The organism is Alphaproteobacteria bacterium (genome assembly GCA_020638555.1).
Lineage (GTDB): Bacteria > Pseudomonadota > Alphaproteobacteria > Bin95 > Bin95 > JACKII01.
Genome location: JACKII010000003.1, coordinates 1 through 54,743, shown reverse-complemented (window position 1 = coordinate 54,743; position 54,743 = coordinate 1). Strand labels below are relative to the sequence as shown.

56 protein-coding genes and 2 tRNA genes (1 of these 58 running past the window's edge) are annotated in these 54,743 nt (G+C 67.5%); 26 read left to right on the top strand and 32 right to left on the bottom strand.

Annotated elements, in window-relative coordinates; all coding sequences use genetic code 11:
- The 4 genes from H6844_11805 to H6844_11790 form a co-directional block, all read left to right on the top strand.
- Window positions 1-505: the 3' portion of a transcriptional regulator GcvA gene (locus tag H6844_11805; GenBank protein ID MCB9930082.1), read on the top strand. Its footprint begins 422 nt before the window's first position; only the last 505 of its 927 coding nucleotides appear in the window; the start codon falls outside the window, past its left edge; its stop codon occupies window positions 503-505.
- 83 nt (window positions 506-588) lie between these two features.
- Window positions 589-1,446, top strand: coding sequence for a TauD/TfdA family dioxygenase (locus H6844_11800; GenBank protein MCB9930081.1), 858 nt, complete (start codon window positions 589-591; stop codon window positions 1,444-1,446).
- A gap of 47 nt (window positions 1,447-1,493) precedes the next feature.
- Window positions 1,494-2,393: a TauD/TfdA family dioxygenase gene (locus H6844_11795; protein MCB9930080.1), complete on the top strand. Its 900-nt coding sequence runs from the start codon at window positions 1,494-1,496 to the stop codon at window positions 2,391-2,393.
- 105 nt (window positions 2,394-2,498) lie between these two features.
- Complete coding sequence (locus H6844_11790; GenBank protein ID MCB9930079.1) at window positions 2,499-3,188, top strand: cytochrome b/b6 domain-containing protein; 690 nt, start codon at window positions 2,499-2,501, stop codon at window positions 3,186-3,188.
- Between the two features lie 12 nt (window positions 3,189-3,200).
- Here H6844_11790 and H6844_11785 read toward each other — a convergent pair whose 3' ends face one another.
- The 15 genes from H6844_11785 to rpsB form a co-directional block, all read right to left on the bottom strand.
- Window positions 3,201-3,638, bottom strand: coding sequence for a cytochrome c (locus H6844_11785; protein MCB9930078.1), 438 nt, complete (start codon window positions 3,636-3,638; stop codon window positions 3,201-3,203).
- A gap of 135 nt (window positions 3,639-3,773) precedes the next feature.
- Entirely contained in the window at window positions 3,774-4,193 is a 420-nt protein-coding gene (gene gloA, locus H6844_11780; GenBank protein ID MCB9930077.1) for a lactoylglutathione lyase, read from the bottom strand.
- A 15-nt stretch (window positions 4,194-4,208) separates the two neighbouring features.
- Window positions 4,209-5,390 (bottom strand): lipid-A-disaccharide synthase, encoded by a 1,182-nt coding sequence (gene lpxB, locus H6844_11775; GenBank protein MCB9930076.1) that lies wholly within the window; start codon window positions 5,388-5,390, stop codon window positions 4,209-4,211.
- Window positions 5,377-6,252: a UDP-2,3-diacylglucosamine diphosphatase LpxI gene (gene lpxI, locus H6844_11770; protein ID MCB9930075.1), complete on the bottom strand. Its 876-nt coding sequence runs from the start codon at window positions 6,250-6,252 to the stop codon at window positions 5,377-5,379. The genes lpxB and lpxI overlap by 14 nt, the downstream gene beginning before the upstream one ends.
- A complete protein-coding gene (gene lpxA, locus H6844_11765; protein ID MCB9930074.1) occupies window positions 6,242-7,042 on the bottom strand; it encodes an acyl-ACP--UDP-N-acetylglucosamine O-acyltransferase in 801 nt (266 codons plus the stop codon). Before lpxA ends, lpxI begins: the two co-directional genes overlap by 11 nt.
- Window positions 7,043-7,519 (bottom strand): 3-hydroxyacyl-ACP dehydratase FabZ, encoded by a 477-nt coding sequence (gene fabZ / locus H6844_11760; GenBank protein ID MCB9930073.1) that lies wholly within the window; start codon window positions 7,517-7,519, stop codon window positions 7,043-7,045.
- Between the two features lie 46 nt (window positions 7,520-7,565).
- The gene (gene bamA / locus H6844_11755; protein MCB9930072.1) at window positions 7,566-9,890 is read right to left on the bottom strand and encodes an outer membrane protein assembly factor BamA; all 2,325 of its coding nucleotides are present in this window, start codon (window positions 9,888-9,890) and stop codon (window positions 7,566-7,568) included.
- A 12-nt stretch (window positions 9,891-9,902) separates the two neighbouring features.
- Window positions 9,903-11,021: an RIP metalloprotease RseP gene (rseP, locus tag H6844_11750; GenBank protein ID MCB9930071.1), complete on the bottom strand. Its 1,119-nt coding sequence runs from the start codon at window positions 11,019-11,021 to the stop codon at window positions 9,903-9,905.
- 25 nt (window positions 11,022-11,046) lie between these two features.
- Window positions 11,047-12,240: a 1-deoxy-D-xylulose-5-phosphate reductoisomerase gene (locus tag H6844_11745; protein MCB9930070.1), complete on the bottom strand. Its 1,194-nt coding sequence runs from the start codon at window positions 12,238-12,240 to the stop codon at window positions 11,047-11,049.
- Entirely contained in the window at window positions 12,237-13,058 is an 822-nt protein-coding gene (locus H6844_11740) for a phosphatidate cytidylyltransferase (GenBank protein ID MCB9930069.1), read from the bottom strand. The genes H6844_11745 and H6844_11740 overlap by 4 nt, the downstream gene beginning before the upstream one ends.
- A gap of 4 nt (window positions 13,059-13,062) precedes the next feature.
- The gene (locus H6844_11735; GenBank protein ID MCB9930068.1) at window positions 13,063-13,800 is read right to left on the bottom strand and encodes an isoprenyl transferase; all 738 of its coding nucleotides are present in this window, start codon (window positions 13,798-13,800) and stop codon (window positions 13,063-13,065) included.
- A gap of 51 nt (window positions 13,801-13,851) precedes the next feature.
- Window positions 13,852-14,409, bottom strand: a complete 558-nt coding sequence (gene frr, locus H6844_11730; protein MCB9930067.1) for a ribosome recycling factor — start codon at window positions 14,407-14,409, stop codon at window positions 13,852-13,854.
- Window positions 14,410-14,462: 53 nt separating this feature from the next.
- Window positions 14,463-15,212 (bottom strand): UMP kinase, encoded by a 750-nt coding sequence (locus H6844_11725; protein MCB9930066.1) that lies wholly within the window; start codon window positions 15,210-15,212, stop codon window positions 14,463-14,465.
- Between the two features lie 46 nt (window positions 15,213-15,258).
- On the bottom strand, window positions 15,259-16,182 hold the full coding sequence (locus tag H6844_11720; GenBank protein ID MCB9930065.1) for an elongation factor Ts: 924 nt from the start codon (window positions 16,180-16,182) through the stop codon (window positions 15,259-15,261).
- 142 nt (window positions 16,183-16,324) lie between these two features.
- On the bottom strand, window positions 16,325-17,167 hold the full coding sequence (rpsB, locus tag H6844_11715) for a 30S ribosomal protein S2 (protein MCB9930064.1): 843 nt from the start codon (window positions 17,165-17,167) through the stop codon (window positions 16,325-16,327).
- 251 nt (window positions 17,168-17,418) lie between these two features.
- On the opposite strand from rpsB, the gene H6844_11710 reads away from it, so the two are divergent.
- The 6 genes from H6844_11710 to H6844_11685 all read left to right on the top strand — a co-directional run bounded on the left by H6844_11710 (window position 17,419) and on the right by H6844_11685 (window position 23,312).
- A complete protein-coding gene (locus H6844_11710) occupies window positions 17,419-18,321 on the top strand; it encodes a DMT family transporter (GenBank protein ID MCB9930063.1) in 903 nt (300 codons plus the stop codon).
- Between the two features lie 4 nt (window positions 18,322-18,325).
- Complete coding sequence (locus H6844_11705) at window positions 18,326-19,216, top strand: DMT family transporter (GenBank protein ID MCB9930062.1); 891 nt, start codon at window positions 18,326-18,328, stop codon at window positions 19,214-19,216.
- Between the two features lie 92 nt (window positions 19,217-19,308).
- Window positions 19,309-20,424, top strand: a complete 1,116-nt coding sequence (gene leuB / locus H6844_11700; protein ID MCB9930061.1) for a 3-isopropylmalate dehydrogenase — start codon at window positions 19,309-19,311, stop codon at window positions 20,422-20,424.
- Between the two features lie 184 nt (window positions 20,425-20,608).
- Entirely contained in the window at window positions 20,609-21,601 is a 993-nt protein-coding gene (locus tag H6844_11695; protein ID MCB9930060.1) for an asparaginase, read from the top strand.
- A 4-nt stretch (window positions 21,602-21,605) separates the two neighbouring features.
- Window positions 21,606-22,331 carry a 7-cyano-7-deazaguanine synthase QueC gene (gene queC, locus H6844_11690; protein ID MCB9930059.1) on the top strand — a complete coding sequence of 242 codons (726 nt, stop codon included), beginning with the start codon at window positions 21,606-21,608 and terminating at the stop codon, window positions 22,329-22,331.
- A gap of 96 nt (window positions 22,332-22,427) precedes the next feature.
- Complete coding sequence (locus H6844_11685) at window positions 22,428-23,312, top strand: branched-chain amino acid ABC transporter permease (GenBank protein ID MCB9930058.1); 885 nt, start codon at window positions 22,428-22,430, stop codon at window positions 23,310-23,312.
- Between the two features lie 183 nt (window positions 23,313-23,495).
- On the opposite strand, the gene H6844_11680 is transcribed toward H6844_11685, so the two are convergent.
- Window positions 23,496-24,683, bottom strand: coding sequence for a CoA transferase (locus tag H6844_11680; GenBank protein ID MCB9930057.1), 1,188 nt, complete (start codon window positions 24,681-24,683; stop codon window positions 23,496-23,498).
- A gap of 133 nt (window positions 24,684-24,816) precedes the next feature.
- Between H6844_11680 and H6844_11675 the strand changes: the two genes are divergently transcribed.
- Both H6844_11675 and H6844_11670 read left to right on the top strand, forming a co-directional pair.
- The gene (locus tag H6844_11675; protein MCB9930056.1) at window positions 24,817-25,725 is read left to right on the top strand and encodes an SDR family oxidoreductase; all 909 of its coding nucleotides are present in this window, start codon (window positions 24,817-24,819) and stop codon (window positions 25,723-25,725) included.
- Between the two features lie 35 nt (window positions 25,726-25,760).
- Window positions 25,761-26,216: a MaoC family dehydratase gene (locus tag H6844_11670; protein ID MCB9930055.1), complete on the top strand. Its 456-nt coding sequence runs from the start codon at window positions 25,761-25,763 to the stop codon at window positions 26,214-26,216.
- A gap of 403 nt (window positions 26,217-26,619) precedes the next feature.
- On the opposite strand, the gene H6844_11665 is transcribed toward H6844_11670, so the two are convergent.
- The 3 genes from H6844_11665 to H6844_11655 form a co-directional block, all read right to left on the bottom strand.
- Window positions 26,620-27,561, bottom strand: coding sequence for an alpha/beta hydrolase (locus tag H6844_11665; protein ID MCB9930054.1), 942 nt, complete (start codon window positions 27,559-27,561; stop codon window positions 26,620-26,622).
- 134 nt (window positions 27,562-27,695) lie between these two features.
- On the bottom strand, window positions 27,696-28,631 hold the full coding sequence (locus H6844_11660; GenBank protein ID MCB9930053.1) for an endonuclease/exonuclease/phosphatase family protein: 936 nt from the start codon (window positions 28,629-28,631) through the stop codon (window positions 27,696-27,698).
- Between the two features lie 7 nt (window positions 28,632-28,638).
- Window positions 28,639-29,130 (bottom strand): GNAT family N-acetyltransferase, encoded by a 492-nt coding sequence (locus H6844_11655; protein MCB9930052.1) that lies wholly within the window; start codon window positions 29,128-29,130, stop codon window positions 28,639-28,641.
- 101 nt (window positions 29,131-29,231) lie between these two features.
- On the opposite strand from H6844_11655, the gene H6844_11650 reads away from it, so the two are divergent.
- Complete coding sequence (locus tag H6844_11650) at window positions 29,232-29,918, top strand: cupin domain-containing protein (protein ID MCB9930051.1); 687 nt, start codon at window positions 29,232-29,234, stop codon at window positions 29,916-29,918.
- Here the strand turns inward: H6844_11650 and mgtE are convergent, their stop codons facing one another.
- Together mgtE and H6844_11640 are read right to left on the bottom strand one after the other, a co-directional pair.
- Entirely contained in the window at window positions 29,919-31,319 is a 1,401-nt protein-coding gene (gene mgtE, locus H6844_11645) for a magnesium transporter (GenBank protein MCB9930050.1), read from the bottom strand.
- A 123-nt stretch (window positions 31,320-31,442) separates the two neighbouring features.
- Window positions 31,443-31,529 (bottom strand) — tRNA-Leu (locus tag H6844_11640).
- A 64-nt stretch (window positions 31,530-31,593) separates the two neighbouring features.
- On the opposite strand from H6844_11640, the gene lipB reads away from it, so the two are divergent.
- Entirely contained in the window at window positions 31,594-32,304 is a 711-nt protein-coding gene (gene lipB / locus H6844_11635; protein MCB9930049.1) for a lipoyl(octanoyl) transferase LipB, read from the top strand.
- A 380-nt stretch (window positions 32,305-32,684) separates the two neighbouring features.
- Here lipB and H6844_11630 read toward each other — a convergent pair whose 3' ends face one another.
- Both H6844_11630 and H6844_11625 read right to left on the bottom strand, forming a co-directional pair.
- Window positions 32,685-33,836 (bottom strand): phytanoyl-CoA dioxygenase family protein, encoded by a 1,152-nt coding sequence (locus H6844_11630; protein ID MCB9930048.1) that lies wholly within the window; start codon window positions 33,834-33,836, stop codon window positions 32,685-32,687.
- A 44-nt stretch (window positions 33,837-33,880) separates the two neighbouring features.
- Window positions 33,881-34,750 (bottom strand): alpha/beta hydrolase, encoded by an 870-nt coding sequence (locus H6844_11625; protein ID MCB9930047.1) that lies wholly within the window; start codon window positions 34,748-34,750, stop codon window positions 33,881-33,883.
- A 63-nt stretch (window positions 34,751-34,813) separates the two neighbouring features.
- On the opposite strand from H6844_11625, the gene H6844_11620 reads away from it, so the two are divergent.
- On the top strand, window positions 34,814-35,611 hold the full coding sequence (locus H6844_11620; GenBank protein ID MCB9930046.1) for an SDR family oxidoreductase: 798 nt from the start codon (window positions 34,814-34,816) through the stop codon (window positions 35,609-35,611).
- Window positions 35,612-35,954: 343 nt separating this feature from the next.
- Window positions 35,955-36,332 carry a hypothetical protein gene (locus H6844_11615; GenBank protein MCB9930045.1) on the top strand — a complete coding sequence of 126 codons (378 nt, stop codon included), beginning with the start codon at window positions 35,955-35,957 and terminating at the stop codon, window positions 36,330-36,332.
- A 297-nt stretch (window positions 36,333-36,629) separates the two neighbouring features.
- On the opposite strand, the gene H6844_11610 is transcribed toward H6844_11615, so the two are convergent.
- Together H6844_11610 and H6844_11605 are read right to left on the bottom strand one after the other, a co-directional pair.
- Window positions 36,630-38,264 carry a GMC family oxidoreductase N-terminal domain-containing protein gene (locus tag H6844_11610; GenBank protein ID MCB9930044.1) on the bottom strand — a complete coding sequence of 545 codons (1,635 nt, stop codon included), beginning with the start codon at window positions 38,262-38,264 and terminating at the stop codon, window positions 36,630-36,632.
- Window positions 38,265-38,390: 126 nt separating this feature from the next.
- Window positions 38,391-39,068: a glutathione S-transferase N-terminal domain-containing protein gene (locus H6844_11605; protein MCB9930043.1), complete on the bottom strand. Its 678-nt coding sequence runs from the start codon at window positions 39,066-39,068 to the stop codon at window positions 38,391-38,393.
- Window positions 39,069-39,253: 185 nt separating this feature from the next.
- On the opposite strand from H6844_11605, the gene H6844_11600 reads away from it, so the two are divergent.
- Together H6844_11600 and H6844_11595 are read left to right on the top strand one after the other, a co-directional pair.
- Window positions 39,254-40,240 (top strand): NADPH:quinone oxidoreductase family protein, encoded by a 987-nt coding sequence (locus tag H6844_11600; GenBank protein MCB9930042.1) that lies wholly within the window; start codon window positions 39,254-39,256, stop codon window positions 40,238-40,240.
- Between the two features lie 4 nt (window positions 40,241-40,244).
- The gene (locus H6844_11595; GenBank protein ID MCB9930041.1) at window positions 40,245-41,000 is read left to right on the top strand and encodes an enoyl-CoA hydratase/isomerase family protein; all 756 of its coding nucleotides are present in this window, start codon (window positions 40,245-40,247) and stop codon (window positions 40,998-41,000) included.
- A 186-nt stretch (window positions 41,001-41,186) separates the two neighbouring features.
- Here the strand turns inward: H6844_11595 and H6844_11590 are convergent, their stop codons facing one another.
- The gene (locus H6844_11590) at window positions 41,187-42,251 is read right to left on the bottom strand and encodes a TauD/TfdA family dioxygenase (GenBank protein ID MCB9930040.1); all 1,065 of its coding nucleotides are present in this window, start codon (window positions 42,249-42,251) and stop codon (window positions 41,187-41,189) included.
- A gap of 308 nt (window positions 42,252-42,559) precedes the next feature.
- Here H6844_11590 and H6844_11585 point away from each other — a divergent pair, with 308 nt between their 5' ends.
- Window positions 42,560-42,769 (top strand): cold-shock protein, encoded by a 210-nt coding sequence (locus H6844_11585; protein ID MCB9930039.1) that lies wholly within the window; start codon window positions 42,560-42,562, stop codon window positions 42,767-42,769.
- Between the two features lie 217 nt (window positions 42,770-42,986).
- On the opposite strand, the gene H6844_11580 is transcribed toward H6844_11585, so the two are convergent.
- Window positions 42,987-44,222, bottom strand: coding sequence for an acyl-CoA dehydrogenase family protein (locus tag H6844_11580; protein MCB9930038.1), 1,236 nt, complete (start codon window positions 44,220-44,222; stop codon window positions 42,987-42,989).
- 298 nt (window positions 44,223-44,520) lie between these two features.
- Between H6844_11580 and pstS the strand changes: the two genes are divergently transcribed.
- The 5 genes from pstS to H6844_11555 all read left to right on the top strand — a co-directional run bounded on the left by pstS (window position 44,521) and on the right by H6844_11555 (window position 48,987).
- Entirely contained in the window at window positions 44,521-45,627 is a 1,107-nt protein-coding gene (pstS, locus tag H6844_11575; protein MCB9930037.1) for a phosphate ABC transporter substrate-binding protein PstS, read from the top strand.
- A gap of 72 nt (window positions 45,628-45,699) precedes the next feature.
- On the top strand, window positions 45,700-46,794 hold the full coding sequence (gene pstC / locus H6844_11570; protein ID MCB9930036.1) for a phosphate ABC transporter permease subunit PstC: 1,095 nt from the start codon (window positions 45,700-45,702) through the stop codon (window positions 46,792-46,794).
- A gap of 5 nt (window positions 46,795-46,799) precedes the next feature.
- A complete protein-coding gene (gene pstA, locus H6844_11565; GenBank protein ID MCB9930035.1) occupies window positions 46,800-47,639 on the top strand; it encodes a phosphate ABC transporter permease PstA in 840 nt (279 codons plus the stop codon).
- Window positions 47,639-48,448 (top strand): phosphate ABC transporter ATP-binding protein PstB, encoded by an 810-nt coding sequence (pstB, locus tag H6844_11560; GenBank protein MCB9930034.1) that lies wholly within the window; start codon window positions 47,639-47,641, stop codon window positions 48,446-48,448. Before pstA ends, pstB begins: the two co-directional genes overlap by 1 nt.
- Window positions 48,449-48,654: 206 nt before the next feature.
- Window positions 48,655-48,987, top strand: coding sequence for a YegP family protein (locus tag H6844_11555; GenBank protein ID MCB9930033.1), 333 nt, complete (start codon window positions 48,655-48,657; stop codon window positions 48,985-48,987).
- A gap of 106 nt (window positions 48,988-49,093) precedes the next feature.
- On the opposite strand, the gene H6844_11550 is transcribed toward H6844_11555, so the two are convergent.
- On the bottom strand, window positions 49,094-50,047 hold the full coding sequence (locus H6844_11550) for a calcium/sodium antiporter (protein ID MCB9930032.1): 954 nt from the start codon (window positions 50,045-50,047) through the stop codon (window positions 49,094-49,096).
- A gap of 133 nt (window positions 50,048-50,180) precedes the next feature.
- Between H6844_11550 and H6844_11545 the strand changes: the two genes are divergently transcribed.
- Window positions 50,181-50,272, top strand: a tRNA-Ser gene (locus H6844_11545).
- 333 nt (window positions 50,273-50,605) lie between these two features.
- Here the strand turns inward: H6844_11545 and H6844_11540 are convergent.
- The 4 genes from H6844_11540 to H6844_11525 form a co-directional block, all read right to left on the bottom strand.
- Window positions 50,606-52,027: an AIPR family protein gene (locus tag H6844_11540; GenBank protein ID MCB9930031.1), complete on the bottom strand. Its 1,422-nt coding sequence runs from the start codon at window positions 52,025-52,027 to the stop codon at window positions 50,606-50,608.
- 368 nt (window positions 52,028-52,395) lie between these two features.
- Window positions 52,396-52,737: a hypothetical protein gene (locus tag H6844_11535; GenBank protein ID MCB9930030.1), complete on the bottom strand. Its 342-nt coding sequence runs from the start codon at window positions 52,735-52,737 to the stop codon at window positions 52,396-52,398.
- 44 nt (window positions 52,738-52,781) lie between these two features.
- Complete coding sequence (locus H6844_11530; protein ID MCB9930029.1) at window positions 52,782-53,237, bottom strand: IS110 family transposase; 456 nt, start codon at window positions 53,235-53,237, stop codon at window positions 52,782-52,784.
- 27 nt (window positions 53,238-53,264) lie between these two features.
- A complete protein-coding gene (locus tag H6844_11525) occupies window positions 53,265-53,708 on the bottom strand; it encodes a transposase (GenBank protein ID MCB9930028.1) in 444 nt (147 codons plus the stop codon).
- Window positions 53,709-54,096: 388 nt separating this feature from the next.
- Here H6844_11525 and H6844_11520 point away from each other — a divergent pair, with 388 nt between their 5' ends.
- The gene (locus tag H6844_11520) at window positions 54,097-54,543 is read left to right on the top strand and encodes a phage terminase small subunit P27 family (protein MCB9930027.1); all 447 of its coding nucleotides are present in this window, start codon (window positions 54,097-54,099) and stop codon (window positions 54,541-54,543) included.
- Window positions 54,544-54,743: the final 200 nt, after the last annotated feature.

Sequence of the window (54,743 nt, the reverse complement as noted above, 5' to 3'; positions counted from 1 at the left end):
CGACATTGCGCTGCGGTATGGCCGTGGCGATTACCCCAAGCTTCGGTCGGATTGCCTGATCGCCGACGTCGCCTTTCCGGTGTGCAGCCCGCAATTGCTGTCGGCCGGCCCGCCGCTGCGGCGGCCGGAGGACCTGCGCCATTACCCGTTGCTGCACGTGCAATGGAAAACCGAGGAAGAGGCGGCCCCGAACTGGCGCATGTGGCTGCGTGCGGCCGGTGTCGACCCTGACGTCGCCGAGCGAGGGCCGCGCTTCAGCTCCGGCAGCATGGCCGTGGACGCGGCCTTGCGGGGGCAGGGCGTCGTGCTGGCGAGCGGCGCATTGGTCGACGACGACCTGCAATCGGGGCGGCTGGTGCGGCCGTTTCCCGACGCAATCGAGCAGGAGACGGCGTTCTGCTATTATCTGGTCTACCCGGAGGCCAAGGCCGGCGATCCGAAGGTGGCGGCCTTTCGCGATTGGGTTTTGGGAGAGGTGGCGGCAAACCGCAGGGATGCCGGCTGAGCGCGTCACTTGTGGTAGCGCGCTTGGCGCGGGTCGGACTTGGGGTTATCGTGGCGAAAAGCCCGTAGCCAGGGATCACGCCCATGCCGGATCGTCTTGACGGCACCGCCATCCGTATCAGCCCGCTCTCCGACGTGATGGCGGCGGAGGTGGTTGGCCTTGACCTGCGCCGGCCGGTGCCGCCGGCGGTCATGGCCCGCCTGGAGGAGGCGCTGGGGCGCTATCACATTCTCTGTTTCCGCGACCAGTCGCTCAGCAAGCACGAGCAGATCGAGGCGACGAAGCAGTTCGGCGCGCTGGACGTGCACGTGCAGTCGAACCGCTCGTCGGACATTCCCCTGATCCACATCGTCACCAATCTGGACGAGACCGACACGCCCCGCCAGGCCATCGCCGCCAAGGGCAGCGTGCACTGGCATTCCGACAAGTCCTACCGCCGCGCGCCCTCGCACGCGACCTTCCTCTATGCCCTGGAAGTGCCGGAGGAGGGGGGTGAGACCGAGTTCGCCAACATGATCCTGGCCTTCGAGGCGCTGCCGCCGGACCGGCAACAGGAGTTGGCCGGGCTGAAAGTGGTGCATTCCTGGCCCGACTCCGTGCGCCGCACCAACAACCGCGAGGCGACGGACGAGGAAAAGGCCAACTGGCCGCCGACGGCGCAGCCCCTGGCCCGCACCCACACGCCGAGCGGGCGCAAGGCGCTGTTCCTGGGCCAGCATGCCTCCTGGCTCGAAGGCCGCGAGGCCGAGGGGCGGGCGCCCATCGACGAATTGGAGGCGTGGTCGACCCAGCCGCGGTTCCGCTACGCCCACAAATGGCGCCCCGGCGACCTGCTGGTCTGGGACAATTCTTGCCTGTTGCACCGGGCCGCCGCCTTCGACGGCGACCGCTATCGCCGCCTGATGCACCGCACGGTGACCCAGGGGCCGGTGCCCATCTGACGCGCCGACACAGCCGACAACCGCAGAGGAACCGCGGAGGAACCGCCATGGATATCATCCCTTCCGGCAAGGCGCTCGGCGCCGAGGTGCGGGGCATCGACCTCTCGCAGCCCTGGACGGCGGAGCGCACCGCGGCGGTGCGCCAGGCCTGGTCGGAGCATCTGGTGCTGCTGTTCCGCGGTCAGAGCCTGGGCGACGAGCATCTGCTCGCCATGGCCGAGGCGTTCGGCGGCCAGCAATCCACCGGCAGCCGTGCCTATTGGCTCCAGGCGGGCTACGGCACCGAGAGCGGGCGGGTTTCGGCCCTGCCCGGCATCTCGATCATCTCCAACCTGGACGAGACGGGAAAGCCGGTGTTCAAGGGCTCCGGCAGCGGCAGCCAGGAACTGCTCTGGCACACCGACAATTCCTATGTCGACAACCCGCCGGCCGGCAGCATCCTGCACGCCTTGCGGGTGCCGGTGAACGGCGGCGGCCACACCTCGTTTGCGAACCAGTATCTGGCCTATGAGCACTTGCCGGAGGCGACCAAGGCGCGGATCGCCGGCCTGCACACCAGGCAGGACGCCAGCCGCAACACCTCCGGCGGCGCCCGGCCGACCAAGACCTTGCCCCAGACCTATGCGGAGGTGGAAGGGCCGGTGCATCCGCTGGTGCGCGTGCATCCGGAGACGGGGCGCAAGGCGCTCTATCTGGGCCGGCGCTATGCGGCGCCGTCCAGCCATATCCTGGAACTGCCGAACGCCGAGGGCGAGGCGCTGCTGGACGAACTCTGGGCCGCCGCCACCCGGCCGGAGATCGGCTGGACCCAGGAGGACTGGCAGCCGGGCGACGTGCTGATGTGGGACAATCGTTGCACCCTGCACGCCCGCACCCAGGTCGACCCGACCCAGGCGCGCGTGCTGCATCGCACGCTGATCAAGGGCGAATTGCCGATTGCGGCATGACGTGCGTAGCCGGGTGCGATCACCTGTCCCAAGTGACGGCCGCGTGCGGCGTACACATGTGCTGGGTTGTCTGCGTCCGATCCGATGAGTTCAAAGGGGAAGCCGATGCCGGCCCAGCGAGAGCCTGCGTCCCGTCAATCCGTGCGTTCGCCGCTCCGCGTCTGGGATTTGCCGACGCGGGCGTTTCACTGGTCCCTGGTCGTCCTGATCGGTGCGGCCTGGTTTACCGCCGAAAACGGCTTCATCGAATGGCACGCCTGGATCGGCCAGGCGCTGTTGGCGCTGATGATCTATCGCCTGATCTGGGGGCTGATCGGCAGCCAGACAGCGCAGTTCTGGGATTTCTTCAAGGGGGTCGCCGCCGCGAAAGCCTATGCGCGCGGGCTGCTGCACGGCAAGCTGCAGGAAACCGTCGGCCACAACCCGCTGGGCGGGCTCATGGTTCTGTTGCTGCTGGGGCTGGTCACGGCGCAGGCGGTCCTGGGCCTGTTCGCGAACGACGACATCTATTTCGACGGTCCGCTGACGCATCTGGTGAGCAAGGGCTTCTCCGACACGCTCACCGGCCTGCACGGGTTGGTGTTCAACCTGATCCTGGCGGCCGCACTGGTCCATATCGGCGCCGTGCTGTTCTATCTGGTGGTGAAGCGGGAAAACCTGATCCGCGCCATGGTCACCGGCTACAAGTCCTGGGTCGAGCCGCACCCGCACGTGCGTTTCACGCCGGCCTGGGTGGCGTTGCCGGCGCTGGCGGTTGCCGCCGCCCTGGTCTGGGCGGCGGTCAACTACCTTTGAGGCGTTGCCGGATTATTTCTGGCGGAAATGGTCGTGGCAGGCCTTGCAGGCCGAGCCCAGGGCCTTGACATTGTCCATGCTGGCGTCCGCGCCGGCCATGGCGATGTCCTTGCCGGCCTGCTCCAACTTGCGCAGCCCTTCCTCGAACTTGTCCCACTCGCCCCAGACATCGGCGGTGGCCGTGGTTTTGATATCGCCCTGGCCATCGGTGTTGGTCTTGAAGGCCGGAATGGTGATGGCCGTGCTCGTGGCCTCGCCCATGATGGCGGCGTGCTTGGCGAGCGCGGCCTTGTTGTCGATCTCGCCTTTCAGGATCGCCACGATCGAACCCATCTGAGAGCCGATCGCTTTCATCGCGTTCTGGCGGTATTTGATGGCGGCGTCGGCATCGGCCAGCGCCGGCCCGGCCACGCAGACGGCAAGGGCGGCGGCAATCAGGGTACGCGTCATCACTTGAACTACCTCTCTGTTGCGATGTGGGAACAGAATGTTCCGACCGTCGGCAACGCTAGCGGACTTCGGCGCAAGAGAAAGGCGCCATTCGTCGAAATGGCGCCTGTTTTCACGACAATGTGACCGAATTGCCTATTTCCGCTCGACCAGTTCGATCAGATAGCCGTCCGGGTCCTTGATGAAGGCGATGACGCTGCCGCCGTGCTTCATCGGCCCGGCGGGGCGCGGAATCTCGACACCCTCGGCCGCCAGGACATCGCAGGCCGCATAGACGTCCGGCACGGCCAGCGCGAAATGGCCGAAGCCGTTGCCCAGGTCGTAGGGCTTGTCCTGGCCCCAGTTGTGGGTCAGTTCGATCACGGTGTGGGCGGTCTCGTCGCCATAGCCGACAAAGGCCAGGGTGAATTCGCCGGACGGGAAGTCCTTCTTGCGCAACTCCTTCATGCCCAGCAGGCGGGTGTAGAAGTCCATGGACTTGTCCAGGTCCTTGACCCGGATCATGGTGTGCAGGTAACGGGCCTGACCGGTGGTGAACGGGTTCTGGGCGCTCATGGCTCGCAGTTCCTTTCAGCGGGGTGAGGTTTGCGCGGCACGGCCGCGGACCGCCTCTTCTAGCACGATTTTGGCGGCTGTCGCGCTGGGCGTGTTCGTGCCGGGGTTCAGGGCGGCGGCGATCTCGGCAAACCCCTGCGCCTGGCGCTGCCGCGCATCGGGGTCGCGAAGCAGCGCCAGCGTTGCCGCCGCCAGCCGATCCGGGGTCGCCCGGTCCTGGAGCAGTTCCGGCACGAAGGGCCGGCCGGCCAGCAGGTTCGGCAGGCTGGCGCTCCGGACCTTCAGCAGCCGGCGGCCGATGAAACCGGTCAGTGCGTTGACCCGATAGGTCACCACCATCGGCACGCGCGCCAGCGCCAGTTCCAGCGTGATCGTGCCGGAGGCGGCCAGCGCCGCGTCGGCGGCGGCCAGCGCGTCGTGCTTGTCCCCCAGGCGGTCGACCACGACCGCGGTCACATCCAGCCCCGCCAGCGCTTCGCGCAGCAAGGGCGCCACCAGCGGCACGGTCGGGCAGATCAGATGCAGGCCGGGCAGGGACGGGGCGATGCGCCGGACGGTCTCCACCATCAGCGGCAGCAGGCGTTTGACCTCGCCGCGGCGGCTGCCGGGCAGCAGCGCCAGTGCCGGCGCCTCCGCGGGGATGGCATGGCCGGCGCGGAAGCCGGGGCCGTCGCCGGGCCGGGCCTCGACGGCGGGATGGCCGACGCAGTCGGTCGGCAGGCCGAACGGCTCGAAATACGGGGGTTCGAACGGAAACAGGGTCATGAGCCGGTCGAACAGCTTCGCCATGCCCTCCGCCCGGCCGGGGCGCCAGGCCCAGACCATCGGCGCCACATAATGCACCCGCCGTGCCGGCACCCGCGCCTTGATCAGCCGCTTGGCCAGGCCCTTGTTGAAGCCGCTGGAATCGATGGTCACGACCACGTCCGGCCGGAACGCCTCGACCGCGGCGGCGGCCTCGGCCCAGCGGCGCTGCAACTGGGCGAGCTTTGGCAGGATTTCCACCACGCCCATAATGGCGAGATCGTCATAGGGGAAGACCAGGTCCATGCCGGCCTCGACCATGCCGGGACCGCCGATGCCGCGGGCGACCGTGCCGGGCACCTCCGCCCGCAGCGCGCGCAACAGGCCGGCGCCCAGCGTGTCGCCGGAGGGTTCGCCGGCCACCAGGAAGATGCGGGGGTCAGTCAGCGTCATCGGCAGGATCCGGGGTTTCGGCCAGCACGCGTGCCGGGTCGATGCCGTACACAAACAGGCCGGCGGCGTCGGCCGTTGCCGCCAGCGCGTCGCGCTCCAGCACCAGCGCGCCGCCCGCCTCGACGGCAAGCCCGCGCAGGCCGGCCCGGATGGCCAGGTCGACGGTGTCCGGCCCGACGGTCGGCAGGTCGATCCGCCGGTCCTGTCCCGGCTTGGCCAGCTTGACCAGCACGCCGCCCGGCCCGTCGCGCCGCAGGTCGCGGGCGCGGGCCAGCATGGCGTCGGTGCCCTCCACCGCCTCCACGGCCAGCACGATCCCCTGTTGCACGACGCAGCCCTGGCCGACATCGACGGCGCCCAGCGCCTGCACCACCGCGACGCCGCGGCGGATGTCGCGCCAGGCGGCGGCGTCCGGGCGGGCGCGGGTGAGGGCGCCCGCCGGCATGCGCCCGTCGCCCCAGACCGCGTCCGCACCGACGACGTGGAAGCCTTCGGCCTCGAACTCCGCGACGATGGCGGACAGCAGCGAGTCGTCGCCGAGCGCCCGCCAGCCGACCTTGGCCAGGAAGGTGGCGGCGCGCCGGTCCGGCCGCAGGCTCAGCAGCGAGGGGCGTTTGACGGCGCCGGCAAACACCAGTTCCTCGACGCCGGCACCGCGCAGATGTTTGAGCGCCGCCGTGCCATCGGCGAGGCGGACCCAGGCGTGCGGGTAGGGGGCGATGGTCGCCGGATCGGCCTGGCCGGTCAGGGCCAGCACGAACACGGGGCGGCCCTGGGCCAGCGCCTGCTCGGCCAGACGCGCCGGCAGATCGCCGCGGCCGGCCACGATGCCGAGCGGGGTCACGGCTGGATCAGCCGGCATGCTCCGGCCGGGGCTTGAGCAGGCCGCGGTCGGAGGACTGGCGCGCGAAGTCCAGAATGCCGCGCACGCTGTCGGAGGTGCCGAGCGTCGCTTCCACCTGGTCCAGGCGCTCGGCCAGGGTGCCCTGATCGCTGAACAGGAGGCGATAGGCCTCCCGCATGGCCTTGATCTCGTCCTGGGCGAAGCCGCGGCGGCGCAGGCCGACCAGGTTGAGGCCGGAAAGCGCGGCGTGCGCGCCCATCACCAGGCCATAGGGGATGACGTCGTTCACCACGCCAGACATGCCGCCGATCATGGCGTGCGGGCCGACGCGGACGAACTGCTGCACCGCCGCCAGGCCGCCGATAATGGCGAAGTCGCCCACCTCCACATGGCCGGCGAGCGTGGCGTTGTTGGCCATGATGACGTTGTTGCCGACCTTGCAGTCATGGGCGACGTGCGAGCTGGCCATGAACAGGCAGTTGTCGCCGACCTGGGTCAGCATGCCGCCGCCCTCGGTGCCGGGATTCATGGTGACGTGCTCGCGGATGCGGCAGTTGCGGCCGATGACCAGCCGCGAGGCCTCGCCGCTGTATTTCAGGTCCTGGGGCGGATGGCCGATCGAGCTGAACGGATAGAGTTCGCTGCCCTCGCCGATCTCCGTGCGGCCGTCCACGACCGCGTGGCTGTGCAGGGTCACGTTCTCGCCCAGGCGCACATGGGGGCCGACGACACAGAACGGCCCGATATGCGCGGATTCGGCCACCACCGCCTGGGGGTCGACGACCGCGGTGGGGTGCAGGAACGGCATTTATCGGTCCACAATCATCGCGCTGAAATTGGCTTCCGCCGCGACCTTGCCATCCAGCAGGCAGCGCCCCTTGAACTTCCAGACATTGCCGCGGTTCCGCTCCTTCTCCACGGCGATGCGCAACTGGTCGCCGGGCGTGACCGGCTTGCGGAAGCGGGCATTGTCCACCGTCATGAAATAGACCAGCTTGCCTTCGGCATCCGCGCCCACGGTGGCGACCACCAGGGCCGCCGCGGTCTGGGCCATGGCCTCGATCAGCAGCACGCCGGGCATGACCGGATGGCTGGGGAAATGGCCCTGGAACTGGGGCTCGTTGAAGCTGATATTCTTGATCGCCACCGCGCTCTCGTCGAGTTTGATTTCGACGATGCGGTCGATCAGCAGCAGCGGATAGCGATGTGGCAGCATCTCCAGGATGCGCTCGATCGGCACGGGCAGGTCGGGGGTTGTGGCGGCCTTTGCGTGGGCTTCTGTCATGGGGGCATCCCGGGTCTATAACTGGCGTATGGGCCGTGCGGCGTCGCTAGAAGCGCGTGCCGAAGCTGAAATGGAACAGTTGCTCCTTGTCATAGTCCTCTTTCAGCACGGGGAAGCCCAAGTCAACCCGGATCGGACCGAACGGCGATTCCCAGGACGTTCCGACACCAACCGTCGCGCGCAGCGCGGAGTCGTCGGCGACGCCGGGCAGATTGCTCTGGTCCAGGTGGAACACCGATCCGGCCTCCGCGAACACGCGGCCCTTCAGGGCGAACTCGTCCGGCAGGCCCAACGGGAAGGACAGTTCGACGGTGCCGACGCCAAAGGCATTGCCGCCCAGCGCATCGTCGGTGTTGAGGTCGCGCGGGCCCATGCCCGCGGTCTCGAAGCCGCGGAAATTGTCGCCGCCCAGGTTGAAGCGCTCGTTCACGCCGACATCCTGACCAAGGCCGAAGATATAGCCGCCCTGGCCCTGCACCGAAATCACCAGGTCCGGCACGATGCTGTAGTAATAGCCGGCGCTGACGCGGTTGCGGATATAGCGTTTGCTGCCGCCGAGGCCCGCGATTTCGTTGGTCATGCTGGCGACGACGCCGTGGTTCGGGCTGAACCGGTTGTCGCGGTTGTCGAAGGTCAGCGTGTGTGCGATCGCGGATGTGGTGGACTGGCCGGAATCGGCCTTGATATACGGCGAGGCGTCCGACGCCGGGCGCGTATCGTCGGCGCGCAGCGTGTAGGACCAGCTTTGCGTCAGATGCTCCGAGAAACTGTAGCCGGCGCGCAGTCGGCCGCCGGTGGTATCCCGCCGGAACGAGCTTTCGTCGGTGTTGTCTTCCTGGACCCGGAAAATGTCGAAACCGGCCGCCAGTTCGCGGTCGAGGAAATAGGGTTCGGTAAAGCCGATATCCGCCTGCTGGCGCCGACCGGAAATCTGGAGCCGCAGCCGCAGGTCCTGGCCCTTGCCCAGCAGGTTGCGCTCGCGAATGCCGATGTCGCCCAGCGGGCCGTCGGAGGTGGAGAAGCCGGCGCCGAACGAGACTTCGCCCGTGGACTTCTCCTTCACCTCCACGTCGAGGTCGAGGCGGTCCGGCTGGCTGCCGGGCTTGGGCTGGATGTCCACCGTCTCGAAGAAGCCCAGATTGTTGAGGCGTTCGCGCGAACGCCGCACCTTGTTGGTGTTGTAGGCGTCGCCTTCCGCCAGTCGGAATTCGCGCCGGATCACCCGATCCTGGGTGCGGACATTGCCGCTGATATTGATCCGGTCGACATAGACTTTCGGCCCTTCGCCGATGCCATAGGTGATGTTCAGCGTCAGGTTTTCGCGGTCGCGCTCCACCCGCGGCCGCACGTCGACGAAGGCGAAACCCTCATTGCCGAGAAAGTCGGTGATGGCGTTGACGTCGGTGTCGACCACCGACGCATCATACCAGTCGCCCGGCTCGACGGTCAGAATCGGCAGCACGCTTTCGGCCGTGACCTCCGGCAGGCGGCTTTGCACATTCACCTTGCCCACGTGATAGCGTTCGCCTTCCTCCAGGGTGAAGGTGACGACGAAGCCGGTCCGTTCCGGGGTCAGTTCGGCGACGGCGGAGAGGATGCGGAAGTCTGCATACCCTTCCTTCAGGTAGAAGCGGCGCAACTGTTCCTGGTCGACATTGATCCGGTCCGGATCGTAGACGTCCGCATTCGTGTAGAAGCGCCACCAGGCGGTCTCCACCGTCGCGATCTGGCCGCGCAGGCGCGAGTCGCTGAAATGGGTGTTGCCGATGAACACGATACGGTCGACGCCGGTCAGCGGGCCTTCGTCGATTTCGAACACCAGGTCGACGCGATTCTGGTCCAGGCGGATCAGTTTCGGCTCGATCTTGGTGGAATAGCGGCCATTGCGGCGGTAGACCTCGATCAGGCGCTGGACGTCCGCCTGCACCCGGGCGCGGGTGTAGATCGACCGCGGCCGCAACTGCACCTCCGCCTGGAGGGCGTTGTCGTCGAGGCGCTTATTGCCCTCGAATGCCACCCGGTTGATGATCGGGTTCTCCGTCACCTTGACGATCAGCGTGCCGCCGGTGGGGGATTGCAGCAGTTCGGCCGTGGCGAAGAACCCGGTCGCGAACAGCTTTTTCAGCGAGGCGTTGATTTCCTTCGGATCGAACGGATCGCCGACCTGAACCGTCAGGTAGGAGAGAACCGTTCCCCGGTCGACACGCTCATTGCCTTCCACCTGGATGGCTTTGATGATGCCTTCGGCCTGCGGCCGGGCTTGCGTTTGCGCGTTCGCCTGCGTCGCCATTCCGACCGAGATCGTTACCAGCGTCGTCGCGATCACCAGCCATCGCAATGCGGCGGCGGCGGCTTCCCTGCACCTATCCATCGGCTTCCGTCATCATACGTTCAGCAGATCCAGCACATGGAAATAGACGAGATCGTTCCACGAGGCAAAGACCATCAACGCGATCACCAAACCGAAGCCGATTCTGAGGCCGGCATCGCGCACGCTTGGCGGCAAGGGTTTGCCGCGCAGCGCTTCGATCACGAAAAACAGTAAATGGCCCCCGTCCAACATTGGCACCGGCAACAGGTTAATCAGAGCCAAGTTCAGCGACAGCAATACCATAAAGTGCAGCACGGCGGCCACGCCGAGTTGAGTAACCTCGCCAGACATGTGGGCTATTCGCGCCACGCCGCCGATCTCGTTTGCTGACCGGTCGCCGGCGATGATTTGCCAGACAACGTCGACGATTGTTCCCGTCAGGACCCAACTCTGCCGCGCGGCCTCGACCACGGCGGAAAACGGGTCGTGGCGAATGCTCTCATAGCCGGTGCGGGCGACGCCGATGCGGCCAAAGGCCTGTGGGTTGCCGAAGCTGTCCTTCTGCTCAATCCGCTCGGGCGTGAGCGGCAGCACCAGAATCCGGCCGTCCCGTTCGACCTCCGCCGGCATGGTCTCGCCCGGATGCAGCGAGACGATGCGTTGCAGGTCCTCGAAGCGCTGCACGCCCTCGCCATCCAGCGAGCGGAACCGGTCGCCCGGTTGCAGGCCGGCGGCCGCGGCCGGGCTGTTCTCCAGCACCTGGCCGACGACCGGCGGCGTGTAGGACTGGCCGATGGTCATGAAGGTCAGCGCCATCACCACGATGGCGAACAGCACGTTGGCGGCCGGGCCGGCGGCGACGATGGCCATGCGGCTCAGCACCGGCTGGGTGGGAAAGGCCGTGGCGCGCTCGGCCGCGCTCATATGGCTGAGCGCCTCGTCGTCGGGGCTGGAGGATTCGTCCGCGTCGCCGCGCATGCGCACATAGCCGCCCAGCGGCAGCACCGAGACGCGCCAGCGGGTGCCGTGGCGGTCGTACCAGCCGAACACCTCCCGGCCGAAACCGATGGAGAAGGTCTCGACGAACACACCGCAGCGGCGCGCCACCCAGAAATGGCCGTATTCGTGCACGAACACCAGCACGGACAGGATCAGGATGAACGGAACGATATACTCGATCAGGATGCTCAAGGCGCGACCTCCCGGGGCGCGGATGTCACTGTGCGGCGCGGGCCGGGAGGATCACCTTCCGGCGTTGTCGGATGGCCTCGCCGGCCGCGGCCCGGGCCAGCCGGTCCGCCTCCCAGACGGCATCGAGACCATCCAGCGGGGCGGGAGAGACCCGATCCTGGCAAATGGCGACGATGGCCGGGATATCAAGAAAGCCGATCTCGCCGGCGAGGAAGGCGTGCACCGCCGCCTCGTTGGCGGCGTTGAGCACGGCGGGCGCGGTGCCGCCGGCCTTCATGGCCTGCCGGGCCTGGTCGAGCGCGGGGAAGCGGGTGGGGTCCGGCGCCTCGAAGGTCAGGTCGCCCATGCGGGTCAGATCCAGATGCTCCACCGCGCAGGCGGCGCGCTCGGGCCAATACAGGGTTACCGCCACCGGCGTGCGCATGTCCGGCAGGCCCAGCTGGGCCAGCACCGAGCCGTCGCGGTAGGAGACCAGGCTGTGGACGATGGACTGCGGATGCACGACCACGTCGATCCGGTCTTCCGGCATGGCGAACAGGTGCCCGGCCTCGATCAGTTCCAGCCCCTTGTTGAACATGGTGGCGGAATCGATGGTGATCTTCGCGCCCATGTCCCAGTTGGGATGGCGCAGGGCCTGCGCGGGCGTCGCCGCCGCCATCTCCGCCAGGCTACAGGTGCGGAACGGTCCGCCGGAAGCGGTCAGGATGATGCGGTGGACGCTTTCCGGCCGGGCGCCGTCGAACACCTGGAAAATCGCGTTGTGCTCGCTGTCCACCGGCAGCAGGCGGCTGCCGGTGGCCTTGGCTTCGGCGGTCAGCAGGTGGCCGGCGCAGACCAGGCTTTCCTTGTTGGCGAGCGCGATGGTGGCGCCGCGGCGGACCGCTGCCAGGGTCGGGGCGAGGCCGGCGGCGCCGACAATGGCCGCCATCACCCAATCGGCCGGACGGTCCGCTGCGGCCAGCACGGCGCTCTCGCCGCCCGCCACCTCGATGCCGAGGCCGGCGAGGTCGTCCCGCACCGCCGCCGCCGCCGCCGGGTCGGCCATGGCCACGAAGGCGGGGCGCAGGGCGCGGGCGCTGCGGATCATCGCCGCGGCGTTGCAATTGCCGGTCAGGGCCTCGACCCGGAATGCGTCCGGAGCTTCGGCCAGCAGGGCGCAGGTGGTCTGGCCGACCGAGCCGGTGGCTCCCAACACGGAAACGCTGCGCCTGCCGTTCATAGCCAATGCCATCCTGCAAGATTGAGGGCCGCCGTGACCGGCGCCGCCGCCAGCAGACTGTCGAGCCGGTCCATGACGCCGCCATGGCCGGGGATCAGGCCGCCGGAATCCTTCACTTTGAACTGTCGCTTCAGATGCGATTCGAACAGATCGCCCAGGCCGCCGGCAATTCCGACCGCAAGCCCGGCCAGGGCCGCCGGCCCGAAGGCGCCGCCGGTCAGGATCATGGCGGCGAGGCCGCCCACCAGGGTCGCCGCGGCGAGGCCGCCCAGCAGCCCGGACCAGGTTTTCGCGGGGCTGATGCGGGGCGCCAGCCGTGGCCCACCGACCGAGCGGCCGACCGCATAGGCCGCGCTGTCGGTCACCCATACCACCAGCATCACCCAGAAGATCAGCGCCATGCCGTCCGGCTCCAGCCCGCGCATCCACAGCAGGCTGAGGCCCGCCGGCAGGATGCCCGCCACGCCGACCGCCAGCCAGCCGGCGCGTTTCGAGCCGGCGGAGCCCGCATGCATGATCAGCAGCGCAATGGCGAGGCCGACGCCGACCATGCCGGCCGCCAGATAGCGATGGTCGGCCTCCGCCGCCACCATGAGCAGCACTAGCCCGACCGGCAGCGCCCAGCCGCCGACGCGCCCGTCGAGAAAACCGCAAATGCGGGACCATTCACGGCCCATCAAGCCGGCAAAGCCGATGATCATGGCCGCGAACGCCCAGCCGCCGGCCCAGGTCAGACCCAGGCCCAACGGCACCAGCACCGCCGCCGCGGCCAGCCGCCGGCTCAGACGGTCGCTCTGCGGGGGCGAGGCGATGCGCACGGCCTCACCCAACCTTGCGCCCACCGTACCGGCGGTCCCGCTGGCCATAGGAGGCCAGGGCGTTTTCCAGGGCGGTGCGGTCGAAGTCCGGCCAGAGCGTTTCGGGGAACACGAACTCCGCATAGGCGGACTGCCACAGCAGGAAATTGCTGATCCGCTGCTCGCCGCTGGTGCGGATCACCAGGTCGGGGTCGGGAATGTCGTGGGTGTAGAGATAGCCCGAAACGGTCTCCGGCGTGATCGCCTCCGGGTCGAGCCGGCCGGCGACCGCGTCCGCGGCCATGCGCCGGACCGCGGCCGCGATCTCGTCGCGGCTGCCATAGCTGAGCGCAATCACCGCCGTCATGCGCCGGTTGCCGGCGGTTTTGGCCTCCATGGCCTCGATGGTCGCCAGCACATCCGCGGGCAGGCGCGTGCGGTCGCCGATCACGCGCAGGCGCACGCCGCGTTCGTGCATGGTGCTGGCCTCGCGCTGCATGGTGAAGCGCAGCAGGCCCATCAGGTCGTCGACCTCGTCCAGCGGCCGGCTCCAGTTCTCGGAGGAGAAGCTGTAGAGCGTCAGGTATTCGATGCCGAGGTCGAGGGCGGTCAGCACCGTATCCTTCGCCGCCTGGGCGCCGCGGCGGTGGCCGGCCACGCGCGGCAGGCCACGACGCTGGGCCCAGCGTCCGTTGCCATCCATGATGATGGCGACATGGCGCGGAACCGGATGCGGGGTCGGGGCGGGGGAGTTTTGAACCATGGATTGATTGCGGTGCGCGGCAGCGAGGCCGGCCTGTCCCGGCGCGTGCCGTCAGACCTGCATGATCTCGGCATCCTTGGCGGCCGCCGCCTCGTCGATCAGCTTGATGTGTTCGTCGGTCAGCTTCTGGATCTGGTCGGCCAGTTTCTTGTGCTCGTCCTGGCTGATATCGCCGTCCTTTTCCTCGCGCTTCAGCCCGTCCATGCCGTCGCGGCGCACATTGCGCACCGCAACCTTGGCCTGTTCGGCATAGCGGCCGGCGACCTTGGTCAGTTCCTTGCGCCGCTCTTCCGAGAGTTCCGGGATCGGCACGCGCACCAGCTGGCCGTCGGCGGACGGGTTCAGGCCCAGGTCGGAATCGCGGATGGCGCGCTCGACCGCACCGACCATCGACTTGTCCCAGACCTGCACGGTCAGCATGCGCGGCTCCGGCACGCCGACGGTGCCGACCTGGTTCAGCGGCATCTCCTGGCCATAGGCTTCGACCCGGATCGGGTCGAGCAGGGCGGTGGAGGCGCGGCCGGTGCGCAGGCCGGCGAATTCGCGTTTCAGGGCTTCGAGCGCCCCGTCCATGCGGCGTGTGATGTCTTCCAGATCGCTGCCCGACATGCGAGTCCTCCTCGAAACGATTGGTGGCGGCGGCGGTTGGCGCCGGCCGCCCCTTATTCCTCAACGATGGTATAACGCCCTTCGCCGCGCAATGCTTGCACAAACGCACCGGGCGTGTGGATCGAGAACACCAGGATGGGGATCCGGTTTTCGCGGGCCAGCGCGATCGCCGCCGTGTCCATCACCCCCAGATCGCGCGTCAGCACGTCGAGGAAATGCAGCCGGTCATAGCGGGTGGCGCTCGGGTCCTTTTTCGGATCGGCGGAATAGACGCCGTCCACCTGGGTGCCTTTCAGCAGCGCGTCGCAGCCCATTTCTGACGCACGCAGGGCGGCGGCGGTGTCGGTGGTGAAGAACGGGTTGCCGGTGCCGGCGGCGAAGATGACGACGCGGCCCTTTTCCAGATGCCGCTGGGCGCGGCGGCGGATATAGGGCTCGCAGACGGTGGCCATGGGAATGGCGGACTGCACCCGCGTCGGCTGGCCCCGGCTTTCCAGCGCTGCCTGGAGCGCCAGCGCGTTGATGACCGTGGCCAGCATGCCCATATGGTCGCCGGTGGCGCGCTCCATGCCCCAGCCCTTGGCCCTGAGGCCGCGGAAAATGTTGCCGCCGCCGACGACGACGCAGACCTCGATCCCCAACCCCCGCACGCCGATAATGTCATCGGCGATGCGGGCGACGGTGTCGGGGTCGATGCCATAGGCCTGTTCGCCCATCAGGGCTTCGCCGGAGACTTTGAGCAGGACGCGGTGATAGCGCCGCGACGCGTCGGTTTTCGGTCCGTCGGTTTGCTCGCCGTCCATGGCAAAGAGGCCTTTCGGTACGGGGACCGGTTTCCGGTCCCGACGGTCAGTCTTTCTTGAGGGTGGCGGCGACTTCGGAGGCGAAATCGCTCTCCTCGCGCTCCACGCCTTCGCCCAGCGCCATGCGCACGAAGCCGGTGCAGGCCACGGCCGTGCCCAGTTCCTTCGCCAGTTCCTCGATCGCCTTGCCGACGCTCTTGTCCGGGTCGATGACGAAGGCCTGCTCCAGCAGCACGCTTTCCTCATAGAATTTGCGCATCCGGCCATCGACCATCTTCTCGATGATGTTTTCCGGACGGCCGGAGGCGCGGGCCTGCTCCACCAGCACCTGGCGCTCGCGCTCGACCACGGTCGGGTCGACGTCGTCGCGGTTCAGCGACAGCGGGTTGGAGGCGGCCACGTGCATGGCGACCTGACGGCCGACCTCGTTCAGGCGCGCGGCGTCGCCGGCGGACTCCATGGCCACCAGCACGCCGATCTTGCCGAGGCCCGGCGCGGTCGTGTTGTGCACATAGGTGGCGATCACGCCCTGGCCGACGGAGAGCTGCGCGACGCGGCGCAGATTCATGTTCTCGCCGATGGTGGCGATGGCGTCGGTGATCGATTCGGCGACGGTCTTGCCGTTGGCCATCTTGGCGCCGGACAGGGCTTCGACCGAAGCGCCGTTGTCGAGGGCCAGTGTGGCGATATCCGCCACCAGCGCCTGGAACTGGTCGTTGCGGGCGACGAAGTCGGTTTCGGCGTTCAACTCGACCACCGCGGCACGGACGCCATCGGCGGCGATGCCGACCAGGCCCTCGGCGGCAACGCGGCTGGCCTTTTTCGCGGCGGCCGCCAGGCCCTTGGTGCGCAGCCAGTCGACCGCGGCTTCCATGTCGCCGTCATTTTCCTGGAGCGCCTTCTTGCAGTCCATCATACCGGCGCCGGTCTTCTCCCGGAGCGCCTTCACGTCGCTAGCGGTGAATGCCATTACGAGTGAGTCCCTATTTCAATTTAGAGAGCGCGCGATTGCTGCCCCGGTTTTTGCCGGGGCAGAATGCGTGTTGGTGTCGCGCCGCGGTCTGCCGCGGCGATGCGGAGGCCGCCGGCCGAACCGGGCCGGCGCCGGACGGTCAGGCCGCCGGAGGGGTTTCGCCCTCGCCCTCGGACGCTGCGGCCGCGGCTTCGTCTTCCGGCGCCAGGGCGACGGGGGCTTCCTCGCCGCTGCCGTCCAGATCCTCGCTCAGGCCTTCCTCGGATTCGCCGAGGTCGATGCCGGAGGCGGCCATTTCGGCCTCCAGGCCGTCCAGGACGGCGGCGGACATCAGCTCGCAATAGAGGCTGATCGCGCGAATGGCGTCGTCATTGCCTGGGATCGGGAAGGTGACGCCGTCCGGATCGGAATTGCTGTCCAGCACGCCGACCACCGGGATGTTCAGCACCCGCGCCTCGGCCACCGCGAGGTGTTCCTTGTTGGTGTCCAGGATGAAGATCAGGTCGGGCAGGCCGGCCATTTCCTTGATGCCGCCCAGCGTCCGCTCCAGCTTTTCCTGCTCGCGGGTGAGGTTCAGCATTTCCTTCTTGGTCAGGCCCAGATTGTCCTGCGCCAGCTGCTCTTCCAGGTCGCGCAGGCGACGGATCGAGTTCGACACCGTGCGCCAGTTGGTGAGCATGCCGCCGAGCCAGCGGTGGTTCACATAGTACATGCCGCAGCGCTTGGCGTGCTCGGCAATGATGTCCTGCGCCTGGCGCTTGGTGCCGACGAACAGGACGCGGCCGCCGCCGGCCACGACTTCGCGCACCGCCAGCAGGGAGCGGTGCAGCAGCGGCACGCTCTGTTGCAGGTCGATGATGTGCACGCCGTTGCGCGCGCCGAAGATGAACGGCTTCATCTTCGGGTTCCAGCGCCGCGTGTGGTGGCCGAAATGCACGCCGGCTTCCAGCAGCTGACGCATGGTAAACGTGGGCATCGCCATGGGCCCGTATCTCCGTTTTCCGGTTGATCCTCCGCAGGCCGAGAGCCGAAGCACCGGAGCGACCGTCCACGCCGTGAGGGCGCAGTGCCGCAAGGCCCGCGTGTGAAGTGAGGCGGTGGATAGCGCGGCGGCGCTGCGATTGCAAGCGCGAATACCCGGCTGTCGCCCGAGCCCCGCGTGCCGTGCAGGGCTGGCATGTTGCCGTGCCAAACTGTTAGCCTGCTAAAGAAATCCGGTTATGCTGCGACGCCATGACGACAGCCACACTCTCGGCCAAGCGGGAAATTCGCCCGGTTGCCGCCGCCCTTTTCATGCTGGCCGCCTGTGGCTGCTTTGCGTTCAACAGCGTGTTCGTGCGCCTGGCGGCGGAGCAGGGCACGCACCCGTTCGTCGTCGCCTTCTTCCGCAACCTGTTCTCGTTCCTGATCCTGCTGCCGATGACCGTCGGCCGGTCCGGCTGGGGGGTGCTGATTCCGCGGCGGCTCGACCTGCTGACGCTGCGGGGCACGCTGAACGGCTCCAGCATGCTGGCCTGGTTCTATGCCGTGCCGCTGCTGCCGCTGGCCGACCTGACGGCGCTGGGCTTCACCGCGCCGCTCTGGGCGACGGTGCTGGCGGCACTGCTGCTGGGCGAGGCGGTGGGATGGCGGCGCTGGTCGGCGACGCTGATCGGCTTTGCCGGCGTCGTCGTCATCGTGCAGCCGGGCTTTGCCGACGTGCACTGGGCGACGGGCCTGGTGCTGTTCTCTTCCGCCATGTGGGCGGTGACGATCATCGTCGTGCGCCGGCTGACCTTCATCGAGCGGCCGGAGACGATTCTGCTCTATCAGGCGCTGATGATGGCGGGCATCGCGCTGGTACCGTCGCTGTTTTTCTGGACCACGCCGACGGGCGAGGTCTGGATCTGGCTGGTCGCGCTCGGCGTGCTGGCGGCGACGGCCCATACCTTCCACGTCCGCGCCTATTCCTTGCAGGAAGTGGCGGCGTTGCAACCGTTGGATTTCTCGCGCCTGCCCATCATCGCGGTGGCGGCCTGGGCGATTTTCGACGAGGTGCCGGCGCCGGCGGTCTGGATCGGCGCGCTGATCGTGTTTGCCGCCGGCACCTATATCAGCCATCGCGAGGCGAGGCTGGCCCGGCGCGGGCGGGCATGATCGCATGAACCCGCTGTTGCGCGCCGCCGTATTCGCCACCACGGCCACCTTGTTCTTCAGTTGCATGTCGATCCTGATCCGGCATGCTTCGACGGAATTGCATGCGCTCGAGATTGTGTTCTTCCGCAACCTGCTGGCGCTGGCCTGGATGACGCCCTGGCTGATCAAGACCCGGCTTTCGGGCATGCGCACCAAGCGCATCGGCCTGTTCGGCATCCGCGCCTGCATCAGCGTCGTCGGCATGACCAGCGGCTTCTGGGCCATCACCCTGATCCCGATTTCGGAGGCGACGGCCCTCAGCTTTTTGTCGCCGATCTTCGCCACCGTCGGCGCCGCCCTGTTCCTGGGCGAGGACGTGCGCCTGCGCCGCTGGGCCGCCGTTCTGATCGGCTTTGCCGGCGCGATGCTGGTGCTGCGGCCGGGCGCGGAGATCATCCAGTTCGGCTCGATCCTGGCCCTGATCAACTGCGTCGGCATGGCCGCCAACAAGCTGGTGCTGAAATCCCTGACCCGGACCGAGCGGGCCGAGACGATCATCACCTATATGGTATTGCTGCTGACCCCGCTCACCTTCGTGCCCGCCCTGTTCGTCTGGCAGTGGCCGTCGTGGGAGATGCTGGGCTGGCTGGTGCTGCTGGCCGGCTGCGGCACCATGGGGCACTGGTGCATGACCAAGGCGTTTGGCTATGCCGACCTGACCGTGGTGATGCCGTTCGATTTCACCCGCCTGCCGCTCTCGGCCCTGCTGGCCTTCCTGCTGTTCGCGGAGGTGCCGACGGTCTGGACCTGGATCGGTGGCGCGGTGATCTTTGCCTCCACCTTCTACATCGCCCGGCGCGAGGCCATGTTGGCCCGAGCCCGCGCCGCGGAGGCCCCGCCGGTGGCGGTGGCCTGACCGGTTGCGCCTTGCCCCTTGAGGTGCGGGCCGATTCGTGGGAAACCGCGCCCTCTCGATTGTCCACTCTCTCAGCACTGTGAAGCGAAGCCATGCCCGCCAACAAGAAAGTCTTTGTCCTGCCCGGCGACGGGATCGGTCCGGAAGTCGTGCATGAGGTGCGCCGCATCATCGACTGGATGGACCAGCGCCGCCATGTCTCCTTCGATCTGGCCGAGGGCAAGGTCGGCGGCGCGGCCATCGACGCCTCCGGCGTGCCGCTGACGGACGAAACCCTGGCCGATGCCATGGCCGCCGACGCGGTGCTGTTCGGCTCCGTCGGCGGGCCGAAATGGGAGACGCTGCCGTTCGAGGTCCAGCCGGAGCGCGGCCTGCTGCGCCTGCGCAAGGAAATGGACCTGTTCGCCAACCTGCGCCCGGCCCTGGTGTTCGACGCGCTCGCCGATGCCTCCAGCCTGAAAAAGGACCTGGTCGCCGGCCTCAATATCATGATCCTGCGCGAACTGACCGGCGGCGTCTATTTCGGCGAGCCGCGCGGCATCGAGGAGCTGCCGGACGGCCGTCGCCGGGGCATCAACACCCAGGTCTACACCTCGGACGAGGTGCAGCGCGTCGCCCGCGTCGGCTTCGAGCTGGCGCAGAAGCGCGACAACCGGGTGACCTCGGTCGAGAAGGCCAATGTCATGGAATCCGGCCTGATGTGGCGCCAGGAAGTCCAGAAAATCCACGACGCGGAATATCCGGACGTCCAGCTCAGCCACATGTATGCCGACAACTGCGCCATGCAGCTGGTGCGCGCGCCGAAGCAGTTCGACGTGATCGTCACCGACAACCTGTTCGGCGATATTCTCAGCGACTGCGCGGCGATGCTGACCGGCTCGCTCGGCATGCTGCCGTCCGCCTCGCTGGGCGGCGAGGATCCGACCACCGGCACGCGCAAGGCGCTGTATGAGCCGGTGCACGGCTCCGCGCCGGACATTGCCGGCCAGGGCAAGGCCAACCCGCTGGCGGAGGTGCTGTCGTTCGCCATGCTGCTGCGCTACTCGTTCGACATGGGCGAGGATGCGGACATGGTCGAGAAGGCGGTCGACAACGTGCTGAACGCGGGCTATCGCACCGGCGATATCATGACCCCCGGCGGCACTCTGGTTTCGACCGAGGGCATGGGCTCGGCGATCCTGGCCGAGTTGGACAAGCTGGGGGCCTGATCGGCGGACCGTCGGTTCCCGCTGCCGAAAAATTGGGCGGCGGGCGCAGGATTTTCGGCCAAACGGACCAGCAAGGCGTCCGTTTGGCCCGAAGTTCGCGCGCGCCCGCCGTTTCGCCTTGGGGGGCAGCCGCAGCCTCGATTAGGGTGTGGTGCAGCGCACAATCCCTCCAGAAAGCCTGACCATGCCCAAAGTCGCGATCATCGGAACCGGCGGTACCATTTCCTCCATCGGAAACGGCCCGCTCGACCTGTTGGAATACAGTCTGACGGGCCAGAAAATGACCGTGGACCAGTTGGTCGAGCGGTTTCCGGTGGTGCGCCAGGCGGCCGACCTGACGCTGATCCCCTACAAGGCCGTCGGCTCGCCGGAAATCGGGCCGCCGCACTGGCTGGAACTCACCCGCATGGTGCACGCGGCCGTGGCGGCCGATCCCGAACTCGACGGGGTGGTCATCACCCACGGCACCGCCACCACGGAGGAAACCGCCTATTTCCTCAACCTGTCGCTGAAGGTGAAACAGACGGTCGTGGTGGTCGGCGCCCAGCGCCCGTCCAGCGCCGAGAGCACGGATGCGACGCTGAATCTCTACAACGCCATCCGCACCGCGGCCGCGCCGGAATCGCGCGGCATGGGCGTGCTGGTGCTGCTGAACGACGAAATCCAGGCGGCGCGTGAGGTCACCAAGACCTCGACCCTGCGCCTCCAGACGTTCCGCACCGCCGATTTCGGCGTGCTGGGCCATGCGGACGGAGACCGGATCGCCTATTACCGCCAGCCGCTGCGCCGCCGGGCGCCGGAGACGGAGTTCGAGGTGAGCGGCCTCTCTGGCCTGCCGCGGGTGGACATCTCCTATTCCTATGGTGGCGTCGACGGCACCGCGGTCCGGGCCTTCCTGGCGGCGGGGGCCAAGGGAATCGTCGCCGCCAGTTTCGCCCCCGGCATGAGCCACCCGGCCGAGGTGGCGGCGCTGGAGGAGGCGGTGCAGCAGGGCGTTCCGGTCGTCGTTTCGACCCGCGCCGGCAGCGGTCGCGTCGCCCAAGGCCGGGTGATGGACAGCCGCGGTTTCATCGCCGCCGACAACCTGATTCCCCAGAAGGCCCGCATCCTGCTGATGCTGGCGCTGACCCGGACCAGCGACCGGGATGAGATCATCCGCATGTTTGCCGAGTACTGACGCCATGCCCGCCCCCGCGCAACCGCCGGCGCCGGAGCGCGCCCTGGTCCTGTTTTCCGGCGGTCAGGATTCCGCCACCTGCCTCGCCTGGGCGCTCGACCGGTTCGAGCGGGTGGAGACGCTGGGGTTCGACTACGGCCAGCGCCACCGGGTGGAACTCGATTGCCGGGCCAAACTCGCAGACGGCCTGCGCGGCCTGAAACCTGAATGGCGCGAGCGGCTGGGCGAGGATCACATGATTGACCTCGCCGTGCTGGGGCAGATTTCGGAAACCTCGCTGACCCGCGACGCGGCCATCGCCATGCAGGGGTCCGGCCTGCCCAACACCTTCGTGCCGGGGCGGAATTTGCTGTTTCTCACCTTCGCCGCCGCCATTGCCTATCGCCGCGGCCTCCGCCGCATCGTCGCCGGCGTGTGCGAGACCGATTATTCCGGCTATCCGGATTGCCGCGACGACACCATCAAGGCGTTGCAGGTGGCGCTCAATCTGGGGATGGACCACCGGTTCGTGCTGGAAACGCCGCTGATGTGGATCGACAAGCCGGCCACCTGGCGCCTGGCCGAGGCCATTGGCGGGCCGAGGCTGGTCGATCTGATCCTGGAAGAGAGCCATAGCTGCTATCTGGGCGACCGGTCGAAGCGCCATGCCTGGGGCTATGGCTGCGGCGCGTGCCCGGCCTGCGACCTGCGCCGCAAGGGCTGGGAAGGCTATCGGGCCGGGACAGGCTGACAGTCCCGCCAAGGGCATGGCCCTTGCCGGCCGCGGGATGGTATGAGGGCAGAGAGACCTTTCGGCCCATCCAAGCCAGCCCGTCCCAGAAGCCTCATGGACTATTTTCTTTCCCTCGCGGTCAGCGGCCTGCTGTCCGGTGCGGTGTATGCGCTGGTCGGCGTGGCGTTCGTCGTGGTCTACCGCGCCTCCACCGTCCTCAACTTCTCGCTGGGCGAGTGGGTGAGCATCGGTGCGCGCGGCACGGCCGCCGGCATTCACGGCCTGGGCCTGCCGCTGCTGGGGGCGATGGCCGGGGCGGTGGTCGCCATGGCGCTGCTGGCGACGGCCTTCAACCGCGCCGTGCTGAGGCCGCTGGTCGGCCGGCCGGCGGTGGCGGTGGTGATGGCGACCCTGGCCCTGGGTGTGTTCATGCACGGGGCCGCCCTGCTGGCGCTCAGCGACCTGCCGGGGGACATCCCGTTTCCGCTGGCCCACCGTCTGTGGTGGTGGGGCGACGTGGCGATCCCGCCGGCGCGGGTGGTGTCGAGCGGTGTCGCGCTCGCCCTGGTGCTGGCCGTCATGGGGTTTTTCCGCTACAGCCGCGCCGGCATCGCCATCCGCGCCATCGCCGACGACCCGCAGGCGGCGACCGTCGTCGGCATGAGCGTCACCCGCTATCTCACGCTCGCCTGGATCCTGTCCGCCGGCCTGTGCGTCGCCGGCGGCGTGCTCTGGTCCATCGACGGCCTGGGCGGGTTCGGCATGGGGCTGGTGCTGGCCAAGGTGCTGCCGGTGGTGGTGATCGGCGGCCTGACCAGCTTTGGCGGCGCGCTGGTGGGCGCCATCCTCATCGGCCTCTGCGAGTCGCTGGTCGGCGGCTATGTCGACCCCTGGCTGGGGGTGAGCTTCGCCAGCATCGTCACCGTCGTTCTGGTGCTGGTGACCCTGGCCCTGCGCCCGACCGGCCTGTTCGGCGACCGGACGGTGCGGCGGGTTTAGGGCGAGTTCTTTTCCCGCTGGCTCACCACCCGATCTTCCCTGTCCTCGCGGAAGCGGGGACCCATGCCTGAGAAACCACTACAGAGTCCGTGTCCTGTGAGAAGCTCTCAGGCATGGGCTCCCGCTTGCGCGGGAGATGGGGCGGGAGAGTGGGTCAGCCAGTGCCGAAAGCGCTCTGGGGCCTCAGAACGCGCCTGCGGCGCGCAGGCGTTCGATCTCGTCCTCCGACAGGCCGAGTTCCGCCAGCACTTGCGCCTGGTCGGCGGCCAGCGGCGGCGCCGGGCGGGCGAGCGGCGCCTGGCCCGGCACGCGGATGGCCGAGCCGGTGGAGCCGACCGGGGTGCCGTCCGGCGCCGTGTAGCGGATCAACTGTCCGGTGGCTTGCGCGAACGGATTGTCCAGCGCCTGGCCGATATCGTTGACCGGTGCGGCCGGCACCGCGCCGCCGAACACCGCCATCCACTCCGCCGTGGTCCTGGCGCTCAGGGCCTCGTCGAGCAATTCGGTCAGCCGGTCGCGGTGCGTCAGGCGCGTCGCAAAATCCGGATAGATCTCGGCCCAGGAGGGCTGGCCGATGGCGTTGCAGAGCGCCGGCCAGAATTTCTCCTTGTTGCACATGATGAAGATCCAGCCGTCCTGGGTTTTGTAGAGCTGGCTGGGGGTGAGGTTCGGATGGGCCGAGCGCGGCTCGCGCGTCACCTTCTCGCCCATGGTCAGATACCAGGCCGCGACATAGGCGACATTGGCCATGGCCGCGTCGAACAGCGAGACGTCATAGTCGCCGCCCTGGCCGCTGGCCCGGGCGCCGATAATGCCGGAGGCGAGCGCGATGGCCGCCTGCAGGCCGGTGGAAAGGTCGACCAGTGACAGCCCCATGCGCGACGGCGGCCCGCCCGGCTCGCCGGTCACCGAGAGATAGCCGCATTCCGCCTGCATCAGATAGTCATAGCCAGGCCAGGCCGCCCGTTCGCCGGTGCGGCCATAGGCGGAGAGGTGGACGCAGACAAGCTTGGCGTTCACGTCCTTCAGTTGGTCGTAGGTCAGGCCGAGCTTGCCCGGCAGGTCGCCGCGCAGGTTGTTGAACACCGCATCGGCGCCGGCGGCCAGTTGGCGGAAGATCGCCTGGCCCTCGGCGCTTTTCAGGTTCAGCGTGATCGAGCGCTTGTTGCGGTTGAACGCCTGGAAGAACAGGGAGTCGCCCTTGGGCAGCGGGTCGTTCGGGTGGCGCACATGCCGGCCGACATCGCCGCCCTCGCCGGCATTCTCGATCTTCACGATCTCCGCACCCAGATCGGCCAGGTGCATGGTGCCGAACGGCCCGGCGCCGTACTGCTCGACGGCCAGGATGCGCACGCCCTTCAACGGCAGCATGACGGGTCCTCCGAATGCGCAGGAGCGTGCGGCGTTCGCCTTTGCATGGACGGGCAATCCTCGTGCTAAGAAAGAGGGGCCATCGAAGCCCAATCGGAATATCGGGCCGCACCATGACACAAAGGGCACGTCCATGACCATCACCATCACCGGCGCAGGCGGCTTTCTCGGCCAGCGGGTGACCCGGCTTCTGGCCGACCGGGGCGAGGCCCTGGTGCTGGCCGACCTGGTGCCGCCGCCGAACCCGCCCGCCGGCGCCAGGGTCCTGGTCGGCAATCTGGCGGACACGCTCAGCCAGGCCATCACCGCCGACACCACCGCCGTCGTGCATCTGGCCGCCGTGGTCTCGGCCGGGGCGGAGGCGGACTTCGCCCATGGCTATGACGTGAACCTGACCGGCCTGCGACAGGTGCTGGAGCGCTGCCGCACGCTGGGGCGCTGCCCGAAATTCGTCTTTACCAGCTCGCTCGCCGTGTTCGGCGCGGTCGAGCGCGTGGACGATGCCACGGCGACCATGCCCCAAAGCTCCTATGGCACCCAGAAGGCGCTGGGCGAACTGCTGGTCAACGACTATGCGCGCAAGGGCTATATCGACGGCCGCACGCTGCGCCTGCCGACCGTGGTGATCCGCCCCGGCAAGCCGAACGCCGCCGCCTCCAGCTTTGCGAGCGGCATCCTGCGCGAGCCGCTTGCGGGCGAGGAATCGGTCTGCCCGGTCAGCCCCGACCTCGGCCTCTGGATCGCATCGCCCGCCAGCGTCACCCGGGCGCTGGTGCACGGCCTCGACCTGCCCGGCGACGCGCTGGCGCCCTGGCGGGTGCTGAACGTTCCCGGCATCACCGTGACCGTGCGCGAGATGGTCGAGGCGTTGGGCCGGGCGGGCGGCGACCCGTCCCTGGTGACGTTCCGGCACGACCCGGCCATCGACGCCATTGTCGGCTCCTGGCCGGCCCGGTTCGAGACGCCGCGGGCGCTCGCCTTGGGCTTCCCGCCGGCGGACGATCTGGATACGGTGATCCAGAGCCATATCCACGGCCTCTGATCCCTTTCGCAAGCCCCTTTAAGGAAACGCCTCTTATGAGCGGTCTCTATTTCGAAGAGTTTGAAATCGGTCAGGTGTTCGACCATGCGCTGACGCGCACGGTGACCGAGATGGACAATGTGATGTTCTGCGCGCTGACCCACAATCCGCAGCCGCTGCACCTGGACGAGGAGTTCGGCAAGAACACCGAATTCGGCGCCCGCATCGTCAACTCGCTGTTCACGCTGGGCCTGGTGATCGGCGTGTCGGTCAACGACACCACGCTGGGGACCACGGTCGCCAATCTGGGCATGACCGACGTTGCCTTCCGCAAGCCGGTGCTGCATGGCGACACGATCCGCAGCCAGACCACCGTGCTGGAAAAGCGCGAGAGCAAGTCGCGGCCCAATGCCGGCATCGTCGTGTTCGAACACCGCGGCTTCAACCAGCGCGGCGAGGAAGTGGCCTACTGCAAGCGCTCCGGCCTGATGCACAAGCGCCCGAAGGCCTGACTGCGAGCGCCGGAGACGGCGCTTTTGCATCCCGGAAGTGGCGCTCTGGCGCTTCTGCAATCCGAAGGTGGCGTAGCGCCGCTTCTGTACCCCGGACGGTGCGGAGCGCCGATCCGGGGCCGGTGTCGGCGTGCGAACATCGCCGCCGCCCGTGTTCGCGAGAGCGACCGGTCCCGGATGCCCGCTCCGCAGGCTCCGGGATACATAGGACCCGAACGGGCAGGGTCCCGAAGGCGGCGGAGCGCCGCTTCTGTTCCCCGGACGGTGCGGAGCGCCGATCCGGGGCCGGTATCGGCGTGCGAACACCGCCGCCGCCCGTGTTCGCGAGCGCGACCGGTCCCGGATGCCCGCTCCGCAGGCTCCGGGATACACGCACTTTCCAAGTGGAGCGGGCGGCTTCGGCCTACCCCTCGAACGCTTTCTTCAGGGCTGCGGCCACGTCCTGCTGCGCTTCGACGGCGAGGTCCACGTCCGGGGCCATGCCGAAAAAGGCGTGGATCATGCCCGGATAGCATTTGTACTGCACCGGCACGCCTGCCGCCTGCAACGCATCGCGATAGCGCACGCCGTCGTCGAACAGCACGTCGCACTCGGCCGCGGTGATGACCGCGGGCGCGGTGCCGGCCAGGCTTTCCGCCAACAGGGGCGAGGCGCGCCAGTCGTTGGCGTCGTTCAGGCTGTTCAAGTAATGGCCCTGGAACCAGGTCATGGCCTTGTCGGTCAGGATGCCATAGCCCTCGGCATAGGTCTTGTAGCTCTCGCCGGTCAGGCGATAGTCGCCGACCGGATAGACCAGCGACTGCAACACCAGCTTCGGCGCGCCCGCGTCGCGGGCCATCAGCGCCATGACGCCGGCGAGGTTGCCGCCGGCGCTGTCGCCGCCGACCGCCAGCTTGGCCGGGTCGACGCCCAGGCTCGCCGCGTTGTCGGCGGTCCAGAGCAGCGCCGTCCAGCTATCCTCGACCGCTTTCGGAAATTTGTGCTCGGGCCCCATGCGGTAGTCGACCGAGACGACGACGCAGCCGGCGCCCTCGCACAGATTGCGCGCGACCTTGTCGTGAGTCTCCAGGCTGCCGATGACGTGGCCGCCGCCGTGGTAATAGACCAGGGCGCCGCGCGTGCCCTCGGCATGCGGCCAGTAGATGCGAATCGGCAGGTCATAGCCGTCCGGCGTCGGAATGGTGCGGTCCTCGACCTTGCGCACCGGCGTCGGCTCGCCGCCGCGGGCGGCGTTCATGGCGGCCATCTGCTCGCGCGCGGCCGGCGGTTCCAGGGTGTGCAGGGCGGGCAGGTTGGCCTTGGCCAGGGCTTCCAGCCCTTTGACGATTTGGGGATGCAATGCCATCGCGCGGCGGTTTCCTTCGCAAGTGCTACAGACCGGCCGAAATCCTGCGGCCGGGGTCGATGGCCCGACTGTCGAAGGCGGGGGCGGGCTTGTCAATAAGGCGGGGTCAATAAGGCGGTGCCTTCGGACCGCTGTCACAGGCCGGGCAGGTCGATCACCACCGCCGCATGGTCCGAGGCGTGCGGCCGGTGCGCACCGACGCCCGGCAGGCGGGGGCCGGCATAACGGCTCGCCTCGCGGTCGAGGCCGGCACGCAGGATGATCGGCACCGCATCGGCAAAGCGGGCCGCCAGCGCCGGCGAGGCGATGATCGCGTCCGGCTTCGAGTACACCCCCGTGTGCGGCAGGTGAAACGACCAGCGTTCTTCCGGCGGCAGGCGCTGGGTCAGGTCGATGCCGAAGCCCTCCAGCAGCGGCATCACCGCCCGGCCGAGCCGCCTGTCCTCGCGCGCCGGCTCGTTCAGGTCGCCGATCACCAGCCAGAGGCCCGCGGCGGGGTCGGGGAAGCGCCGTTCGATCAGGCGGGCCACCGCCCGCGCCTCCAGATGGCGCACCGGCCAGGCGGCGGCCGGGTCGGGGTAGGGGGCCTTGAAATGGCAGACGAACAGGGTGAGCGCGCCCAGGTCAACCTCCAGGCAGTCGCGCCGGAACACCCGGTCGTGCAGGCCGCAGCCGCGCACCGGCGGCAGGCCGAGGGTTTCCGGCGTTTCGGCGGCGTGGCTGACGGCCGAGACCGGCGCGGGCCGGCTCATCACCGCCACGTCCAGGCCGCGGCCGTCATTGCCGGGCGGGCAGAAGCGGTGCGGGTAGGGGCTCGCACCGGCCGGCACCAGCACCCGGTCGTGGAAATAGTCGAGCGTGGCGGCGTCGAACACCTCCTGCAGCGCCACCACGTCCGCGTTCGCCAGCTTCAGCACTGCGGCGGTCAGTTCCCGGTCGATCGGGTCGAGCGCCGCCGCCGCGTCGGTGGCGTCTTCCGGCATGTCGCCATCGCGGGCGCCGTCGAGACGGTCGCCGCCGCCGGGGTGGCGCAGGCGCAGGTTCTGGACGTTGAAGGTGGCGATGCGCATGGACGGGTCAGCCGGCCAGGGCCTTGGCAAACGGGTATTCGCGGGATTGCGAGCGGTCGTGCAACTCCCGTTCCGCGCCGCTCCGGGTATAGCCGAGGGCCTGATAGAAGGCGTGGGCCTCCCCAAAACGGGTGTCGCTCCAGAGTTCGATCCTTGCGCAGGACCAGGCCCGCGCCTCGTCCTCGGCCAGCGCGACCAGGCGGCGGGCGAGGCCCTGGCGGCGCAGGCGCGGGTGGACGTAGAGCTTGATCAGTTCCGCCGTGTCCGCCGCCGCGCCCGGCACCAGGCCGCCGCAGCCCACCACCCAGGCGCCATGGCAGGCGACCCAGAAACGGCCGCGCCGGGTGGCGATGCCACTGGCGATGGCGCGCAACAGCGGCTCCTCGCCCCGGATGTCGAGCACGCAGCCGGGGTAGGCGATCCAGCAGGCGGCGATCAGGCTGGCGACCTGTCCGGAGTCGGCGTCGGTGGCGGATCGGATCGACAAGGGCTTTTGCATTCGGGGTCCGGGACCTTGGCAGGGCAGGGGGCGGGGTTGCGCCGGGCGTCGTCATGGCAAATATGCGGAATGCCGCCGGCCAGGGAAAGGGATGCCGTCCGATGCAGGACAACAGCAAAATCAATGCCGATTTCGACCAGCGCGTCGTCGTGCACGGCGATGCCGTGGACTGGCTGCACTCGCCCGCCGCCGGCGTCGACCGGCGGCCGTTGGACCGGATCGGCGGCGAGGTGGCCCGGGCGACCACCATTGTCCGCTTCGCGCCCGGCAGTCGCTTCGCCGCCCACGTCCATGGCGGCGGCGAGGAATTTCTGGTGCTCGACGGCGTGTTCGAGGACGAACACGGCGCCTTTCCGGCGGGCTCCTATATCCGCAACCCGCCCACCTCCCGCCACGCACCGGCGAGCGGGCCGGGCTGCACCATCCTGGTGAAGCTCTGGCAGATGCAGCCGGAGGACCGCACCCATGTGCGCCTCGATACCGCCAAGGCCGGTGCAGTCGCGCCGGAGGGGCGGCCCGGTGTGCGGGTGACTCCGCTCTACGACGACGGCCACGAATGGGTGCGGATGGAGCAATGGGCGCCCGGCACCGAGGGCCGCATCGCGGCGGACGGTGGCGGCGAACTGTTCGTGGTCGAGGGCTCGGCCCGCGAATCCGGCACGGCGCTGCGCCCCTGGTCGTGGGTGCGGATTCCGGTCGGGGGTGGGTTCGTCATCGCCGCCGGCCCGGACGGCGCCCGCTTCTGGATCAAGACCGGGCATCTGCGCGACGTGCGCGCGCCCGAATAGTCAGAGCAACAGCCAGGCGGCCAGGCCGAGGAAGGCGAAGAAGCCGACCACGTCGGTCACGGTGGTCAGCAACACGGAGGAGGCCACCGCCGGGTCGATCTTCAGCGCGTCGAGGCCGACCGGGATGGCGACGCCAAAAAAGCCGGCGACGATCAGGTTGACCACCATGGCAATGGCGATCACCGCGCCCAGCAACGGACTGTCGAACCACAGGCCGCTGAGCACGCCGGCGATCACGGCAAAGGCCATACCGTTGATGCAGCCCACCATCACCTCCTTGCCAACGACCCGCAAGGCGTTGCGGCGGGTGAGCTGGCGCATGGCCAGCGCCCGCACGGCGACGGTCAGGGTCTGGGTGCCGGCATTGCCGCCCATGCTGGCAACGATCGGCATCAGCACCGCCAGCGCCACCACCTGCTCGATGGTCGCTTCGAACAGCGAGATCACCGCCGAGGCCATGACCGCCGTGCCCAGATTGACGAACAGCCACTGGAACCGCGCCTTGGTGGTGTCGAACGTGGCCTCATAGAGGTCGTCCTCGCTGACGCCGCCCATGCGCAACAGGTCGTCCTCGTGCTCCTCGTCGATGACGTCGACGATGTCGTCGATGGTGACCACGCCCAGCAGCCGCCCGTCCTCGCCGACAATGGGGGCGGATGTCAGGTTCTGCTGGCGGAATTGGTGCGCCAGGTCTTCCTGGTCCATGGTGACGACGAACGGGTCGGTCACCGCCTCCATAATGTTGGCGATCAGCACCTGCCGGCGGTTGCGCAGGATGCGGCTGAGCGCGAGCTGGCCGATGGGCCGGTGGCGCGGGTCGACCACGAAAATGTCGTAGAAATCGTCCGGCAGGTCGCTGGACGCGCGCAGGAAGTCGATGGTGTCGCCGACGGTCCAGAAGCCCGGCACCGCCAGCAGGTCGCGCTGCATCAGGCGGCCGGCGGTGTATTCCGGATAGGTCAGACCCTGGCGCAGCAGCACCTGGTCCGCCTCGGGCAAGCGGGCCAGCAATTCCTCGCGCTGTTCGGGCTCCAGGTCGGCCACGACCTCCAGCGCGTCGTCGGTCTCCAGGTCGGCGACGGCGGCGGCCACCTGTTCCGGGGCCAGCGCCTCCAGCACCTCGTCGCGGACGGTGCTGTCCAATTCCGGCAGCACCTCGGCGTCGAGGGCGTCGCCCAGCACCTGCACCAGCGTGACGCGGTCGTCGGGCGCCAGCGCCTCGACCAGGTCGGCGACGTCGGCGGGCGGCAGCGGCTCCACCAGTTCGCGCACTTCGTCGGCATTGCCGGCGTCCAGCAGCGCTTCGACCTGGTCGATCCATTCGATGCTGAGGGTCGGGGGCGTGGCAACGGCGTCGGCGGTCTGGGTGCCGGTCGGCTCAAGCTCTTGCGTATCTGCCATACACCATTCCTCCGAGCCGGCAGGCGGGAGCCTGCGCCGATCGTCTAGATGTGTTGCCTACGGTGGATACGCAACAGCTTACCCCATGCCAAGGGGGAGGGATCAAGCTGCCAACTCGAAGGGTGGTGCGGTCGAGAAGACTCGAACTTCCACGGGATTTCTCCCACAGCGACCTCAACGCTGCGCGTCTACCAATTCCGCCACGACCGCCTATGTTTCTGAGACCGGAAACCCAGTCCCAGGGGCGCGGCCACCCCGCCGCGCGATCAAGAGCATGTCCAATATCAGAGCGCCCTTCGCCGATCAAGCATCTCTGCCTGCGGTGGAATGGACCATTGGTACCGGCCTCCAACCCTATGCGGAGGCCGTTGCCGCCATGGAAGAGCGGGTGGCCGCGATCCGCGAGGGCCAGGCGCCGGAATGGGTCTGGCTGGTGGAGCACCCGCCGCTCTACACCGCCGGCACCAGCGCCAAGCCGGCCGACCTGCTGGCGCCGGATCGGTTCCCGGTGTTCGCGACCGGTCGGGGCGGGCAGTACACCTATCACGGGCCGGGCCAGCGCGTCGCCTATGTGATGCTGGACCTGCGCGCGCGCCGGCTGGGGGTGAAGGACTATGTCTGCCGGCTGGAGGACTGGATCATCGCGACGCTGGCCCGCTTCGGCCTGAAAGGTGAGCGCCGCGACGGCCGGATCGGCATCTGGGTCGACCGCGGGCCGGACGGGATGGGCGGGCGGCGGGAGGACAAGATCGCCGCCATTGGCGTGCGCGTCCGCCGCTGGGTCAGCTTTCACGGCATCGCCATCAACGTGGAGCCGGACCTGTCGCATTTCGGCGGCATCGTGCCCTGCGGCATTGCCGAGCACGGTGTCACCTCGCTGGTCGACCTCGGCTATCCGGTGACCATGGACGATCTAGACGTGGCGCTGCGGCAGAGCTTCGAGGCCGTGTTCGGCGAGGGGGCAGGGCAGCGCTGCGCCGTCTGATTGGCCCCCTCGGCGTCATTGCGAGTCCGCGAAGCGGGCGAAGCAATCCAGGGGTAGCGAGACAGGTTTGAGGGTTGGTCTGGATGGCTTCGTTGCCCTGCGGGCGCCTCGCAATGACGCCGGAAGGGGGAGAGCGGGACGCTTCCTGCCAGCGACGAGAACAGCCGCCGCTCCACTCCTCTCCCCCCGCTTCTCCCGCGAAGGCGGTTCGATTGCGCATTCGATGCGCCCGGCCGCATATCGGGCAGGTCATGTGGCACGGCCGGGATCGGCGTCATGCTTCGAACACCGTCGCCGCCGGTGTTCGCTCGCCGTGGCCGGCCCCGGATCGGCGCTCCGCACCGTCCGGGGAACATCGGCGCCCTTCTCCATCCGCGCCGCTAAATGCTCATGTCCAGCAGGTTGTAGTCGTGCATGGTGGCGCGGGCGGCGTCGTCCCAGCGGTGGGCGAGGCCCTGCTCGGCGAAGGGCTTGTAGACGAAGGGCGTTTCGTGCGGATAGCGCTGACGGCGGGCGTCGATGGCATAGCCGATGACGCGGCTGCGCTCGCGGATATGGGCCTCGTCATAGATGCGCGGCGCTGCGTGCAGGCCGCCGCCATGGACGCCCAGCACCGACTTCAGCCGATGGAAGCCCATATTGACCGTCACGCGCCAGTCCTTCGACGTGTTGGCGAAGGAGCCGTGCAGCGCCTGTCGGTTCGTCACGGCGACGTCGCCGGGGGCGGCGATGATCGGCACGGCGTCCGGCAGGCGCTCGCTGCCGGCCGTCTCGACCAGCGCCTTGATGTCAACCTTGCCCTGTTTGTGCGTGCCCGGCACCACCCAGACGCCGTTGGCGGCAGTGCAGCCATAGAGCTGCGCCATCATGTTGAAGCCGTGCGTGCCCTCGTCCCAGTCGGGCGAATCCCAGTGGGTGACGCCGTCCTGGTGCCAGGCGACCGAGGCGCCCTTGCCCGGTTCCTTGATGAACAGGGCGTCGGTGAAGGGCACGAAGTCGTCGCCATTGATGGAGGCGGCGATGCCCAGCACGTCCGGATGGCCGTAGGTGCGCAGCAACGCGTCCGAGAACTGGAGCGAGCCGAGCATCAGATAGACCACTTCCTTCGGCGCGTCGGCGGCGGCCTGGGGTTCGTACATCTTGACCGGGTGGCGGCCGTTGGCGAGGTCGGTGCCGCCGAACGGGTCGGCCAGCGGCTTCGACCAGAACAGGGTCGGTGCCGTGCAGTCATGGGCCAGGGCCGGGCGGCCGTGCCGGTCGACCGGCGCGCCCTGTTCGGTTGGCAGCCGGTCGAGAATGGCCTTGAAGTCCGCCTCGATGTCGGCGAGTTCGTCCGTGCCCAGCACGCCCTCGAACACGTAGAAGCCGTTCTGCCAATAGGAATCGAGGATATCCTTGTGCAACTTGCCGTCGGCGCCGTACCGGACCGGCCCGCGATTGCCGAGGGCCATGGCTCGCGCCTCGCCCTCGCGCAGGTAGCGCTGCATGGCGGCGTCCTGGTCGCCGTAACGGAGTGCGGTGACATCGTTCATGGCGGTTTCCTCCGGCTATAGGCCTTTGGTCGCAGTCTAGGCGCCTATGCGCCCTCCCTCAAGAAGCGGATCAGGCGGCGGGCGACATAGTCCGGCTGGTCCTCCACCAGGAAATGGCCGGCGTCGGCGACGACCTCGCCGGTGATGGTCGTGCAGATCGGCTTCAGGCACTCGTAAGGCTCCAGACCGCGGCCGCGGGCCTCGTGCTTCTCGCCGCCAAGGGCGAGCACCGGCATGGAAAGGCGCAGGCCGCCCGCGAACAGGGCCGCATTGTCCCGCGCATCCTGGGCCGCGGCGCGGTAATAGGCGAAGCCGGCGCGCATGCCGCCGGGTGCGCTGTAGCAGCGGGCGAACTCGTCGATGGCGGCGTCTGGGATGGCGTCGGCGCGCCAGGCGAAGTTGCGGAAGAACCATTTCAGGTATTCGCGCTCGCGCCCCGCCGTCAGGAATTCCGGCAGGTCCGCGGTGTGGTGGAAGGCGTGGTGCCAGCGCCGCCCGTCCTGGGCGATGTCCACCGGGCCGCCGGGGATGACCACGTCCAGCAGGGCGAAATGCGAGACGGCCTCCGGCGCGGACGCCACCAGGGCGAAGCCGGTCGGCCCACCCCAGTCATGGCCGATGACGGCATAGCGGGAAAGGCCGAGCGGGCCGGTCAGCAATTCGCGGATGTCGGCGGCCACCGTCTTCTTATCATAACCCGAAAGCGGCTTGGAACTGTCGCCGAGTCCGCGCATGTCGGGCGCGATGGCGAAGAAGCCGGCCTCGGCCAGGGCCGGGAGGATGTCGCGCCACTCGTACCAGGTCTGCGGGTAGCCGTGGATCAGCACGACGGCGGGGTTTGCGGGCTCGCCGCAGGTGACGTGGTGCAGCGTGACCTGGGAGAGGCGGGTGAAATGGTGGGTGAGGGCGGTCATGGGCGGCTTTGCTCCGGTGGCGATCCGGCTATGCTAGGCGGCCACGCAACGAAGGAACAGGCCATGGCCGCAAACCGCATGAAAGACAAAGTCGCCATCGTCACCGGCGCAGCACCCCGGGGCGACGGGCTCGGCAACGGCATGGCGTGCGCGCTGATGTTCGCGGCCGAGGGCGCGAAGGTGGTGCTCGTCAACCGCAAGCGCGAAAAGGCCGAGGCCCTGGCCGAGCGCATCAAGGCCGAGGGCGGCGAGGCGCATGTCATCGCCTGCGACGTGACGCAGGAAGCCCAGGTCCAGGCCATGGTGGCCGAGACCATGGACCGTTATGGCCGGGTCGACGTGCTGCACAACAATGCCGGCATCGGCGGTGGCGGGCCGCTGGAAAAGACCGACCTGGCCGGCTGGCACAAGGTGATCGGCCTGAACATGACCGGCGTCATGCTCTGCTGCCAGGCGGCGGTGCCGGCGATGCGGGCCGGCGGGCGCGGCGGCTCGATCATCAACGTCTCGTCGATTGCCGGCGCGACCGGGCTGCTGCGGGAGTCGGGCGGGGCGCTCTCCTACACCGCCACCAAGGCCGGGCTGCACGGCATCACCATGTCGATCGCCGCGGACTACGCCAAGGAGCAGATCCGCTGCAACACGCTGGTGGTGGGCTCGGTCTACACGCCGATGGTGGCGCACCAGGGCGAGGAGGCACGGCAGCGCCGGGCGAAAATGGTGCCGCTGATGACCGAGGGCACCGCCTGGGATGTCGCCTATGCCGCCACCTTCCTCGCCAGCGAGGAGTCGCGCTGGGTCACCGGCATCGAACTGCCGGTGGACGGCGGCCTGCTCGCGACGCGGCAGTGGCCGGCCTAGATCCGGTTTTGCATCCCGAATGGGCGCGGACGCCATCCGCGCCCATTCGGAGCGGTCGTGACGCGGTACACTATATTAGAGAACATAACGGAAACATTGGGCGCGATCAATCGGGGGCTGCCGTTGCGGCGCGGGGCTGGCGGCCGGTCCGGTCTTGCTTGATCAGTGCGGCTGTAAAATAGTATTCGAAGGGTTGGGTGCTTGGAAATTCCCAAAAATTGACACAATTCGATTGATACAGATCAAGCAAATCCGAGTGTGTTGGGCGTATCCGCATTGGTTGAAGGTGGTAGTGTTTTGCAATACGTTATCGTCGTTTTAGGGCAGACTTGGAGTAACAGACATGAAGCCCATGATGTTATCGGCCCGGTCGATGATTTTCGGCGCGGTCGGGCTCGCCGTTGTGCTGTCGGTGGCGCCGGTGGGGTTCTCCGGCGATGGCGCACTTCTCGTCGGAGCCTATGCGGCGGACAAGGAGCGGGACCGTGATCGCGACCGTGACCAGGTTCGGGACTGCGACCGCAACAAGGACGGCAAGCGCGACGCCGACTGCCTGCAACAGGATCGTCTGCGCGAGCAGAACCGGGGTCGAGACCGCGAGCGCGACATGGACCGTGATCGCGATAGGGACCAGATGCACGATCGCGACCGTGACCGCAACGGGCCGGGCGGCGGGTCCGGCGGTGGCTCGGGCTCCGGCGGGTCCGGCGGGCGCGGCTAGGGCGCATTCTGTTCCCGCTGGCTCACCAGCCCCGCTTCCCTGTCCCCGCTTGCGCGGGAGATGGGGCAGGAGAGTGGGGCAACCAGTACCGAAAACGCGCTGGCGAATCGCGGGGCGGCTTGGGAAGGCCGTGTGTCCCGGAGCGCGCGGAGCGGGCATCCGGGACCGCTATCGGCCTCCCGAACACCGGCATTACCGCTGTCCGGGAGAGGCCCGTGTTCGGGAGAGCCAGCCGGCCCCGGCTCGCCGCTCCGCGCCGGCCGGGGAACACCGGCCCGGATCCCGGTGGCGATGGGCTCAGGCGGCGGCGCGGGCGCCGGCCTCGGCGTCCGCCAGCACCAGTTCCGCGCATTTCTCGCCGATCATGATGCTGGGGGCGTTGGTGTTGCCGCTGGTCAGCGTCGGCATGATCGAGGCGTCGGCGACCCGCAGCCCTTCCAGGCCGTGGACGCGCAACCGGTCGTCCACCACCGCCATCGGGTCCGAGCCCATCTTGCAGGTGCCGACCGGGTGGTAGGTGGTCTCGGCGTAGTTGCAGATCCAGTTGACCAGATCCTCGTCCGACTCGACGTGCGCGCCGGGCGCCAGTTCCTCGCCGACCACGTCGGCCAGCGGTGAGGTGGCGAACAACTCGCGTGCCTTGCGGATGGCCGCGACCGTGCCGCGGCGGTCATAGTCGGTGGACATGAAGTTGAACTTGATCGCCGGCGGCTCGAACGGATCGGCGGACTTGACGTGGATCGAGCCGACGCTTTCCGAGCGCAGCACGTTGATGTTCAGCGTCACGCCGCGCTGCCTGGCCATGATCAGGTGGCCGTCCTTGTCCAGCTCGTAGAGGAAGGGGGTCATGGCAATGGCGGCGTCGGGGCTTTCCAGCCCCTCGCGCGTCTTGAAATACATGCGGATCGGCGCGGCGGTCATGGCGAAGAAGCCCTGGCCGGTGACGGCGTATTTCGCCGCCTCCATCCAGAGCCGCCAGCCGCGGCCGTTGTCGTTGAAGGTGGCGCCTCTCTCGGTGATCGCAAAGCGCACGCGCGGGCTGTAATGGTCGCGCAGATTCTCGCCGACGCCGCGCAGGTCGTGCACCGGGGCGATGCCCAGTTCGCGCAGGAAATCCGCCTGGCCGATGCCGGAAAGCTCCAGCAGTTTGGGCGAGTTGATCGAGCCGGTGGAGACGATGACCTCGCGCGTCGCGCGGGCCTCGCGGGCCTGGCCGCCGACATGATAGCGCACGCCGACGCAGCGCTTGCCCTCCAGCAGCAGGCGTTCGGCCATGGCGCCGGATTCGATGGTGAGGTTGGAGCGGCCCCGCGCCGGGTCCAGATAGCAATAGGCGGTGGACTGGCGCCGGCCCTTGTTGATCGTCACCTGGGTGATGCCGATGCCTTCCTGGTCGCCGCCATTGTAGTCGGGCGAATGGGGAATGCCGATCGCCTCGGCCGCCCGGATCATGCGGCGGTGCAGGGACGAGATGTCGGTGGGCGTGTCCGTGACCTGCAACGGGCCGGAGCGGCCGCGGAATTCGTCGGAGCCGCCGCGATAGGTCTCCATCTTCTTGAAGATCGGCAGCACGTCGCGATAGCTCCAGCCGCGATTGCCGAGCTGGGCCCAGTGGTCGTAATCCTGCGGCTGGCCGCGCACGAACACCATGCCGTTGATCGACGACGAGCCGCCCAGCATCTTGCCCCGCGGCACGGGAATGCGCCGGCCGCCGGAGCCGGCGTCGGGCTCGGAGGAATAGACCCAGTTCACCGCCGGATTGTCGATCAGCTTGGCCATGCCGATGGGCACGCGCGACCAGAAATAGTTCGACCCCTCCGTGCCGGCCTCCAGGCACAGGACCTTGTACCGGCCGCTGGCGGACAGCCGGTTGGCCAGCACGGACCCGGCCGAGCCGGAGCCGACGACGATGTAGTCATAAGTGGCGGACATGCGCGCTTCCTCGTTGCGTTTGCTTGGCCGCCAGTGAGCCAGCGAACCCTGCCGGGGGCAAGCCCGGAGTGCGGCGGGCGGTGCCGGCAGGCGGCCGCGCACCGCGTCGCGGTCGGGGACGGCGCGTCAGGATTTCTGATAGTTGGACGGGAACATGTTCTTGCGCGACGCCTCGTCCATGTCGGCCTTGAAGGCGTGACGCTCCTTGATCGCCTCGGCGCGGGCGGCGGCGGGGCGGGCGTTGATCCAGTCCATCAGGCGCTTCAGGTTCGGCATGGCGGGCAGGGCGTCGTCGCCGAGCACCACCGGCAGCAGCCGCGCCCAGCCCCAGACCGCCATGTCGACAAGGCTGTAGTCGTCGCCCAGCATGAAGGCCTTGTCGGCCAGGTGCGTGTCGAGAATGCCGTAATGGCGCCGCGCCTCGAACATGTAGCGGTTGATGGCGTAGTCCAGCTTTTCCGGCGCGTGGTGGCGGAAATGGACGGACTGGCCGCTATAGGGGCCGATGCCGGTGGCGACGAACATCAGCCAGGACAGCATTTCCGGCTCCTGCGCTGCCGGTCCCGTGAACTGGCCGGTCTTTTTGGCGAGATAAAGCAGGATGGCGTTGGAATCGAACACGCGGACGCCGTCGTCGACGATGGCCGGGGCCTTGGAATTCGGGTTGATGGCCTTGTATTCGGGCGTGTGCTGGTCGCCCTTGCGGCCGTCGATGGGGATGGCCTCGTAGGGCAGGCCGGATTCTTCCAGGAACAGCGTGACCTTCATCGGGTTCGGGCCGAGATTGTAATAGTATTTCAGCATGGCGGGGAGCCTCCCTCGGTTGCGATGGCAGAGCGGAGCTTACACGAGGTTGCGCGGAGCAGAACCGGCTTTTGCCCGGCCGCCTCCGCCCGGCCCTGTCTTGAGCGGCCCTGTCTTGAGCGGCGGCGGGAAGGCGCTAGGATGCTGCCCGAGAGGATTCCCGCCTAGGAAAGAGAGAAAAGCGCATGCGCGCCTTGATTTGCCGCGAATGGGGGCCGGTGGAAAGCCTGGAGCTTGCCGACGTGCCCGCGCCCGTGCCCGGCCCGGAGCAGGTTTTGCTGACGGTTGCCGCGTCCTCTGCCAATTTCGCCGACAGCATCATGGTCGCCGGCAACTACCAGACCAAGCCGGCCTTCCCGTTCGCGCCGGGGCTGGAGGCTTCCGGCACGGTCGCGGCGGTGGGCGAGCGCGTGACCAGGTTCAAGCCGGGCGACAGGGTGATGGCGATTCTGGCCCATGGCGGCTTTGCCGAGCAGGTGCTGGCGGACGAGGTCGAGACCTACCCGCTGTTCGACGGCATGGACTTCGCCCAGGGCGCGATCTTCCCGGTCGCCTACATCTCCGCCGACGTGGCGTTGCGCTGGCAGGGCCGGGTCGAGGCCGGGGAGACGGTGATCGTGCTGGGCGCGGCCGGCGGCTCCGGCCTGGCGGCGGTGGAGATCGCCAAGGCCATGGGCGCGCGCGTCATCGCCTGCGCCTCCTCCGATGAGCGCCTGGAAATCTGCCGGACGCACGGGGCGGATCATACGGTGAACTACGCCACCGGCTCGCTGAAAGAGGGCGTGATGGCGGCGACGGGCGGCCGCGGCGCGGATGTCTGCTTCGACCCCGTGGGCGGCAAGCTCTTCGACGAGGCGCTGTCGTCGCTCGACTGGGGCGGGCGCTTCGTGCATTTCGGCTTTGTCGGCGGCGTGCCGAAAATCCCGGCGAACCGGCTGCTGGTGAAGCACCGCACGGCGGCGGGGTCCAGCCTGCGCTATTTCCGCTGGCACAAGCCGGAACTGCTGGCGCGCAGCGTCAGGGCGCTGGAGGCGTACTGGCTCGACGGCCGGCTGAAGCCCATCGTCACCCACACCCTGCCGCTGGAACGCGGCGTGGAGGCGCTGCAATTGCTGACCGGGCGCAAGGCCGCCGGCAAGGTGGTGGTCGAAGTGCAGAAGCCGGGAGCCTGAGACCATGGCCATTCATCTGGACCGCCGCGGCGCACACGTCGCCCTCATCACCCTGGACAACCAGCCGAAGCGCAACGCCGCCAGCCGGGCGGACTTTGCCGAGCTCGGCCGCATCTGGGACGAACTGGCGGCGGACGACACCTGCCGCGCCATCGTGCTGACCGGGGCGGGCGACAAGGCGTTCTGCGCCGGCGCCGACCTCTCCGGCGACCTGACGGCGGGCGAGGAGATGTCCCGCCTCGTGCACAAGGGGCTGCAGAAATACACGATCTACCGCAAGCCGGTGATCGCGGCGGTGAACGGCGACTGCATCGCCGGCGGCATCGAACTGATGCTGGCGAGCGACATCCGCCTGGCGGCACCGCACGCCCGTTTCGGCGTGACCGAGGTGAAATGGGGCGTCTATCCCTTCGGCGGGGCGACGACGAAATTGCAGGCGCAGATCGGCTATGTGCACGCCATGGAACTGCTGATGACCGGCAAGCTGATCCCGGCGGAGGAAGCGGCGCGCATCAACCTGATCAACCGGGTGGTGCCGGCGGACAGCCTGCTGGACGAGTGTCTGGCGCTGGCCGAGACCATTGCCGGCAACTCGCCGGCGGCGGTGCAGGCGGTTAAGGAGCAGTATTCCACCAGCGCCTATCTGCGTGACATCGGCAAGGAGCCGCTGGAACAGTCGCTCGGCGACCGGGTGCGGCAGAGCCCGGATTTCACCGAGGGGGTGGCGGCGTTCCTCGGCAAGCGCAAGCCGAATTACTGAGCCGGCGGATAAGGGCACTGTTCCCCGGAGCCTCGCGGAGCGGGCGTCCGGGGCCGGTGTGTCTCGGCGAACACCGCCGCCGCCGGTGTTCTGCGAGGCGTGAGCGATCCCGGACCGGCGCGCCGCACGTCCGGGAAACAGCGGGGGTGAACCGGGGGCGTCGGCGCGCGGCGGCGAAGACGGCGGCTACGCCGGCGCCAGGTCCGGCGTGCGCCGGGCGTGCGTCTTGCCCTCCAACCCCGCCGCCAACTGCGCCGCCGTCCAGCCGAGGCGGCCGTGGCGGATGATGCCGTTGCGGACGATGGCCTCGTCGGCAAAGGGGCGGAAATCCTCGATATTGGTCCAGATGCGCATGAGCAGCCGCGTCGTGTCCTCGGACTGCGCCGGGGCGTGCGGGGCGCGGCCGTGCAGGGTGGTGTAGTTGTTGGCGAACTGGATGTCGCCGGGGTTAAACGGAAACTCGAACATGCACTCCGCCGCCAGTGCGTCGAACAGGTCGAGCAGTTCCGTCTCCTCCGCGCTGAAACCGCCGGCGCGGTCGGCGGCCTTGGTCATCCAGTTGCGGTTGTAGCGGCAGGAGACCGTGCCGTCCGCCGTGCTGAACACCGGCACGCGATAGCCGGTGGTCGGCGTTTCGGCGGGGTCGTGCTCGTTCTGGCGGTCCCAGGGAAAGCCCGCATAGAGGCGGGGCAGCAGGTGCGGCGCGCGCTCGCGCACGAGGTTGTGCACGGTGAGCGAACTGGCGAGGCGGCTGGGCGGCGAGTCCTCCGGCTGGCGCACGCACAGCAGCGAGACCACGTCGGCCAGGTCCACGTGCAGCGAGACCTTGCCGGGATTGCCGACGCCGCGGGTGCCCTGGTTCGGGCGCAACCGGCCCTCGGTCACATAGTGGATCAGGTTGCCGTCGCCGTTCTGGGTCAGCCCGGTGCCGAGATGGGCGCAGAAGCCCCAGTACATGCGCTCGATATCGCCGAGGTCCCGGCCCTCGACCGGAAAGCCGTGCAGCAGCGCGATGCCGCGGCCGCTGCGCAATTCCTCGCGAATGCGGGCAATGGTGCGCTGGCAATGGGGCAGGGGAAAGTTCGCGGTGGTGATCCGTTCCAGCGGCAGGGCCCTGGCGCCGGTGCAGGCCTGTTCAAGGTCGGAGACTTCGGCCGCGGCCAGGGTGATCTCCCAACGCCGGTTGGCCGCCAGGTCCGCGGCGGTCCAGGCGGCGGGCTCGATGATGGGGTGGTCGAACGGGGCAGGCATGGCATTTTCCTCCGCCGAAGGCGATTGTTTGCCGCAATGGTGACGCCTACGGGCGCGGAATCAAGGGTGAACCGCCGGCAGCCGGACCCGGCGCGGCTGCTTCTTTGGAGGCAGCCGGGGCGGAATTCGAGCGATTTCCCTTGAAAAAACTCTACCATGGCTTATCTAAACACCGTCTCACAATCGAATCTTCTGTGTGCGGCGCTTACGGTAACTACCTTCGGCCTCTATACATTACGACGACCTGCTGAGATGAAGAAGCAGTCAGGTGTTTCTGACTGCGAGTAAACTACCGAAAGATTTGTTACATGACCCAAGGTACCGTGAAGTGGTTCGATTCCGTCAAAGGTTATGGCTTTATCCAGCCCGATGATGGTTCGAAGGACGCTTTCGTGCACATCTCCGCCGTTGAGCGCGCCGGTCTTTCCGGCCTGAGCGAAGGCCAGGTCGTGAAGTACGAGCTGCAACCGGGCAAGAACGGCAAGTCCTCTGCCGAGAATCTGACCCTGGTGAAGTAAGCTCGCTCGCGGGCGGCCGGCTTTTCGAAGCCGGCGAACCATAATGCCGGCGGGAGGCGATCTAGCATCGCGTCCCGCCGGTATTTTTTTGAGGCCGGTACGCCCCCGGCGGCTCTCGTGAACACGGGCGCCGGCGGTGTTCGGGGGGATGAGGCCGGTCCCGGCCCGCCGCTTTGCGGCAGCCGGGAGACAGGGGGGGGGCGATCGCGATGGGGGGCTACAGGTCCAGGTCGCCCTTGAACAGGCGCTGGGCGATGGTGCGGGCCAGGATTTCGTTGGTGCCGTCGGCGACATTGGCCTGGCGCACGCGCGCATAGGCCTCGTGCAGGCCCAACTCGTTGGTGAAGCCCATGGCGCCGTGCGTCTGGATCGCCTGGTCGATGGCCCGGGCGGCCACCTGCACCGAATAGGCCTTGGCCATGGAAAGCTCCTTGATCGCGCGCTCGCCGCGGTCCAGCAGCAGGGCGACGTTCAGGCCCATCAGGTGGGCGGCGTGCACCTCGGTCGCCGCATTGGCGAGCGGGAAGCTGACGCCCTGGTATTCGGCGATGGCGTGGCCGAACGCCTGGCGCTGCTGCGCGTAGTCGATGGCCATTTCCAGCGCCCAGCGGGCGAGGCCGACGGCGCGGGCGGCGTTGTAGATGCGACCCATGGAAACGCCGAGCAGGCCGATCCTGAAACCGTCGTGCAGCGTGCCGACCAGCTGCCACGGCTCCACCTCGACCTCGTCGAACACGGTGATGCCCTCATAGCCGCCGATATGGCCGTGCATGCGGATGATGCTTTCCACCTGGATGCCGGGGGCCGAGGTCGGCACGAGAAAGGCGCTGATGCCGCCTTGCTTCTTCGCCGCCCGCTCCGGGTCGGTCTGGGCGAAGACGATGACATAGTCGGCAATCGGGATGTGCGTGGTCCAGATCTTGCGGCCGGTGATCTTCCAGCCCTTGTCGGTCGGCACGGCGCGGGTCTGGAGCATGGCGGCGTCGGATCCGGCGCCGGGCTCGGACATGCCGAAGCAGAGCATGGTGCGGCCGGCCATCATGTCCGGCAGCACGCGCTCGCGCGCTGCGTCGGTGATGGCGGTGAGCACGGCGCTGGGGCCGAACGCCCAGTGCGAGATCACGAAATCGCAGAGCCAGTGGTGCGGGCCGCAAAGGCGGTAGACCTGCTCGATCAGCGTGTAATAGGCGATCATGCCGAGGCCGGCGCCGCCCAGCGACTCCGGCACGGAGACGTTGAAAAACCCGGCCTTGGCGGACGCCTGGCGCACGGCGCGGATCTGGGCGATGGCCTCGTCGCTGAGGCGGCCATCGGCGCGGAAGGTGTTGCGCGGGTCGTTCAGCACGTCGTGGTGCTTCTCGTGCCGGCCGATCACCTCGGCGCGGCAGAAGGCTTCGACGGAGCGGGCAACCTGTTGCAGGTCGTCGGGAATGGCAAAGGCGATGGCGGTCATGGCGTGGGGTCCTGCCCTGGTGGGATCGGTGTGGTTGGCACCGATGCTAGCCGTTTGGCCGCGAATTGCGATGGCCGCGTTTGTGGGGCGCGCGATGCGGTTTGGGCGCGGGGAATGCAGCCCGGCGCGCGATGGCGGCCAAGCCTGCGGCAGTCTGCCCCGCCGGGCTTGGGCGGGAAATGTTACGCGCTGTCACAAAACCGCAACGCGGCCTTTCTAGAAGGGCCTCGCGCAGACGGAAACCTGCCTGCGCCGGACGCGAGCCCCGGCGGACGACGTGTCGTCCCGGGCTCCGCACATGACACCAAGACGAGTTGGTCGTTCACACCAGCACGGAGTAAGTCTCTTGAAGTTCTCGAACCTGAAAGGCGCGATTGCGGCAGCCGGCTTTGCCCTGGTCGCTTCGCTTTCCACCGCAAGCGCGGCCGACATTTCCGGCGCCGGTGCGACATTCCCGTATCCGATCTATGCCAAGTGGGCCGACGCCTACAAGAAAGCGACCGGCATCGGCCTGAACTATCAGTCGATCGGCTCCGGCGGCGGCATCAAGCAGATCAAGGCCAAGACCGTCACCTTCGGCGCCTCGGACGCGCCGCTGTCGGGCAAGGACCTGGAAAAATACGGCCTGGTCCAGTTTCCCATGGTGATGGGCGGCATCGTGCCGGTCATCAATGTCGACGGCATCGCCGCCGGCGCGCTGACGCTGGACGGCAAGACCCTGGCCGACATCTTCCTCGGCAAGATCGGCAAGTGGAACGATGCGGCGATCCAGGCGCTGAACCCCGACGCGAAGCTGCCGAACCAGGCCATCGCCGTCGTGCACCGCTCCGACGGATCGGGCACCACCTTCAACTTCACCTACTATCTGTCGGACGTCAGCGCCGACTGGAAGAGCGAAGTCGGCACCGAAAAGGCCGTGCAATGGCCGGTCGGCATCGGTGCCAAGGGGAATGAGGGCGTGGCCAACAACGTCGCCAACACCAAGGGCTCCATCGGCTATGTCGAGTATGCCTATGCCCTCCAGAATGGCCTTCCCTACGCCAAGATGATGAACAAGGCCGGCAAGGTCGTTGCCCCGACCGCCGAAGCGTTTGCGGCGGCCGCGGCGAGTGCCGACTGGGCCTCGAAGCCGGGCTATGGCGTCATCCTCGCCAACCAGCCGGGCGATGCGTCCTGGCCGATGACCGCCGGCACCTGGATCCTGGTCTATGCCCAGCCGAAGGACGCGGACGCGACCCGCGAGGCGCTGAAATTCTTCGACTGGTCGTACAAGAGCGGCGCGGGAATGGCCGACGAACTGCACTATGTGGCGATGCCCGAGAGCGTCGTGAAGCAGGTCGAGCAGACCTGGTCGAGCGAGATCAAGGACGCCAAGGGCATGTCCGTCTACCAAATGACGAACTAGCCTGTCATTCTGGCACCATGATTTGGGGCGGGTTGAACAGGCCCGCCCCTTTTGTCGATTGAACCGTCTCCAATGGCCCTTGTTGGCGCGCCCGCTGTCGCTTCCGGCAGATGCGATGGTCGCTGGGCGGTAGGCCGGTCGCGCTGGCGATGGAATGTGAGGGAGAGGCATCGGGTGGCTGATATTAGTCTGCGGCGAGAGAGAGTCGGCGGCCGAGCGGTCGTTGCGCGCCGGGATGTTCTCAAGCGGTTGCGCAGCCTCGACCGTTCGTTCCGGTGGGTGACCAAATCGGCCGCCATCAGCGTCCTGGTCATCCTGAGCGCCGTGATCCTGGCGCTGGTCGAGGGATCGCTGCCGGCCCTGAACCACATGGGCCTGGAGTTTTTCTACACCGAGAGCTGGAACCCGGTGACCGAGAAATTCGGCGCGCTGGCGGCGGTGTACGGCACCGTGATGACCACGATCATCGCCATGCTGATCGCCGTGCCGATCGGCCTGATGGTCGCGCTGTTCCTGACCGAGCTTTGTCCGATGAAGCTGCGCCGGCCGATCGGCATCGCCATCGAACTGCTGGCCGGCATTCCCAGCATCATTTATGGCATTTGGGGCCTGTTCGTGCTGGCACCCTTCCTGCAGCAGACAGTGCAGCCGTTCCTGATCGAAGTGTTCGGGCCGTTCCCGGTGCTCTCGTCCGTCTTTGCCGGGCCGCCCTATGGCATCGGCATCCTGACCGCCGGCCTGATCCTGGCCATCATGGTGCTGCCGTTCGTCACCTCGATATCCCGCGACGTGTTCGAAACCGTGCCGCCGGTGCTCAAGGAGGCCGCCTACGGCATCGGTTGCACCACCTGGGAGACCTTCCGCTATGTGGTTCTGCCCTACACGCGCGTCGGCGTGGTCGGCGGCGTCATGCTGGGACTGGGCCGGGCGCTCGGCGAGACCATGGCGGTGACCTTCGTCATCGGCAATGCCCACCGCATTTCCACCTCGATCCTGGCGCCCGGAACCACGATTTCCGCAACCATCGCCAACGAGTTCACCGAGGCGGACGGCGACATCTACACCTCCTCGCTGGTCGCGCTGGGCCTGCTTCTGTTCGCCATCACATTCGTCGTCCTGGGCGGCGCGCGCTATCTGTTGCAGCGCGCCGAGAAGAAGGGGAGGTGAGCGCCATGAATCCGGTTTACCGCCGCCGTCGCCGCCGCAACACGGCCGCCGTCGTGTTTTCGCTCGGCGCCACCCTGCTGGGCCTCACGGTGCTGGCCCTGGTGCTGGGCGTCCTGCTCTGGAACGGTTTCGGCGGCCTGTCCGTCGCGGTATTCACCGAGATGACGCCGCCGCCGGGATCGGACGGCGGCCTGCTCAACCCCATCGTCGGCAGCCTGATGCTGACCTTGGTGGCCATCCTGATCGGCACGCCGATCGGAATTCTGGCGGGCACCTACATGGCCGAATACGGCCGCAACGACACGCTGACCTCGGTGATCCGCTTCATCAACGACATCCTGCTGTCGGCGCCGTCCATCGTCATCGGCCTGTTCGTCTACGAGATCATGGTCTATCCGATGGGCCATTTCTCGGGCTGGGCCGGTGCGGTCGCCCTGGCGCTGATCGTCGTTCCGGTGGTGGTGCGCACCACCGAGGACATGCTGTCGCTGGTGCCGAACCATCTGCGCGAGGCGGCATCCGCCCTGGGAATGCCACGCGCCTATGTCATCCGGCATGTCTGCTATCGCGCTGCCGGTGCCGGCATGCTGACCGGCGTGTTGCTGGCGGTCGCCCGCATCAGCGGCGAGACCGCGCCATTGCTGTTCACCGCGCTCAACAACCAGTTCTGGAGCACCGATCTCAACGCGCCGATCGCCAGCCTGCCGACGGTGATCTTCCAGTTTGCGCTCAGCCCGTACGAAGAGTGGCAGAAACTCGCCTGGACGGGCGCGCTGATCATCACGTTTGCGGTGCTGGCCCTCAGCATCGGCGCCCGCACGCTTGTCGGTTCGAGGAAACCCTGATGGACGCCATTCACACCCAGACCCCGCCCTTCGAGGCATTGCCCGCCGGCGACCTCGATCCGATGCTCACCATCCGCGACCTGAACTTCTATTACGGTTCCACCCGCGCGCTGAAAGACATCAACCTGTCGCTCTACCGCAAGCGGGTGACCGCGTTCATCGGCCCTTCGGGATGCGGAAAGTCGACCCTGCTGCGGGTTCTCAACCGCATCTACGATCTGTATCCGGGCCAGCGCGCAACCGGCGAGGTGCTGCTCGACGGCGAGGACATCCTGTCGCCCCGGCAGGATGTGAACCTGCTGCGCTCGCGCATCGGCATGGTGTTCCAGAAGCCGACGCCATTTCCGATGACCATATACGAGAACATTGCCTTCGGCGTGCGGCTCTATGAAAGTCTCGACAAGACGGATCTCGACGAGCGCGTGGAGTCGGCCCTGCGCCGCGCCGCGCTGTGGGACGAGGTCAAGGACAAGCTGACCGCCAGCGGCCTCAGCCTTTCCGGCGGCCAGCAGCAGCGCCTGTGCATCGCCCGCACCGTCGCCATCAAGCCCGAGATCATCCTGCTCGACGAACCGGCGTCCGCCCTCGACCCGATCTCCACGGCCAAGATCGAGGAGCTGATCGACGAGCTGAAGGAGGAGTATATGATCGCCATCGTCACCCACAACATGCAACAGGCGGCCCGCGTCTCGGACTTCACCGCCTTCATGTATCTGGGCGAACTGGTCGAATATGCCGAGACCGACGAAGTCTTCACCGTGCCGAAGCAAAAGCGCACGCAGGACTATATCACCGGCCGCTTCGGCTGACCGGCAGGTCGCCGGCGGGAGTGTCCGGCGCTGCCGCCGGCGCACCGCTGGGTTGCGGGACTGCAACCGGGATGCTTGACGGGCCGGCGCCTTGGTGCGACTTTTTCAAAGTCGTGCGATAAAAACGCACGCAACATCATGAATTGGCTGCAATCGTTGATATCGGCACGCAGCCTGCCTCATGTCAGACAAGGAGATGCAAGGTCGTGGCCGGGAAATTCGAACTTTACAAGGACAAGGCGGGCGAGTTCCGCTTCCGCCTGAAGGCCGGCAACGGCCAGAACATTCTGGCGAGCGAGGGCTACAAGCAACGCGCCAGCGCCGAAAACGGCATTGCTTCGGTGAAAACCAACGCGCCCCACGATGCGCGCTACGAGCGCAAGGACACCAAGGCCGGCAAGTTCATGTTCAACCTCAAGGCCACGAACGGCCAGGTGATCGGCACGAGCGAAAGCTATGAGTCCGAGGCCGGTCGGGACAACGGCATCGAGTCGGTGAAGACCAACGCGCCGGACGCGCCGACCGAAGATTTGACCTGAGACGACACCGGCCCCGATCCCTCGGGGCCGCCCCGTTGCCGTCAGTGCCGGGAGCCGGCAATACTGCCCGCCGCGCGTCGAGCCCGGTGTGGCGATCGGCGCGGGCTCAGGTGCAGGTGTAGAGCCAGCCGATATAGGCGGCATAGCCGCCCAGAAACAGGCCGCCTTCGATCCGGTTGAGGCGACCGCCGGTCAGCATCAGCGGCAAGAGCAGGATCGACGATCCGAGCATGACCCAGATATCGACCTCCGTGAATTGCGGGTCGACCGGGATGGGAACCGCGGAGGACGTGAATCCCAGGATCGCCAGCACATTGAAAATATTGCTGCCGATGACATTGCCGAGGGCGACGTCGGCATGGCCGCGCCAGGCGGCCACGACGACGCTGGCCAGTTCCGGCAGCGACGTGCCGAGCGCCACCAGGCTGAGACCGATCACCGCCTCCGACACGCCCAGGCTTCGGGCGGTCTCCGTGGCGCCGTAGATCAGCAATTCCGCGCCAATCAGCAACGCCCCGAGGCCAAGCGCCAGCATGACCATGGCGCCCGCCACGCCGCCGGGCGGCGAGGGGACCTCTTCGGCCTCGCTCTCGTGGATTTCCGCCCCTCCGTTGCGCCCGCGCCGCTCCATCCGGAATGTCAGAAAGACGAAGCCAGCCAGAACCACCAGCATCAGGCCACCCTGCCAGCGCGCTATGATGCCGCTGAACGCCAGGGCCGCCAGGGCTGCCGCGCTCAGGGCCATCATGGTCCCGTCGCGGAACACCAGCGCGCGGGCGCAGGGCAGGGGGGTGATCACCGCGGCCACGCCGAGGATCAGCAGGATGTTGGCGATATTGCTGCCGATGACATTGCCGATTGCGATAGATGCCTTGCCTTCCAGCGCGGCGCCCAGGGACACGACCATTTCCGGCGCCGAGGTCGCCATGGCGACCACGGTGAGGCCGATGAGGAGCGGCGAAATATCGAGTGCGCGCGCCGTTCCGACCGCACCCCGTACCAGGGCTTCGCCGCCGACAAAGAGCAGAGTCAAACCGGCGACCAGACTTAATGTGACCATGGGGTGAGGCAACTCGGTCAGGGGAGCGATCGTTTGGATATAGGGTGTTAGTTGGCACGAAAAAGCGGTGCATGCCAGGATTGACAGGATCGGGCGAGGATCGTACACACGAGGCCCGTTGGCGCGGATCGCTGGGCAGGTGGGTGAGTGGCTTAAACCAGTGGATTGCTAATCCGCCGTACCCCTTATCGGGTACCGAGGGTTCGAATCCCTCCCTGTCCGCCATCTGTTCTCATGACAATGTTCTCCGCATCCGGCTTCGGCCGGATGTTTTCGTTGTATTCCAGGGTTATGGCGAATGGGCTTGTGACCTCGGTGGACGGTGTCGTGGCCGAATTCGTGCTCTCTCGGCCGTTATTCTCCGAAGCTTGTGACTCCGACGGTTCGGCACCTGTTTTGTAATGCATTGATTTGGTGATAGTTTCCCGGCCGAAGGTCTCCGGTTCGAAGCCGGGTGCGCTCGCGTCGAAGGGAACCGGGGTCGAAATATCCCCCTGATTTTTCTCTTGCCGACCGGATTGGGATCGAAACGGAAACAATCTGGGTTGGCATGCAGCGTCATGCATTTTGCGCAATGGTTTGAGCCGGCGCGCGGAGGCCCGCTTCCTCTGCCCTGTCCAACAAGTCCAGAAGGCGCTTTGCCTGAACTTCGTTTGGCGGACGGCCAGCTTCGCCACAGGCGGCGTGAAGTGCGGCGTCGTCAGGCCCTAGCACCAATCGGCGGCGGCGCAATTCCTCCCGCAAACGAATCCACTCGCGGCTTGGGATTGCCAGCACGGTTTGCATGGCCCGCAGATCATCATCGACCACGCCTTTCGCCTGCCGTTCGCGGCGCTCGCTCCGGTCGACATCTTTTCCGACCAGCCAAGCATTGAAGCCAGCCGCGATTGGCACGGCCGTTTTCATCGCGACCTCGCGACACGCCTGCTGTTTTGCCCACTCGGTGATGTTCTGGCCCTCCCGTGGTGGCGAGCGCAGCACCTGCATCATTGCCTCGCCAATGGCGTCCAACTGTCGGTGGAAGACTTCGTCAAGGCCTTGAGCGCCCCAGATGCGGCGGTAGTCCAGTCGGCCTCCGTTTGTCTGCTCAGCCGCGAGGCGCGCGAGGCGGGCACAGATATAGGCAACGACCTGGGCCCGATAGCCGCCCTCGTACCAATGTGCCGCGGATACTATCTTTTCGGAGGCCCGGAAAATTATGGCCCTGGCCACGGCGTCCCGGAACCAGTCATCGGTGTATTCAGCTCTTTTCCGCTCTGCCTTCCAATCGTCGGTCACGGCCTTTGCGAACAGTATGAAGGCCTTTTCGGCGCCGCGGCACGAGGTGTCGGGTTCGCCGGCGAAGCACGTCTCGACTTTGGCAAGGTCGGTCTTGGTTATAACCTGGGACTTTGGATGGATGCGCTGGAAATGCGACTTCTGGGCTGCCGTCAGCGCGGCTTGGTCATTCAGATACTGGCCTCGCGCCCGCTCGTAATACCAGTGGGTCTGGACCTGCGATCCGTCGGTCGCGGGCGCCAGGATCCGCCGCGAGATCTCTTCGATCCGTCGGTGGAAGGCGTGGTTGGCAAAGAAATCGCTGGCGCGCACCGCATTCTGGCTGTTCGCGTAGCGTGAGATCAGGGGGATCAGCTGCTCTCCGACAGTGGGTGCGACCACCGACAGTTTGACGGGCACAAACACCCTGCCGGCAGGGAGTTTTCGGTCCCGGAGTGCCGTCGCCAGCGAGGCCGTGGTCCGGGCGCCGTTTACGATCTGCAGGTCTGTCAGGCTGGTGATCAGCGCGCCACCCGGCCCGTCCTCGCCAACCTCCATCGCCGATGCGGTGGCCGCTATGCCATTGTTGTAGGCGAAAAACCGTCCGGGCTCCTCGGCCAGCGTCTTCTGGATGCCACGGTTGACATTGCCCCGGCGGCCCAGAAACGTGCGGACATTGCCCTCAAGCAGCCGGCTGCCGTGGCGGATATAGATTTCTGCCAAGGCCTCCCCCGGCATGATGGCTAGAGCGGAGTCTTTTCCAGCGGGCTCACCCGCCCAGTCTCCCTGTCCTCGCGGCAGCGGCAGATGGGGCGGAAGGGTGGGTCAACCAGGACCGAAACCGCTCTAGGAAGGCCACGTAGTCTCCGTCCGCGCCGGTTGCGCGCAATGCCCAGCGCCCATCCTGCTGGCGGCCGGTCTGGAGGGTGACGGACTTCGCCGGGCGCGCTACAGGAGGACGTTTGGTGGTCAAGAGCAGCAGGCTAGGCCGGTCGGGCGGCTCGAAATCGGCGTAAAGGTCCAATGGATGCGTTGCATCGACCCTTTGCTGCACTGCGGTCGTGGACCGACGCAGTGATTCCCAAAGCCGCTCAATCATCGATGTCCTCGTCGACTGCAGGCTCGTCATCGAACAACCCGAATGCTTCCTCCTGCTGGGCGATGCGGTTGAGCCGGTAGCGGACATAGCGCTTGCGGGCGTTCGGATCGCGTTCGCCGGGGAAATGGAGGGCCAGGGCCGGCAGGATCAGGCTATCGTCCAGGAAGGTCTTGTCTCCAAGCTGCCCCCGCACGAGGTAGAGAAGCAGCAGCGGCGACGACATCACGAAGCGGGCGTCGTCCTCGGGAATGCGTTTGGTGTCAAGCGTGCGCTCCCGCGCCTCGTCGATTTGCTCCCTGGTCAGACCACAGAGAACGTCGCGACTGCCACCCACCCGCGCCCGAGACCCGGAAATCAGAACCGAGGCAACTGTGTTTGTCAGGCTATCCTGATTGGGGTCTGTTTTCGGATCATTGCGTTGATGATGACGAGGAACTGGCGTGCGATTGCAATGAGGATCGTCTTGGGAGCCTTACCCTTGAGCCGCAGTCTGTCACGCATGGCGGTGAGGGCTGGAATGCAGCGGGAAGCAGAGAGGGCCGCGATGGAGAGAGCCTCACGGACCTTTCGCCGACCACCCCAGATGCGTCGTGCCCCGCGCCATGTTCCGCTTTCTCTGGCATGAGGTGCCAGGCCCGCGAGGGAAGCGATGCGGCGCCTGCAAAGTGTGCCGAGTTCGGGCAGTTCGCCCCGGATCGTGGCGAGAACGGTCGGGCCAATGCCTGGTACATCGGTCAGGAGTTTCGCCTGTTGGGCCAGAGTGGGATCGTCCTTGATGAGGCGGGCGATGCGCTGATCGAGTTCGGCGATCTGACCGTTGAGAAGATTGATCATCGCTTCGATCGCGGCGGCGATCTCCGGTTATCCTGCGCTGTGGCGGCGCAGTTTTTCGGCCTTTCGCATCTCGACCAACTGCCTGCGCCGTCTCAGGAAATCGGACAAACGGGTGCGCGCCGGGCTGAGCGGGATTGTGACGGGCAAATCGAGCACGGCGCCCATGCGCGCAAGCAGATGGGCATCGACCCGGTCAGTCTTGGCGAGCACGCCGGTGGCGCGGGCGAACTCGCGGGCCTGGCGCGGGTTGACGCGGCAATAGGGATGGCCTTGCCCTGCGAGCACGCGGATCAGTTCGCCATCGCATTCGCTGGTTGCTTCGAAGACGACAAGGGCATCGCGTTCGAGCGTCTCGAGAAAGGCCGCGATGGCCGAGGGTGTGTTTGGGATTTGATCGACTGTCCCGTCGGGCAGATGGAACAGATCGATGAAGGCGCGCGAGAGATCGCAGCCAACGACGGCTTGTGGCATGGTAAGAACTCCTGTCCATGTCGTGCGGGATCGCTGGTCCCAAGCAACTGTTCAGGGTTCAAGGAACGCGGAAGGGGCCCATGCTCCCGCACGGGCTCTACACCCTCGGGGGGGACGGGCTCCCTTCCGCACCCTCACTCTCGCACAGTTCAGACAGACAGGGGGGGAGGTCGAATCTCTACAGGGCTTCGATCACGGACCGGCGCGGGTCCTTCACACAGAGAACCGCGAAATTCCCGACCGGGTATCCCCATGACCAATCTACCGACAAAGCCCGCATTCCTGCGGGTTTTTGCCTTGAGGAGCCATTCCTAATGACCCGCAGGAGTCGACAAACTCGGGGGGTGCAAGGGGACAACTTCCCGATCGAACCGATCATGGCGCAGCGATGAGGGGCCGGAAACCGAAACCGACGGCGCTGAAGCTGATCGAGGGCAATCGCGGCAAGCGGCGGGTCAACGGGCGCGAACCGAAGCCGCCGACGACCCAGCCGACCTGTCCTGTGCACCTGTCGGCGACGGCGAAGACGGAGTGGCGGCGGGTCGCCGGCACGCTGAACGAGATCGGGATTCTGACGCAGGTCGACCGGGCGGTGCTGGCGGCCTACTGCCAGGCCTATGGCCGCTGGGTCGAGGCGGAGCGCAAGCTGGCAGAGACGCCGCTCTTGCTGAAGATGCCCGCCGGCTATGTCCAGGTCTCGCCCTGGCTGACGATCTCGAACAAGCAGGTGGAATTGATGCTGCGATTGATGGCGGAACTCGGTCTCACACTGTCGGCGCGCTCGCGTCTGGCCATCCGCTTTCCGACCGCCCCCAGGCCGTGGGAGTTCGACTGATCACGTCGGCCTCGGTGCGATGTGGTTCTGCACAAGTTTTGAACGCGGGCCTGACCTGATGGGATGGGAAAGTTGGGCCATCCCCGCTCATGCGGGGGAGGCGCCCGGTTCGGCATCCCCCTGACCGAGAAGAAAGGTTCATCCCCGCTCGTGCGGGGGAGGCGCTGCCCTTCGGTCGGCCGCGGCGCTTCTTCTCCGGT

Excerpts from the sequence above, each read along its gene's own strand:
- H6844_11605 (MCB9930043.1), bottom strand. The coding sequence starts at position 39,068 with ATGCTGAAATACTATTACAATCTCGGCCCGAACCCGATGAAGGTCACG.
- H6844_11735 (MCB9930068.1), bottom strand. The coding sequence starts at position 13,800 with ATGGTTCAAAACTCCCCCGCCCCGACCCCGCATCCGGTTCCGCGCCAT.
- H6844_11795 (MCB9930080.1), top strand. The coding sequence starts at position 1,494 with ATGGATATCATCCCTTCCGGCAAGGCGCTCGGCGCCGAGGTGCGGGGC.
- H6844_11655 (MCB9930052.1), bottom strand. The coding sequence starts at position 29,130 with ATGCAAAAGCCCTTGTCGATCCGATCCGCCACCGACGCCGACTCCGGA.
- H6844_11595 (MCB9930041.1), top strand. The coding sequence starts at position 40,245 with ATGGCCATTCATCTGGACCGCCGCGGCGCACACGTCGCCCTCATCACC.
- H6844_11675 (MCB9930056.1), top strand. The coding sequence starts at position 24,817 with ATGACCATCACCATCACCGGCGCAGGCGGCTTTCTCGGCCAGCGGGTG.
- H6844_11685 (MCB9930058.1), top strand. The coding sequence starts at position 22,428 with ATGGACTATTTTCTTTCCCTCGCGGTCAGCGGCCTGCTGTCCGGTGCG.
- H6844_11615 (MCB9930045.1), top strand. The coding sequence starts at position 35,955 with ATGAAGCCCATGATGTTATCGGCCCGGTCGATGATTTTCGGCGCGGTC.
- H6844_11670 (MCB9930055.1), top strand. The coding sequence starts at position 25,761 with ATGAGCGGTCTCTATTTCGAAGAGTTTGAAATCGGTCAGGTGTTCGAC.
- pstS (MCB9930037.1), top strand. The coding sequence starts at position 44,521 with ATGACACCAAGACGAGTTGGTCGTTCACACCAGCACGGAGTAAGTCTC.
- H6844_11625 (MCB9930047.1), bottom strand. The coding sequence starts at position 34,750 with ATGACCGCCCTCACCCACCATTTCACCCGCCTCTCCCAGGTCACGCTG.
- pstC (MCB9930036.1), top strand. The coding sequence starts at position 45,700 with ATGGCCCTTGTTGGCGCGCCCGCTGTCGCTTCCGGCAGATGCGATGGT.
- H6844_11620 (MCB9930046.1), top strand. The coding sequence starts at position 34,814 with ATGGCCGCAAACCGCATGAAAGACAAAGTCGCCATCGTCACCGGCGCA.
- H6844_11660 (MCB9930053.1), bottom strand. The coding sequence starts at position 28,631 with ATGCGCATCGCCACCTTCAACGTCCAGAACCTGCGCCTGCGCCACCCC.
- H6844_11705 (MCB9930062.1), top strand. The coding sequence starts at position 18,326 with ATGAACCCGCTGTTGCGCGCCGCCGTATTCGCCACCACGGCCACCTTG.
- H6844_11790 (MCB9930079.1), top strand. The coding sequence starts at position 2,499 with ATGCCGGCCCAGCGAGAGCCTGCGTCCCGTCAATCCGTGCGTTCGCCG.
- H6844_11785 (MCB9930078.1), bottom strand. The coding sequence starts at position 3,638 with ATGACGCGTACCCTGATTGCCGCCGCCCTTGCCGTCTGCGTGGCCGGG.
- fabZ (MCB9930073.1), bottom strand. The coding sequence starts at position 7,519 with ATGACAGAAGCCCACGCAAAGGCCGCCACAACCCCCGACCTGCCCGTG.
- H6844_11720 (MCB9930065.1), bottom strand. The coding sequence starts at position 16,182 with ATGGCATTCACCGCTAGCGACGTGAAGGCGCTCCGGGAGAAGACCGGC.
- lpxA (MCB9930074.1), bottom strand. The coding sequence starts at position 7,042 with ATGCCGTTCCTGCACCCCACCGCGGTCGTCGACCCCCAGGCGGTGGTG.
- H6844_11650 (MCB9930051.1), top strand. The coding sequence starts at position 29,232 with ATGCAGGACAACAGCAAAATCAATGCCGATTTCGACCAGCGCGTCGTC.
- H6844_11525 (MCB9930028.1), bottom strand. The coding sequence starts at position 53,708 with ATGCCACAAGCCGTCGTTGGCTGCGATCTCTCGCGCGCCTTCATCGAT.
- H6844_11530 (MCB9930029.1), bottom strand. The coding sequence starts at position 53,237 with ATGATCAATCTTCTCAACGGTCAGATCGCCGAACTCGATCAGCGCATC.
- H6844_11725 (MCB9930066.1), bottom strand. The coding sequence starts at position 15,212 with ATGGACGGCGAGCAAACCGACGGACCGAAAACCGACGCGTCGCGGCGC.
- queC (MCB9930059.1), top strand. The coding sequence starts at position 21,606 with ATGCCCGCCCCCGCGCAACCGCCGGCGCCGGAGCGCGCCCTGGTCCTG.
- H6844_11550 (MCB9930032.1), bottom strand. The coding sequence starts at position 50,047 with ATGGTCACATTAAGTCTGGTCGCCGGTTTGACTCTGCTCTTTGTCGGC.
- leuB (MCB9930061.1), top strand. The coding sequence starts at position 19,309 with ATGCCCGCCAACAAGAAAGTCTTTGTCCTGCCCGGCGACGGGATCGGT.
- H6844_11800 (MCB9930081.1), top strand. The coding sequence starts at position 589 with ATGCCGGATCGTCTTGACGGCACCGCCATCCGTATCAGCCCGCTCTCC.
- pstB (MCB9930034.1), top strand. The coding sequence starts at position 47,639 with ATGGACGCCATTCACACCCAGACCCCGCCCTTCGAGGCATTGCCCGCC.
- frr (MCB9930067.1), bottom strand. The coding sequence starts at position 14,409 with ATGTCGGGCAGCGATCTGGAAGACATCACACGCCGCATGGACGGGGCG.
- rpsB (MCB9930064.1), bottom strand. The coding sequence starts at position 17,167 with ATGGCGATGCCCACGTTTACCATGCGTCAGCTGCTGGAAGCCGGCGTG.
- H6844_11580 (MCB9930038.1), bottom strand. The coding sequence starts at position 44,222 with ATGACCGCCATCGCCTTTGCCATTCCCGACGACCTGCAACAGGTTGCC.
- lpxB (MCB9930076.1), bottom strand. The coding sequence starts at position 5,390 with ATGACGCTGACTGACCCCCGCATCTTCCTGGTGGCCGGCGAACCCTCC.
- H6844_11630 (MCB9930048.1), bottom strand. The coding sequence starts at position 33,836 with ATGAACGATGTCACCGCACTCCGTTACGGCGACCAGGACGCCGCCATG.
- pstA (MCB9930035.1), top strand. The coding sequence starts at position 46,800 with ATGAATCCGGTTTACCGCCGCCGTCGCCGCCGCAACACGGCCGCCGTC.
- H6844_11590 (MCB9930040.1), bottom strand. The coding sequence starts at position 42,251 with ATGCCTGCCCCGTTCGACCACCCCATCATCGAGCCCGCCGCCTGGACC.
- bamA (MCB9930072.1), bottom strand. The coding sequence starts at position 9,890 with ATGGATAGGTGCAGGGAAGCCGCCGCCGCCGCATTGCGATGGCTGGTG.
- H6844_11745 (MCB9930070.1), bottom strand. The coding sequence starts at position 12,240 with ATGAACGGCAGGCGCAGCGTTTCCGTGTTGGGAGCCACCGGCTCGGTC.
- gloA (MCB9930077.1), bottom strand. The coding sequence starts at position 4,193 with ATGAGCGCCCAGAACCCGTTCACCACCGGTCAGGCCCGTTACCTGCAC.
- H6844_11665 (MCB9930054.1), bottom strand. The coding sequence starts at position 27,561 with ATGGCATTGCATCCCCAAATCGTCAAAGGGCTGGAAGCCCTGGCCAAG.
- lipB (MCB9930049.1), top strand. The coding sequence starts at position 31,594 with ATGTCCAATATCAGAGCGCCCTTCGCCGATCAAGCATCTCTGCCTGCG.
- H6844_11600 (MCB9930042.1), top strand. The coding sequence starts at position 39,254 with ATGCGCGCCTTGATTTGCCGCGAATGGGGGCCGGTGGAAAGCCTGGAG.
- H6844_11710 (MCB9930063.1), top strand. The coding sequence starts at position 17,419 with ATGACGACAGCCACACTCTCGGCCAAGCGGGAAATTCGCCCGGTTGCC.
- H6844_11680 (MCB9930057.1), bottom strand. The coding sequence starts at position 24,683 with ATGCTGCCGTTGAAGGGCGTGCGCATCCTGGCCGTCGAGCAGTACGGC.
- mgtE (MCB9930050.1), bottom strand. The coding sequence starts at position 31,319 with ATGGCAGATACGCAAGAGCTTGAGCCGACCGGCACCCAGACCGCCGAC.
- lpxI (MCB9930075.1), bottom strand. The coding sequence starts at position 6,252 with ATGCCGGCTGATCCAGCCGTGACCCCGCTCGGCATCGTGGCCGGCCGC.
- H6844_11695 (MCB9930060.1), top strand. The coding sequence starts at position 20,609 with ATGCCCAAAGTCGCGATCATCGGAACCGGCGGTACCATTTCCTCCATC.
- H6844_11610 (MCB9930044.1), bottom strand. The coding sequence starts at position 38,264 with ATGTCCGCCACTTATGACTACATCGTCGTCGGCTCCGGCTCGGCCGGG.
- H6844_11585 (MCB9930039.1), top strand. The coding sequence starts at position 42,560 with ATGACCCAAGGTACCGTGAAGTGGTTCGATTCCGTCAAAGGTTATGGC.
- H6844_11520 (MCB9930027.1), top strand. The coding sequence starts at position 54,097 with ATGAGGGGCCGGAAACCGAAACCGACGGCGCTGAAGCTGATCGAGGGC.